Raw genomic sequence first — 56,516 nt, 5'->3', positions numbered from 1 at the left:
ACAAGAATCATGAATCGTCCTCCGGGGAAGGCGAGTACCGATGGCGACCGACTCTCAGCACACCCTGAAGCGCAAGCGCCTCGGATATGAGCTCCGCAGACTCCGTGAAGAGCGAGAAATCTCCCGCAACGCCGCCGCCAAGGCCATCAAAGGCGACCCGACGAAGATCAGTCGGATGGAGCTGGCGCGCGCCTATGTCAGCCCGCACGATCTCGAAGCACTGTGCCGTCTCTACGAAGTCCCGCCCCAACTGCAGTTCGAGCTGGCGCAATTGATCGTCGACAAGCGTCCGCGGCATTGGTGGCGCGAGCACGACGCGGTCATGAACACCCATCTCACGGAGTTCGTGGCACTGGAGGACGAGGCCGCGGAAGAACGCGAGTACCAGCCGCTGGTCATCGGTGGCCTTCTGCAGACCGCCGAGTACAGCTCGGTCATCATGGCGACCGGTCTGCTCGCGCTGGGCGCCGATCAGATCGAAAGCCTGAGTGCGGTACGCCGGGGGCGGCAGCGCAGGCTCTTCGACGAACCCGTGCTGCGGTACCACGGCATCGTCACCGAAGCCGCGCTGCACTTCGAGATCGGCGGCCCCGAGGTCATGCGTGCGCAATTGCTCCATGTGGTGGAGATGGCACGTCTGCCGAATGTGACCGTCCAGGTGGTGCCCTTCAGTGCCGGCCGCCAGGCGGCGCACTCAGGGGGATTCGTCACCCTGGGATTCACCCGCCCGGGGGATCCCGCCGTCGCGTTCCTGGAAGGGATCGGCGGTATGATCTCGCGAGACAGCGAGCGCGAAGTCCGGCGCCTCGAAAGGCTTTTCACCAGCATCGAGGCTGCGGCACTGTCACCCGAAGACACCATCGCGCTGCTTCTGGAGCGAGCAGAAAGTCAGTGATGGACAAGTCCTCCCTGTACCTGACGGATATGACTGACGCTGTTTGGGTCAAGTCCACAATCTCCGACCAGGCGGGGTGTTGCGTCGAACTCGCGGAGATCCCCGGCGGTATTGCCATGCGCGACTCCATGGACACCGGGCGACCCGCGCTCTGCTACACACGCGAGGAGCTTGCGGCCTTCGTCGCGGGAGTCAAGGCCGGGGAGTTCGACCGCTTCCTGTGAGCCCCGCCGTTCCCGCCTCCGGGCGATGCGTCCGCGCGCGCAGCGACTCCGAGCGTGCTGTTTCCGAGCGCGCCGCTTCTGAACGGACCTGTTCCGAGCGCACCGGCTGCGGGCGCACCGCTGCCGGGCGCTGCGTCTCCGGGTGCACCAGACGGCAGCCGCTCCGCAGCCACGGCACCACAACCTCGGGGAAGTCCGTCGGACAGGTGGGGCCCGGCGCGTTCGTGAGTGTGTCCCCGGTGACCTCGGCACCGGCGTCCCGCAGATCCCGGTGCCGGTAGGGGATTTCGCCGTCGCAGGCGGTCCACAGCAGCGCCGCCCGGTCTTCGGCCCGCACGCGTTCCCGGGCCAGATAGGCGGCGGGCTCGTCCGGGGCCGGTACGGCGGAATCCAAGTCGACCGCGCCGTCCGGCACTTCGGGTCCCCATGCCAGTACGGTCGGGAAACACGGCAGCGCCACCGCCACCGCCGCGGCGCGGTAGCCGCCTATACGGGTGCTGGTGACGATGGTCCGGGCCCCGCCGCGGCGCGCGCGGTACGTCATGGTCCGGTCGCGCAGACTCACCGCCAGCGGCATCGCCGTCGCGCCGATGCGCCAGCACGCCAGGCCGGCCTGCACCAGCTCGACCCCGGCGGGCAGTTGGATCGCCACGGTGTCGCCGCGGCCGACGCCGTGCCCCAGCATCAGCGCCGCCAGCCGGTCGACCTCCTGGTCGAGGCGGCTCCACGTCCATTCCTCGGGCCCGCGTCCGGTCAGCAGGTGGATGTCGGGCGGATCGGCCACCGCGGGGTCGTCCGGGTGCAGCGCGACCCGGTCCCGTAGGAGGCAGTCGAGCGTTTCGTCGCCCCACTGCCCGTGAGCGGCGGCAACTACCTCAGGGTGATTGGCCATTGCACCCACGGTAGTGGTTGGTTCCGGACAGCGGGAGAGGGCCGCGCGTATCGCGCGGCCCTCTCGTGTCGGCGGGACCGTGGAGCCTGGCCCCGGCCGGCCGTCCCGGTCGGCCGACCGGGAGTCGTTGCCGGTCGGGCCGTCAGCCTTCGCTGACGCCGACCTTCTCGTGGACCTGCCGCATGGACTTGGGCGCGTACCACGCCGCCGGGCCCAGCAGCTTCATCGTGGCCGGCACCAGGATGCCGCGGACCAGCGTGGCGTCGATCAGGATCGCCAGCGCCGCGCCCAGGCCGAACAGTTGGAGGAAGCTGACGGAGCTGGTCATGAAGGCCACGAAGGTCACCGCGAGGAGCACGGCCGCGGTGCTCACGATGCGGCCGGTGCGCGCCAGGCCGTGGGTGACCGCCTCCTCGCCCGAGTAGCCCTGGTCGTGCAGTTCCTTGATGCGGCTGATCACGAACACCTCGTAGTCCATGGACAGTCCGAACGCGATGCAGAAGAGCAGCACGGTCATGGAGGTGTCCATCGGCATCGGGGTGAAGCCCAGGAAGTCCGCGAAGTGGCCGTCCTGGAACACCCACACGGTGACGCCCATCGCTGCCGCGATGCTCAGGCCGTTCAGGACCAGCGCGCGCAGCGGCTGCACGATGCTCCCGGTGAACAGGAAGAGCAGGATGAACGTGGTGAGCGCGATCAGCCCGGCGGCGAGCGGGATGCGGTCGGCGATCGCGTCCTTGGTGTCGACGAGTTGGGCGTCGTCGCCGCCGACGAGGGTGCGGGTGTCCGGTGCCCCGGGGACCGCGCGGATGTCGCGGACGAGGTCCTGTGCGGCGTCCGACTTCGGTGCCACCGTGGTCACGACGGCCAGCATCTGGGCGTCGGGACGTGCCATCGCCGGGTTGGGGCGCCCGCCGGCCGGGTTGCCGGACGCGTAGCTCGCGGCGGCGGTGTCGACGCGGGCGACGCCGGGCAGTGCGGAGACCTCGGTGGCGTACGCCGCCACGCCGCCGTTCGCGCCCGCGCCGGTGATCACGATCTCGAGGGTGTTCTCCTCGTTGCTCGCGTAGTCCTCGCGCAGCGAGTCGCCTACCTGGTGCATGGCGCTGTCCTTGGGCAGCACGCGCTCGTCGGGCGTGCCGAACTTGACGCCCAGCAGCGGCGACGCGGCGAACAGCAGCACCGCCAGCACCGGCAGCGCGGCGAGGACGGGACGCTTGGCGACCCCGCGCGCCAGGCCGGACCAGAACGGCGTCTCGGCGCCCTGCACGCCCTTGATGCCGCGGATGCGCCCGGCCTCGACGCGCGGGCCGAGGACGGCCAGCAGGGCCGGGGCGATGAAGAGCGCGCCGAGGGCGGAGATGATGACGACGCCGATGCCCGCGTACGCGAAGGACCTCAGGAAGTACATCGGGAAGACGAGCAGCACCGCGAGGGCGGCGGCGACGGTCGCGGCCGAGAAGACGATGGTGCGGCCCGCCGTCTGCACGGTGCGGACGACGGCTTCCTCGACGGTGGCGCCCCCCGCGAGCAGTTCGCGGTGCCGGGCGACGATCAGCAGGCCGTAGTCGATGGCCAGGCCGAGGCCCAGCGCGGTGGTCAGGTTGATCGAGAAGATCGACACGTCGGTGATGCTGCCGAGTACGAACAGTTCGCCGAACGTGCCCAGGATCGCCACGAACCCGATCGCCAGCGGCACCAGCGCGGCGACCACGCTGCCGAACGCCAGCACGAGCAGGATGAGCGTGATCGGTACGGCGATCGCCTCGGCTATCGCGAGGCTCTTGCCGACCTGCGCGTTGACCTCGGGGCCGAGTGCCGCGCCGCCGCCCAGCCGGACCGAGATGGTGCCGTCGGGGGCGAGGTCGGCGGCGATCGCGTCGCGCACCGACTGGGGCAGTTCGGAGACGTCCTCGTCGGTCTGTGCGATGACGAGGGCCTTGGTGCCGTCCTCGGACTTGAGTGCGGGAGCGCCGGTCGACCAGTAGGAGATGGCCCCCTTGAAGTCCTCGGCGCCGCCGAGTGCCGTGGTCAGGCGCCGGCCGGCGTCGACCACGGCCGGGTCGTCGACGGACTGGCCTCGGGCCCGTACCTCCACGACGAGGCTCGGTGACTGGCCGAACGTCTGCTCGATGAGCTGGTCGGCCTTGTACGACTCGGAGGCCGGGTCGTCGAAGCCCTCGCCCTTCAGCACGCCGAAGGCGCCGAACCCGGCGACCGCGGCGGCGATCAGGAGGAGCAGGGAGGTGACGAGGACAGTACGTGCGCGGTGTGCGGCGATCTTGCCGATGCGTTCGAGCATGGCCCACCATCCGGGATGTTTATGCCGTCAACATTGTTTGCACTGATAACTTGGCATCCAATGTTGTCGCTGTCAACATGGGGGAGGAGATCAAGTTCGGAGGCGGTAGGAGTGACCCCACGGGATCGGGCGGATCGGGCGGACGAGCGGGACACGGACCAGGGCGTGGGCCAGAGCGCGGGCGGGGCCGTCGGCAAGCCGGTCGACAGGGCAGCCGACAAGCCGGCCGACACGGCGGCCGACAAGGCGGTCGGCAAGGGCGTCGACAAGGTGGGGCGTACCGCGGCGCCGCGTGGCACGCGCCGCGCGTACCACCACGGCGACCTGCGCAACGCCCTCGTCGAGGCGGGCATGGAGCTCGTGCGCTCCGGCGATCCCGACGCGCTCGTGCTGCGCGAGGTGGCCCGGGCCACCGGGGTCTCGTCGACCGCCGCGTACCGGCACTTCGAGAACCACGGCGACCTGGTCGATGCGGTCAAGCACGAGGCGACCCGGCTGATGGCCGGACGCGTCCGCGCCGAACTGGAGGCGAGGCCGCCGAGCCCGGACCCCGTCGACGAGGCCCTGCGCCGCATCGCCGCGGCCGGCGCGGGCTACGTGCGCTTCGCGGTCGCCGAACCGGGCCTGTTCCGGCTCATCTTCCGGAAGAGCAAGAACGCCGGCCGGACCGCGCTCGCGCTGGCCGCCGAGGACGCCTCACCTGCCAAGGAAGGCGACGAGTCGTACATGACGATGGCCGACGCCCTGGACACGCTCGTCGCGGAGGGCGTGCTCGCCGCCGAGCGGAGGCCGTACATGGACATCGCGCTGTGGGGCTCGGTCCACGGCATCGCGATGCTGCTGATCGACACCAACCTCGCCGAGCTGCCGCAGGAGGCGCAGGACGCGGCGATCGAGCGGTCGTTCGACGTGGCGTTCCACGGCATCGTGCCGCGGGGGCAGGTGGGGCGCGACATCAAGTCGCCGTACGCCTGACCTGCGCGCACCCGATCCGCGTACGCAAGTTCCGCGCGCCCGAGGGCACAAATCCGTTGCGGAACAGAACCGGCCGCGATTCGGTTGACGCCCGTGTCCCGAACACCTTGGGAGGGCCGTCCGGCCCGGGTGCGCTGAAAGGAGCGAACGTGACGACGCAGATGTCCGGCATGACCGTGGAGAACTACCGCTGGGCGCAGGAACTCGTCGACGCCCGCGACCCTCTCGGCGCGCTCAAGCTGATCGAGCCGTCCCTCGAGGCCGAGCAGGACAACCTGTCCGTGCAACTCCTGGCCGCCCGCGCGTACTTCGGATCGGCGCAGCTGCGCCACGCGGAGGCCACGCTGCGGCGCGTCATCGAGCTGGACCCGCGTGACGCATGGGCGCTGCACGCGCTCGGGCGCACGCTGGAGCGCGCGGGGCGCGGGGCCGAGGCGGGGCCGTACTTCCGGCTGGCCGCGGCGATGTGTCCCGAGCCCGAGTACGTCACGGCGGCATGGCGCTACATGCCGGCGCCGCACGAGGACTGAGCGGCCGCGCGGTCGGCGTAGCGGCTGAGCGCGGTGGATCACACGGCGGCGGACCCCCGGTCCGCCGCCGTCGCGCGCCGTGTGCCGTGGCGCGGGACGCCGTCCGTGCCGTTCTCCCGGCTCCCGAACGGCCACCGCGCCCACGACGTCGTCAACAGCAATTGCGCTGCCACGTAGAGCGGCATGACCAGCCCGTCCTGCCCGGGGAACGCGTCGACGTCGGCGATCCCGAAGGCGATGAGCGTGTCGGACAGCAGGAACAACGCCCCGCCCAGCGCCGTCCGCCCGTCGAGTCCGGCCGCGAAGACCGCCATCGCGGTGAGCAGCAGGCTGTAGCCGAGCACCGGCACGAGCAGGTCGTCCAGTCCGCCCCACAGCACGGCGATCATGGCCGCCCACGCCGCGCCGTACGCGACGGGCACCCACGGCTTCGCCGCGAGCCGCGTCCGCGCGCCGGCCCGGTCGAACGCCCGGATGTACGCGACGTGTCCCACCGCGAACCCGGCCATGCCCACCATGAACAGCGCCTCGCGGTCCGGCAGCAGTCCCACGTCGCCGACGAACCCGCCGGCCAGCGCGATCAGCGGCAGCCGCAGGTCGGCGCCGCGCCGGGCCGAGGCCACGACGTACGCCGCGAGCAGCGGCATCAGCAGCGGCTTCGTCGCCCAGCGCACCGCCCCCACATCCGCCGCGGCGAGCACCGAGTCGACCACGCCGACCGCGAGGTACGCCGCCACCAGCCCCTTGGGACCGATCCGCCGGAACACCCGGGCCAACTTCACGCGACGACCCCCGCGGACGCCTGCGACGCACCGGGCAACGACGCCTGCGGATCACCCGGTACCGGCGCGCCGGACAGCGGTGACTCCGGTACCGGCCCCCGGTCGGCCGCCGGGCGCCACCCCGGACCGCGCAGCACGCGCCCGAACCGCTCGCGCCACGAGGCGGCGTGCCGCACGTCGTGGCCGATCGCCCAGTACTCGTGGAACGCCACCCGCAGCGGGTTGTACGTCGAGATGTTCTTGGTCAGCCCGTAGTCGACCTTCTCGCGCTCGGGTTCGAACGAGCGGAACAACCGGTCCCAGACGATCAGGATCCCCCCGTAATTGCGGTCCAGGTACTGCCGGTTGGACCCGTGGTGCACGCGGTGGTGCGACGGTGTGTTGAGCACGTACTCGACCGGCCGCCACAGCCTGCCGATCCGCTCGGTGTGGATCCAGAACTGGTAGATCAGGTTCACCGAGTACGCCGCGAACACCATCGCGGGCTCGAACCCCAGCAGCGCGACCGGCGCCATGAACACCAGGTGGTGCGCGCCCGTCCAGCTCTGCCGCAGCGCGGTCGAGAGGTTGTAGTGGCGGCTGGAGTGGTGCACGACGTGACTCGCCCACAGCAGGCGGATCTCGTGCATCGCGCGGTGCTCCCAGTAGTAGAAGAAGTCCACCGCGAGCACGGCCAGCGCCCAGCCCCACCACGTGCCGGGCACGTCGAGCGGCGTAGCCTCGAAGGCCGCCGACCAGACGAGGATCGCCAGCAGGCCCCAGCCCAGATTGGCGGCGATGCTGCCGATGCCCATCGAGAGGCTGGTCGCGGTGTCCTTCGTCTCGTACCCCCGGCGGTCGTCGTCGGGGGTGAAGCGGTACGCCAGGATCTCCACGGCGAGCAGCAGCACAAAGGCCGGTATCGCATACGTCGTGAGGTCCATGAATCGGAGATTACTCGCGGGTAGGGCACGAGGGAAGACCGTCGGCCGAGACGTGTTACCGCGGGTAGGTTGAGCCGTCTCGGACCCCGTGGGGCACCTTGTCGGCTACCGTCGCGAACTCACATGGGGCGCACCGGGGATGGCCGCCGAGGGCGGCCGGTCAGGACGAAACGGGCGCGCCCGTGGGGAGGCGGTATACGCCGTCCGCCACCGGTTCCACCAGGCCGTCGGCGACCAGGCCGTCCAGCGCGCGGGCGCGCTGGACCGGTTCGTCCCACACCGCGTCCAGCCGGGCCTGCGGGACCGGCCCGTGTGCCTCACGCAGGACGGCGAGGAGCTTGCCGCGCACCTGGCGGTCGGTCCCGGCGTACGTCTGGCCCCGGCGCGGCGGACCGGCGTACGCCGGCTTCCCGGCCAGTCGCCACGCGCACATGGCCGCCACCGGGCAGTCGGCGCAGCGCGGAGTACGCGCGGTGCAGACGAGGGCGCCCAGCTCCATGACGGCCACCGCCCAGGTCGCGGCGGTCTCGTCGGCGAGCGGCATGGCGTCGGTCGCGGTCCGGCGTTCGGCGGCCGTGGTGGACTGCGGCGGGTACTCGGTGCCGTCGACCGTGCGGGCGAGCACCCGGCGCACGTTGGTGTCGAGCACCGCGTGCCGCTGCCGGAACGCGAAGGACGCCACCGCGGCGGCGGTGTACTCGCCGACGCCCGGCAGCGCGAGCAACTTCTCGTGGTCGTCCGGGACCTCGCCCTTGTGGCGGTCGCGGATCGCGGTCGCGGCGCCGTGCAGGCGCAGCGCGCGGCGCGGGTAGCCGAGCCGGCCCCACGCGCGTACGGCCTCGCCCGGCTCGTCGTCGGCGAGCGCGGTCGGGGTGGGCCAACGGGTCAGCCATGCCTCGTACATCGGCAGGACGCGGCTGACGGGCGTTTGCTGGAGCATGAATTCGCTGACCATGACGGCCCATGCGGAGGCGTCGGGGGTGCGCCACGGCAGATCGCGGGCGTGGTCCGCGTACCAGGCGATCACCGGGTCGTTGAGTGCGTGCGGCATGACGGGACCGATCCTCCCACGTTCCGGGCGGTCACTCGTACGAGGGAACCCGGCAACACCCGGGAGGCTTGCGGGGGTTTGCCGGAAAGCGTCCTCGCGAAGCCGTCTCAACATCCAAAATCCCACGTCGGAACCGGCGCGGCTGCGCCAGACGGCGTAACCGCGACACATAGAGTTGCCAAGTGGAATCTGTGACCCGCCCTGTTGGCCACCTTCCCCCGTCCGTGTACTGGCGCCGACGGGCGATCGTGTTGGTCGGCCTCGCCGTTCTGATCGCGCTCGTGGCGTGGGCGTGCACCGCCGGGGGCGGGGACGGCGACGACAAGAAGAACACCTCCGCCGAGAGCACCGCGCCCACGGGCTCCGGTTCGCCGGCGCCGATCGGGCCCGGCCCGACCGACGGCACGGCCACGGGCGGCCAGGCCACCGGTTCCCCCGGCGCGACCGGCCCCACCGGCGGGACCGCCCCCGGTACCGGCGGCAACCCCGGTGCGAGCGGAAGTCCCGGCGCGGCCAACGGCGGTACCGCCCCCGGTGCCACCCCGGGCACGAGCCAGGCCCCGCCGCCCGGCCAGCAGCCCGGCGCCGGCAACCCGCCCGGTTCGACGGTGAACGGCATACTGGCCTGCCAGTTCCCCGGCAACGCGAACCTGGTGGTGACCGGAGACCGCCCGCAGGACACCAAGTTCCGGGTCGGCGAGCAGGTGAAGCTGACCCTGGAGGTCCGCAACACCGGCTCGGAGACCTGCGCGGTCGACATGTCGCAGCGCGCCGCCACCGTCGAGGTCCGCTCCGGCAGCGACCGCATCTGGTCGCCCGCCGACTGCGCCCCCGGCACCCCGGAGATCACCCAGATCCAGCCCGGCAAGTCGGTCAGCCGCACCTGGACCTGGAACTGGACCCGCAGCGACCCCGCACGCTGCAGCGGCACCCCGCCGACCCTGAACACCCCGCCGCCCGGCGCGCTCTTCGCCGCGACCGGCAAGGTCGCGGGCATGCAGTGGGCCAGCCAGCCGTTCAAGTGGCTCGTCACGCAGTAGGCACGACGTGAGAACGCCCCCACCGGAGCCGGTGGGGGCGTTCTCACGTTGCGGGTCGGGTCAGACGTACCGCTCCAGGATCGAGGACTCCGCGAGGCGCGACAGACCCTCGCGGACGCTGCGGGCCCGGGCCTCGCCGACGCCGTCCACCGCCTGGAGGTCGTCGACGCTGGCCGCCAGCAGCTTCTGCAGGCCGCCGAAGTGCTCCACCAGCCGCTCGATGACCACCGGTGGCAGGCGCGGCACCTTGGCGAGCAGGCGGTAGCCGCGCGGACTGACCGCCGAGTCGAGGACCTCGGCGCTGGAGGTGAAGCCGAGCGCCCGGGCCACCGTCGGCAGGTCCAGCAGGTCGGTGTGGGTCAGGCCGTCGAGCTCGTCGAGGACGTCCGTCTCGGTGCGCCCCCGCTTGAGCGCGCGCTCCGGGATGTAGTCGCGCGACACCAGCGAGCGGTCCGGCTCGACACCCGCGATCAACTCCTCGAGCTGCAGCGAGAGCAGGCGGCCGTCGGTGCCCAACTCCGTGACGTACCCGTCGATCTCACGGGCGATCAGACGCACCATCTCCAACCGCTGGGAGACCGCGCACACGTCGCGGACCGTGACCAGGTCCTCGATCTCCAGTGCGGAGAGCGTGCCCGCCACCTCGTCGAGCCGGAGCTTGTAGCGCTCCAGGGTCGCCAGCGCCTGGTTGGCCCGGGACAGGATCGCCGCCGAGTCCTCCAGGACGTAGCGGCGGCCGTTCACGTACAGCGCGATCAGGCGCATCGACTGGCTCACCGAGACGACCGGGTACCCGGTCTGCTTGTTGACGCGCTCGGCCGTGCGGTGCCGGGTGCCCGTCTCCTCGGTGGGGATCGACGGGTCGGGCACCAGCTGCACGCCGGCCCGCACGATCTTGGTGAAGTCCTTGTCGACCACCAGGGCGCCGTCCAGCTTGCACAGCTCGCGCAGCCGGGTCGCGGAGAACTCGACGTCCAGCACGAACCCGCCGGTGCACAGCGATTCGACCGTCTTGTCGAAGCCGAGGACGATCAGGCCGCCGGTGTTCCCGCGCAGGATGCGTTCCAGGCCGTCGCGCAGGGCCGTGCCCGGCGCCACGGCCATCAGCGAAGCCCGTACCAGGGCCTGGTCGGTCGCGCCCTTGTCGGTCCGGTCATTCGTTGCCACAGAACTCCCCGTGGTCGTTGCCGTCCCCGGCTGCGGCGGCCGGGCATCGTCCGGAGGGTGCCCCGGGCGCCTGCCCTGCCGCCGCTGAGAAAGATCGGTGGAAAAGTCTACCGGTGAGACACAAGGGAGAATGCGCGCAGCGCCTCGGAGATGTCCGCCACTTCCGTGACGCGCATGCCGTCGGGCACCTTTCCGGGGTCCGGGGGCACCAGCGCGTGCGTGAATCCGAGGCGGTGCGCCTCCGCGAGCCGCCGCTGCACGCCGGTCACCCGGCGCACCTCGCCGGCGAGCCCGACCTCGCCGATCGCGACCAGTTTGGCGGGCAGCGGATGGTCGGCCGCCGCCCCCGCGAGGGCCAGCGCGGCGGCCAGGTCGGCGGCGGGCTCGGTCAGGCGTACGCCCCCGACTGTCGCGGTGTAGATCTCCGTCTTGTCCAGCCGTACGCCGCCGCGCCGCTCCAGCACGGCCAGGACCATCGACATGCGCGCCGAGTCCAGGCCCGAGGTCGCCCGCCGCGGCGTGGGGATCTGGGACGGCGCCACGAGCGCCTGCACCTCGGCGACCAGCGGGCGCTTGCCCTCCAGCGTGACCGTCACGCAGGTGCCGGCGACCGGCTCCTTGCGCTGCGTCAGGAACAGCCCGCTCGGGTCGGCCAGGCCCTTGATGCCCTCGTCGTGGAGCTCGAAGCAGCCGACCTCGTCGGCCGTTCCGTACCGGTTCTTGATCGCGCGGACCAGCCGCAGCCGGGCGTGCCGGTCGCCCTCGAAGTGCAGCACGACGTCGACGAGGTGTTCGAGCAGCCGCGGGCCGGCGATCGAGCCGTCCTTTGTGACGTGCCCGACGATGATCGTGGCGATGCCGCGTTCCTTCGCGATCCGGATCAGCCCGCCCGCGACCTCCCGCACCTGCGACACGCCGCCCGGCGCGCCGTCGATCTCCGGTGACGCGATCGTCTGGACCGAGTCGACCACCAGCAGCGCGGGCTTGACCGCGTCGACGTGCCCGAGCAGCGCCGACAGGTCCGTCTCGGCGGCGAGGTACAGGTGCTCGTTGAGCGCGCCGATGCGTCCCGCCCGCAGCCGTACCTGCGACGCGGACTCCTCGCCGGTGATGTAGAGCGTCGGGGCCCCCGGGGTGGCGAACGAGCTTGCGACGTCCAGCAGCAGCGTGGACTTGCCGACCCCGGGCTCGCCGGCGAGGAGGATCACCGCGCCCGGCACCACGCCCCCGCCGAGCACCCGGTCGAGTTCGTCGACCCCGGTCGTGTGGAAACGGGCCGCCTCGACGTCGATGCGCCCGATCGGCAGCGCGGGCGAGGTGACCGGCCCCGCGGTGACGGTACGGAGCTTCGACTGCGCGCCGAACTCCTCGACGGTGCCCCAGGCCTGGCACTCGGGGCAGCGGCCCAACCACTTGGGCGTGGTCCACCCGCACTCGGTACAGCGGTACGAGGGTCGCGCCTTGGCGGACGACGTGGTCTTGGCCATGTGCGGCACGGTAGCCCCCCGCACCGACACCGCGTCCCCCGACACGGTCCGGCGTCGGCAGCGCGCACCACCCGGATCGCGCGAAACGCCCGCATTTCGGGGCGCGGAAGGCGCGCGCAGGGTCGCGGAAGAGTCAAGGGATTGTGACAGGAAGACTGGAATCGGGTGGTCGTCCGCCAAAACCGTAGTGGCGCGGTCCGTGCGTGCGTACGGTGTGGCCTCATGCATGGTGGGGGAGCGCCGGTCGTGGGGGCCGGGCTTGCCGTTGCGCTTGCGCGCGGCCACGAGAAGGGGACGCCCGAGGGCGTCGCGGAGCTCTATGACGTGTACGCGGACGGCCTGTTCGCGTACTGCCGCACGATGACCGGCGACGAACGCGTGGCCGGGGAAATCGTGCACGACACAGTGGTGGTCGTCCGCTCGCGGGCGGCCGGGCTGAACGACGAGGCGCAACTGCGCGCACTGATGTACGCGGTCGCCCGGAGCGAGTGTGTGCGGCACGGGGGAGCACGGCCGCACGGCACCCGCACGGCGTCGCCGGCGGCGGATTCCGGTCAGGTCTGGCGGCCCAACGTGGTGGTCCTGGGGGCGGTACGCGACCGCGCCCGGCTCCTCCCGCTGGTCCCCGTCGCGCTGGCCGGCGTCGACGCGCTCGAGCGCGAAGCGCTGGAACTGTCCGTCCGGCACCGCCTGGCACCCGCCGAACTGGCCCGCGTGCTGGGCGTGTCGGAGCGCCGGGCGGAGCAACTGGTGGACCGCGGGCGCGAGCAGTTCGCGGCATGCCTGCGGGTACATGCCGTGTGCGTGCACCCGGACCAGGAGTGCGCCGAGCTCGCGGTGCTGCTGCCGACCGGCGTGGTGTCGGGCGCGACGCTGCCCGAACCGGTCGAGCCCGGCCTGCGGGTGCCGGCCGTGCTGCACATCGACTCGTGCACGTCCTGCACGCCGTTCCGGCCCGAACTGGCGGCGGGCGACCCCGATGTCCTGGACGCGCTCGTGGCCACCGGGCCCGCGCGCCCGGCGCCGCTCGCGGTACGTGCGGCGCTGCTGCGCACCTCGGCCCAGGGCGCGCGCGGCGCGCACGGGCACGGGCTGGTGGTCGCGCGCGCCGTGCGTGCCGGGCGTGACGGGTTCCCGCGTACGCGCCGACGCAGGCGCGCGCCGCTCGCGACCGCCGCGGTCGCCGCCGCGGCGGGGCTGCTCATGATCGTCGCCCTGGTTGCCTCGGACGGCTCGGCCGACCCGGGCGACCAGGGCAACACGCCCGTCGCGCTGGTCTCGGCACCGCCGCCGATACCCGGGGCGATACCCGAGCCCGGCATCGCCGGCGCGGGGGTTCCGGGCGCCGCGGTCGAGGCGCCGACCTCGGCCGCCGCACCGAGCACCTCCGCTTCGTCGGCCGGGAAGACTTCGGCGACCGCATCGCGCACACCGGGCGCCTCCGGTACGCGGACTCCGCCCTCGGGCGGCCCCAAGGGCACCGGCAACGGGCCGCAGAACGGCCCGGACGGCGGGTCGGGGAACGGCCAGGGGACCGGCCAAGGGGACAGTCAGGGCGGGGCCAGGATCGCCGGTGCGGACGACGACGGCGGACCCGGATCCGGCGGGCCGCAGGTGGTCGTGCTCACCCCGGCCCTCGCGTTCACCTCGGGCAATTCGTCCGGGACGCTGCGGCTTTCCGCTATCGGCGGACAGGTGACCTGGTCGCTCGGCGTGTCGGCGCCGTGGGTGACGGTCTCGCGGACGTCCGGAACGCTGCGGTCCGGCGGCACCGTCTCGGTCACCGTGTCGTGGGACCGGAGCAAGGCGCCGGCGGGGCGTACGGCCACCGCGGTCCTCACGGTCGGGCCCGGGGGCCAGACGGTCACCGTCACGGGGCCCGGCAGGTAGCCGCGGGCGCGCGGGGAGGGCGCGCACAGAAGTCACAGAGGGACAGCCGGACGGATATCGGGGCGTGCGGCGGGCGTGCGTCAGGCGGACGCGTGGGGGAGAACGGTCCGACTTGACCCGATAAGCGGCACCAGTGACGCCGATTCACTCGGAAGTGTGATTATCGATCCCGAAAGACGTATGAAAGTGCAATTCACCTGAGTTCCGGGGTGTGCGCCGCCTACGTTCGCCCGTGTGACGGAATCGGTGACGACGGGAGCGGCCCCTGCGGCGACGCCCCACGCAGCACAGTCTTGGGGACGGGCGGCCTACGACGCATATGCGGAGGGGCTCTACACGTACTGCCTGTCGGTGTTGCGCGACCACTCCGCCGCCTCGTCCGCGCTGCGCAGCAGCTTCGTCCTCGCCGACCGCCACATCGGGCGCCTGCCGGACCTCGGCCTGCTCAAGCCGTGGCTGTACGCCTTGGCCCGCTACGAATGCCTGGTGCGCCTCGACGGCGGCGGCCCCGTCGCGCTGCCCGTCCCGGCGCCCGAGCCCGATCCCGACGACCTGTCCGCGCCCGGCGTGATCCCGGTCCAGGGCCGCCGCGCCGCGCGCGAGCGGTCCGAACTCGCGCTGCTCGCCTGGCCCGAGTCGGTCGGTCTGGACGCGGAGCACCGCGAGGCACTGGAACTGTCCGTGCGGCACGGCCTGGAGCCCCGCGGGCTCGCGGCGGTGCTCGGCTGGGAAGAGGACCACGCCCGGCGCACGCTCCTGCACGCCGGGCGCGAGGTGGACCGTACGCGCGCCGCGCTCGAGGGCGCGGGCGCCGCCGTGAGCTGTCCCGACGGCCCCGGCCTCGCCGCCGACGTCGCGAGCCCGGGAGTACGCGACCGCCTGGTGGACCACGTCGACGCCTGCCGCCGCTGCCGCCCGCACGTGCGCCTTGCCGCCGCACGCCTGGTGCCCATCGTCGGCGCCGCCGCGGACCCGCACCCGCTGCCGACGATCACGCCCCCCGACGAACTGCGTACTCAGGTGCTCGGCGACGTCGGCCGTGGCCGGTCGGCCCATCGTCCTGCCGAACTGACGCGCAGGGTGGCGGAGTTCGACCGGGCGGGCTTCCCCGTCTTCCGTTCCCGGGCGGGGCGCGGGCGGCCGGGGCGCCGCCGCATGACCGCGGTCGCGGCGGCCGTGCTCGTCATCATCGCGGCGGTGCCCGCCTTCGCGCTGTGGCAGGCCGTGCACCGCAACGACGACACGAAGGTGCGGGCCACGACCATTTCGGCGGCGCGCGTCACGACGGTCGGACCGGCGTACGGCGACGAGGCGACACGCGAGCCCACGGGGGCCGGGAGCACCCGGCAGGGGCAGCTCGGCAGTCCGGCGAACCGCCCCCTCCCGTCGTCGGTGGCGCCGCCGGCCGCGCCGCAGCCCGGCGGCAGGTCGGGTGTGCAGGCAGTGCAGTCCCCGGCGGTGCCGGGCCCGGCCGCGGGCGGGCCGGTGGCTCCGCAACCGGTCGCGCCGCCCCCGGCGGTCGGCGACCGGCCCGCCCCGACCGGCGGCGGGCCCGAGCAGGCCCCGACGCCGCCTCGCGTCGAGGTGGCGCACGACCGCGACAGCACGGTCGTCACGTTGCGCAACACCGGCCCCGTCCCGGTCGATTGGACGGCGGAGACGGCGGCGGCCTGGCTCCGGCTGAGCCGCACCTCGGGCACCCTCGCTCCGGGCGAGACCGCGACCTTGACGGTCACCGTCGACTCGGCGAAGGCACCCAGCGGTTCGTGGACCGCGAACATCCGGATCCAGCCGGGGAGTTCGCAGGTGACGATCGAGGGCAGCACCGACCCGGGCGGGGAGCCGTCCACGTCCCCGAAGCCCAGCGGCTCCGGCACGCCCGGTCCTACGGCGTCACCGACGGCGTCGGCCACCGCGTCCGCGCGGCGCTGAGTTCCGGGCCCACCGGCGCGGCGCCGGGCCGAGCCGGGCCGGAAACCCGGCTCGGGTCCCAGCCGCGAAGCCCGGGGGCGTCAGGCGGGGTCCGCCGGGTGCGGTGCGTACCGCGACGCCATGTGCGCCTCGCACGCCTTCGCCAGCTCCTCGTACGCCGGGTCGCCCATCAGCTCGCGCAGCTCCGGCGCGTACGACACGTAGACCGGGTCCCCGCCCACGTGGGCCTCGGTCGCCCCGGTGCACCACCAGTGCAGGTCGTGCCCGCCCGGGCCCCAGCCGCGCCGGTCGTACTCGCCGATGCCGACCAGCAGCACGCGCGTGTCGTCCGGGCGGTCCACCCAGTCGAAGGTGCGCCGGATCGGAAGCTGCCAGCACACGTCGGGCTTGGCCTCCAGCGGATGCCGCCCCTCGCGCAGCGCCTGCGCGTGCAACGCGCAGCCCTCGCCGCCCGCGAAGCCGGGGCGGTTGAGGAACAGGCAGGCGCCGTCCACGCGGCGCGTGCGCGGCTCGTCGTCCTCGTCGGGCTCGGTGACGCCGTCGGCGGTGCCGGTCGCGTGGTGCTGCCATGTCTCGGGGGTGAGCCGGTCGACCCACTCCATGACGCGCTTCTCATCGTCGTCGTCCGACCAGTGCGCGCCGAGCGTGCAGCAGCCGTCGGCGGCCCGGCCCGCGACGATGCCCTGGCAACCGCTGCCGAACACGCAGGTCCAGCGCGACGTCAGCCAGGTGAGGTCGCAGCGGAACACCTGCTCGGCGTCCTCCGGATCCTCGCGCGGTGCGGGGTCGGAGAACTCGAACCAGGCTCGGGGGAAATCCAGACTTACTTCGGGCACGGGCCAAGCGTAGACGTGTGTCCGTCGCTCTCTTCGCCACCTCACCGGGAGCGGGCCGACGCGTCGTCGCGCCGGCGGGCCCGCACCGCCGGCGGGCGCGGCCCACTGCCGCCGATCCCCGCCCACTGTCCGCGCCCGCCCGCGACCACCACCGCTCCTCGCACGCGCCCCCGGGTTGCGCATCCGGCGCACCCCGCCCGTACGCCCCCCACCACATGCTCTGCCCCCATACACTCCGGCTCCGCAGGGCCGGGCGAGTACGATCGGTGCCGAGCTGCGGCCCTGCGCGTTGCCTTCGCACGCACGCAGAACGGGCCGCCGGGGCCCGGCGCGACGCGACCCACCCGGCAAGATCCGAACGAGAGGTCCTGGCGTCGAACATGCGACTCGGTGTACTCGACGTGGGCTCCAACACAGTCCACTTGCTCGTGGTCGACGCCCATCCGGGCGCCCGGCCGCTCCCGGCGTACTCCCACAAGACCGATCTGCGGCTCGCCGAGCTCCTGGAGCCGGACGGCCACCTCGGGGAGCCAGGGGTGGAGCGCCTGGTCGAGACCGTCGCGGACGCGCTGGAAGTGGCCGAGGACAAGGGCGTCGAGGACCTGCTGCCGTTCGCGACGTCCGCGCTGCGCGAGGCGCCCAACGGTGAGGACGTGCTCGCCCGGGTCCGCCGCGAGACCGGCGTCGACCTTCAGGTACTGACCGGCGCCGACGAGGCCCGGCTCACCTTCCTCGCGGTACGCCGCTGGTTCGGCTGGTCCTCCGGCCGCCTTCTGGTCCTCGACATCGGGGGCGGCTCGCTGGAGGTCGCCGCCGGGATAGACGAGGAGCCGGACGCCGCCGTCTCGCTGCCGCTCGGCGCCGGGCGCCTGACCCGCGCGTGGCTGCACGGCGACCCGCCCGGAGCCGACGAGGTACGCGTGCTGCGCAAGCACGTCCGCACCGAAATCGCCCGCACCGTGGCCGAGTTCGCCAGGCTGGGCCGTCCCGACCACGTCGTGGCCACCTCCAAGACCTTCAAGCAGCTCGCCCGGATCGCGGGGGCTCCGGCGTCGAGCGAGGGGCCGTACATCAAGCGCGTGTTGACCCGGGCCTCGCTGGCCGAGTGGCTGCCGCGTCTGGCGGCGATGACCTCGGACGAGCGCGCCGCGCTCCCCGGCGTCTCCGAGGGCCGGGCCTCGCAACTGGTGGCGGGCGCCGTCGTCGCCGACGCCGCGCTGGACCTGCTCAACGTGCAGCAGTTGGAGATCTGCCCGTGGGCGCTGCGGGAGGGCATCATCCTGCGGCGGCTGGACTGGATGGCGGGCCACTGAGGGACCGGTTCCGGGGGCTCCGCGGTCCCGGGCGGAACGGGACGTTCCAGGTCAGCGCGCGCCGAACGTGCGCGTAGGGGGTCCCGACGCCGTTCACGCGTTCTACTCTTGGCGACGTGGCCGACCCCAGGGATCCCCTCGATCACTACGCGCACCGCCCCGCCAACGGGCTCGCGGTGCCGACGGTCGCGGCCGTGCCCGCCACGGAAGCGCGCGTACCGGACGCCATCCTGCGTGTCCCGGACGCCAAGATCGCCCTGTCCACCGCGTCCGTCTACCCCGACACGACCGCCGACGCCTTCGAGATGGCGGCGCGGCTGGGCTACGACGGCGTCGAGGTCATGGTCTGGACCGACCCCGTCAGCCAGGACATAGAGGCCCTGCGGCGGCTCTCGGACCACCACGGCGTCCCGGTGCTCGCGGTGCACGCGCCGTGCCTGCTGATCACCCAGCGCGTGTGGGGCACCGACCCATGGGACAAGCTCGTGCGCGCCCGTGTCGCGGCGGAGCGCCTCGGCGCGCGGACCGTCGTCGTGCACCCGCCGTTCCGCTGGCAGCGCGGGTACGCCCGGGACTTCGTCCGTGGCATCCACCGCATGGCCGACGAGACCGACGTGATGTTCGCGGTGGAGAACATGTACCCGTGGCGGTACCGGGACAAGGAGGTCGCCGCGTACGCGCCCGACTGGGATCCCACCGACGAGGACTTCCGGCACTTCACCCTCGACCTGTCGCACACCGCCACCTCGCGCGTCGACGCCATGGCGCTGGCCGCCAAGATGGACCGCCGCCTCGGACACGTGCACCTCGCCGACGGCAGCGGCTCGATCAAGGACGAGCACCTCATCCCCGGCCGCGGCACGCAGCCGTGTGCCGAGCTGCTGGAGCGGCTGGCCCGGCAGTCGTTCGCCGGCACGGTCGTGCTGGAGGTCAACACGCGCCGCATCACCTCGCGCGCGGAACGTGAGGCGGACCTCGCCGAGGCGCTCGCCTTCACGCGCCTGCACCTCGCGGCGCCTGCCGAGGTCCCCGGATATGGCCGGTGACCTGCCCGGCGGGCCGAGCGACGCCGCCGAGCCGGACGGCTTCCCGCGCCGTCGCGGCCCCGGCCGCCCGGCGGGCCGCCGCAGTGGTGCGGCCGACACCCGGCGCCTGATCCTCGACGCCGCACGGTCCGAGTTCGCCCGGGCGGGCTACGCGGGCACGTCGGTACGCGGCATCGCCCGTACCGCGGGCGTCGACCCCGCCCTCGTGCACCACTACTTCGGCCCCAAGGAGAGCGTGTTCGTCGCTGCCCTGGACCTGCCGTTCGACCCGGACAGCCTGGTGCCGGACGTGCTTGCCGGGGGACCGGACGAGATGGGCGAGCGCCTGGCGCGCTACTTCTTCGCCCTGTGGGAGGACCCGGAGATCCAGCCGCGCCTGCTCGCGCTGCTGCGCACGGTCCTGTCGGGCGATGCCGCGGCCGGCGTGATCAGCGACTTCATGACCACCGAGCTGGTCCGCCGGCTGGCCCGCGAGCTGGACGCCCCCGACGCCCTCCTGCGCGCGAACCTGTGCGGCGCGCAGCTGATGGGACTCGCCTTCACGCGGTACGTCCTGTGCATGGAGCCGGTCGCGAGCACCGACGTCGACACCCTGGTGGCATCGGTCGGCCCGACCCTCCAGCGCTACCTCTGCGGGGACTGACCGCCCTCGCGAGCCCGCCGCGCACGGCCGCGCCACGACCGCGTCCCGACCGCGTCATGGTCGCATCCTGGACGTCCCCCACAGCCTTCGCGGCACGGACGTAAGCTCGGAGTACCGCAGTCGTCGGAAGCCCGGCCCCACGGTCCCCGGGCGTGCCGTCGACCAGGACTACGAGCGAGAGGGTGTGCCCAGTGCCGCAACTGAGGTCTCGGACGGTCACCCACGGCCGCAACATGGCGGGCGCCCGCGCGCTGCTGCGCGCCGCGGGCGTCGAGCGCGAGGACTTCGGGAAGCCGATCATCGCGGTCGCGAACAGCTTCACCGAGTTCGTACCGGGCCACACCCACCTCGCCCCCGTCGGCCGCATCGTGTCCGAGGCGATCAAGGCCGCGGGCGGCATTCCGCGCGAGTTCAACACGATCGCCGTCGACGACGGCATCGCGATGGGCCACAGCGGCATGCTCTACTCGCTGCCGTCGCGCGAGCTGATCGCCGACGCCGTCGAGTACATGGTCAACGCGCACCAGGCGGACGCCTTCGTGGCCGTCTCCAACTGCGACAAGATCACCCCGGGCATGCTGATGGCCGCCATGCGGCTCAACATCCCGACCGTGTTCGTGTCCGGCGGCCCGATGGAGGCCGGCAAGGCCGTCATGGTCGACGGCACGGTCCGCGCGCACCTCGACCTGATCACCGCGATCTCCGACTCCGCGTCCGACGCCGTCTCCGACGAGGACCTGGAGCGCATCGAGGAAGCCGCGTGTCCGACCTGCGGCTCCTGCGCGGGCATGTTCACCGCGAACTCGATGAACTTCCTGGTCGAGGCCATGGGCCTGGGCCTGCCCGGCAACGGCTCGGTGCTCGCCACGCACACCGCCCGCAAGGCGCTGTACGAGCAGGCCGGCGCCACCGCGGTCGAGCTGTGCAAGCGTTACTACGACCAGGACGACGAGACCGTCCTGCCGCGCAGCATCGCCACCCGTGACGCGTTCGAGAACGCCATGGCGCTCGACATCGCGATGGGCGGCTCGACCAACACGATCCTGCACCTGCTGGCCGCCGCGCAGGAGGGCGAGGTCGACTTCGACATGGGCGACATCGACGCCCTGTCGCGCCGCGTGCCGTGCCTGGCCAAGGTCGCCCCCAACAACGCGCCGTACCACGTCGAGGACGTGCACCGCGCCGGCGGCGTCCCGGCGCTGCTGGGCGAGTTGCAGCGGGCGGGCCTGCTGCACGAGAACGTGCACGCGGTGCACGCCGACTCGCTCGCCGAGTGGCTCAAGACGTGGGACGTGCGCGGCGGTTCGCCGTCGCCCGAGGCCGTCGAGCTGTTCCACGCCGCCCCCGGCTGCGTGCGCTCGGCCACCGCGTTCAGCCAGTCCGCGCGCTGGGAGACGCTGGACCTCGACGTCGAGAAGGGCTGCATCCGCGACGCCGCGCACGCGTACAGCAAGGACGGCGGCCTGGGCATCCTGGTCGGCAACCTGGCCGTGGACGGCTGTGTCGTGAAGACCGCGGGCGTCGACGAGTCCATCTGGACCTTCTCCGGCCCGGCGGTCGTCGTCGAGTCGCAGGAGGACGCCGTCGAGGCGATCCTCACCAAGCGGGTCAAGGAGGGCGACGTGGTCGTCGTCCGCTACGAGGGCCCCAAGGGCGGCCCCGGCATGCAGGAGATGCTCTACCCGACGTCCTTCCTGAAGGGCCGCGGTCTCGGCGCCAAGTGCGCGCTGATCACCGACGGCCGCTTCTCCGGCGGCACTTCGGGCCTGTCCATCGGCCACGTCTCCCCGGAGGCGGCGGCCGGCGGGGTGATCGCCCTGGTCGAGGACGGCGACACCATCTCCATCGACATCCCGAACCGCTCGATCTCCCTCGACGTCTCCGACGCCGAGCTGGACGCCCGCCGCGAGAAGCTGCTCGCCACCCTCGGCAAGTACCGTCCGGTGAACCGCGACCGCGAGGTCAGCACGGCCCTCAAGGCCTACGCCGCGATGGCCACCTCCGCCGACAAGGGCGCCGTCCGCGACGTCTCCCTGCTCGACTGAGAGCGCCGAGCGCCCCGATTCGCCGTACGCCGTAGGCCCCGACCCGCCCCTGGGTACGGGGCCACGGTGCTTGACGGGGCGCGTGGGGCCCCCGATATTCGGCACATGGCGAAGGCGGCTGACGGCGATTCGGCGGACGCGATCGTCGCCGACGGGCTGAACGTGGAGCGCGGCGGCCGGCGCGTGTTGCGCGATCTGGCGTTCACCGTGCCGCGGGGGAGCGTGACCGGGCTGCTGGGGCCCAGCGGCTGCGGCAAGAGCACTCTCATGCGAGCCCTGACCGGGGTGCAGGCCAACGTACGCGGGCGGCTGGACGTCCTGGGCCTGCCCGCCGGGGACAAGCGCCTGCGGGACCGCGTGGGGTACGTGACGCAGGCGCCGTCGGTGTACGCGGACCTGAGCGTCCACGAGAACCTGCGCTACTTCGCCGCGCTGCTGCGGGCGCCGAAGCGCGACATCGACCGGGTGACCGAGGAGGTCGACCTCGCCGCGTACCGGGACTCGCAGGTCGCGCACCTGTCCGGCGGTCAGCGCGCCCGCGTCTCGCTCGCCGCCGCCTTGCTCGGTACGCCCGAACTGCTCGTGCTGGACGAGCCGACGGTCGGCCTCGACCCGGTCCTGCGCCGCGATCTGTGGGACGTCTTTCACCGGCTTGCGCGCGACGGCGTGACGCTGGTGGTGTCGAGCCACGTCATGGACGAGGCGGAGCGCTGCCAGAGCCTGCTGCTGATGCGCGACGGCGAACTCCTCGCCCAGGAAACGCCGGACGGGCTGCTGGAACGTACCGGTGCCAAGGACGCGGAGGCGGCGTTCCTGGCGCTGATCGAGAGCGAGCCCGCAGACGGCACCGCGGGCGGCGCCGAGGGCGAAGGGGCCGCGCGATGACGCCGATGACGCCGATGACCGCCACCGCCGGGCGCGTCCTGCGCCAACTGCGCCACGACCCCCGCACGATCGCCCTGATGCTCGTGGTGCCGTGCGTGCTGCTGGCGCTGCTGCGCTGGCTCTACGACGGTCAGCCGCACATGTTCGACAAGATCGGCGGCCCGCTGCTGGGCATCTTCCCGTTCATCGTGATGTTCCTGGTGACCTCGGTCGCCACGCTGCGCGAGCGTTCGACGGGCACCCTGGAGCGGCTGCTCACCATGCCGATCCGCAAGTTCGACATCATCGGCGGGTACGGCCTGGCCTTCGGCCTCGTCGCGGTCGTGCAGGCGGTCCTCGCCACCGGCCTGGCGATCGGCCTGCTCGGCCTCGACGTGGCCGGGTCGACGTGGCTGGTGCTGCTGGTCGCGGTGCTCGACGCCATGCTCGGGATCGCGCTGGGCCTGCTGGTGAGCGCATTCGCCAATACCGAGTTCCAGGCCGTGCAGTTCATGCCGGCCGTCGTCCTGCCGCAGTTCCTGCTGTGCGGGCTGTTCGTGCCGCGCGACCAGATGCAGCCGGTGCTGGAGGTCATCTCGGACCTGATGCCGCTGTCGTACGCGGTCGACGCGATGAACCGGGTGAGCAACGAGAGCGGCGTGGACGGTCTGCTGCTGCGCGACATCGGGGTCATCGCGGGTTGCGTTGTGGCCGCAGTTGCGCTGGGTGCCCTGACCCTGCGCCGCCGCACCAGGTAGAACTGTCGGAGCAAAACCCGCCGGTAATCACGCACTGGTCACCGGCCGGTTGTGCGTGCAGCTTGTCGAGCCGTCATGTCGACCGGGCATGTCGCAACAACATCAGGGGAGGCCGCGCCATGGGTGTGAGTCGGCGGGAAGTCCTGCGGTACACCGCGGTGGGAGCCGCGGCCGTGGGCGGCGGCGCAGCGCTCACCGGCTGCTCGGACGACGACGACAAGAAGGACCCGCCGAAGGACGGCACTCCCGGCTCGCAGCAGCCCGCCGGCTCGCCCGTCGAGCCCAACGCGTGGGCCACCACCGTCGAGCGCACGCTCGTGCTCGGCCCGGAGGGTGCGGGCGGCTACCGCAAGGTCGTCGAGGGGCCGGGCGAGCCGTACGTCCTGCGCGGCGACCTGGTCGCGCCCGACGCGGCGGGGGAGGCCGCGGTCAAGGCGCGTGCCGCGACGCGCAAGCCGGTCATCGCGTTCACGCAGCTCAGCGACCTGCACATCCTCGACTGCCAGTCGCCCGCGCGGGTGGAGTTCCTGGACCGGAACCGCGACCCCGGCGAGCCGTTCGCGGCGCTGCTGCCGGTCGAGGGGGCGTACCGCGCACAGGAGATGCTGTCGGCGCAGGTCGCCGAGGCGATGGTGCGGGCGGTGAACAAGATCGAGAAGGGCCCGGTGACCGGCGCTCCGGTCGCCTTCACGATCGTCACCGGCGACAACACCGACAACGTTCAGTACAACGAACTGCGCTGGTACATCGATGTGCTGGACGGCGGCAAGGACGTCCGCCCGGACTCCGGCGACCTGAACAAGTACGAGGGCGTCGCGGACCACATCGCCTACGACGAGCGCTACTGGCACCCCGACGGCACCCCGCCCGGCGCCGCCGACGACGTCGCGCGTGCCAAGTACGGCTTCCCGACCGTGCCGGGCCTGCTCGACGCCGCCCGCAAGCCCTTCAAGGCCACCGGCCTCAAGACGCCCTGGTACAGCGCGTACGGCAACCACGACGGCCTCGCGCAGGGGAACCTGCTGCCCGGCGAGGCGATCATGAAGGCCGCGGTCGGCGACCGCAAGGTGACCGGCCTCGCGCCGGGCGTCAACCTCGTGGGGCTCCTGGTCCAGGTGCAGGGCGGCAACCAGCAGGCCGTGCAGACGCTGCTGTCCGGTCCGTCGCGCCCGGTCGCCGCCGACCCGGACCGGCGCCCGGTCACGCGCACCGAGACGGTCAAGGAGCACTTCCGCACGGCCGGAAAGCCCGAGGGGCACGGCTTCACGCAGGAGAACGTCAGCGCGGGCACCGCGTACTACGCCGTGGACCACGACCGCGTGCGCTGCATCACGCTCGACACCGTCAACACCAACGGCGGCTCCGAGGGGTCGCTCGACGCCGCGCAGTACGCGTGGCTGGAGGGCCAGCTCAAGGCCAACAGCTCGCGCTACCTCGACGAGCAGGGCAAGGAGGTGCAGAACGCGGTCCAGGACAAGCTGTTCGTGGTCTTCAGCCACCACACGTCCACGTCGATGGACAACGCCAACGGCCCCGACCGCGTGCTCGGCCCGAAGGTGGTCGAACTGCTCAAGCGCTTCCCGAACGTCGTCGCGTGGGTGAACGGGCACTCGCACCGCAACACCGTGCGCCCCCACGCGCGGGCGGCCGGCAGCCCGGTGCCGGGCGGGTTCTGGGAGGTCAACACGGCCGCGCACATCGACTGGCCGCAGCAGGCGCGCATCGTCGAGATCGCCGACAACGGCGACGGCACGCTGTCGGTCTTCGGCACGATCGTCGACAGCGCCGCCCCGGCGGACCTGGCCCGCCGCATCGACGACCCGCTGGCGTTGGCCTCGCTGTCCCGTGAGCTGGCCGCCAACGACTGGCAGGAGCGCGAGCGCAAGGACCCGGCCGAGGACGGCAAGCGCGGCAAGGCGTCGGACCGCAACGTCGAGCTGCTGCTGGCGGCGCCGGCCTGGGTCAGGAGCTGACACCAGGACCCGAACGGATCCGGCAAATCGGACGCATTCGGACTTACTGTGGGGACGTGGGAGGCCGCACCGGCCGCCCGCGTCCCCACGCCGTTGCGAGGCGCCGCCCGTCCGGCGCCGTCCCGAAGCGAGGTCCCGTGCTGCGCCAGGTCCTGCTTTCCGCGTCCCGGAGCGACAAGGTCAAGAGCCTCGTCGAGACCGCTCCCGTCACGCGCTCCCTCGTCCACCGGTTCGTCGCGGGCGAGCGTACGTTCGACGCGGTGCGCGTGACCGAGCACTTGGCCGCGCAAGGCCTGTACGCCAGCATCGACCACCTCGGCGAGGACACCCTCGACCCGGCGCGCGCACGGGCGACGCGCGACGCGTACGTCACCCTCCTCGGCCGCCTCGACGACGCCGGACTCGCGGGCCACGCCGAGGTGTCCGTGAAACTGTCGGCCATCGGCCGCTACCTGCCCGGCGACGGCGAGGCCATCGCGCTCGACCACGCGCGCGCCATCTGCGAGGCGGCCAAGACGTGCGGCACGACCGTCACCCTCGACATGGAGGACCACGCGACCACCGATGCGACCCTGGCCGCGCTGCGCGAACTGCGGGCGGACTACCCGTGGGTCGGGGCGGTGCTCCAGGCGTACCTGCGGCGCACCGAGGGCGACTGCCGGGACCTCGCGGGCACGGGATCGCGCGTGCGTCTGTGCAAGGGCGCGTACGACGAACCCGCCTCCGTCGCCTACACCGACCGCGCCGACGTGGACCGCAACTACGTGCGCTGCCTCAAGGTCCTGATGGCGGGCGGCGGCTACCCCATGGTCGCCACCCACGACCCCCGCATCATCGAACTGACCGGCATGCTCGCCGCCCGCAACCGCCGCGAACCGGGCACCTACGAGTACCAGATGCTGTACGGCGTCCGGCCCGGTGAGCAGACCCGCCTGGCCGCCCAGGGCGAAAGAGTGCGCGTGTACGTGCCGTACGGTGACCAGTGGTACGGGTATCTCATGCGCCGTCTGGCCGAGCGGCCCGCCAACATGACGTTCTTCCTGCGCTCCCTCGCCGGCCGGGGATAGCCCGGTCGGCGGAGGCGCGCGGTCGCGTGGACAAGCACGCGGACCGGGATTCGGAGAGACAGAGGTGGAGCACATGACCCAGCGGGTCGCGGTGATCGGCGCCGGCAAGATCGGCGAGGCACTGCTGTCCGGCATGCTGCGCGGCGGCAAGCGCCCCGGCGACCTCATGGTCACCGCGCGCCGCCCGGAGCGGGCCAAGGAACTCCACGACCGCTACGGCGTCGAGGCGGTGGGCAACGCGGAGGCCGCGGAGGCCGCCGACACCCTCATCCTCACCGTCAAGCCGCAGGACATGGGCGCGCTGCTCGACGAGTTCGGCGCGCAGGTCCCGGCGGACCGCCTGGTCGTGTCCGGCGCCGCCGGCATCCCGACCGCGTACCTGGAGGCCCGGCTCGCGCCCGGCACGCCGGTCGTCCGCGTCATGACCAACACCCCGGCGCTGGTGGACGAGGCGATGAGCGCGATCTCGGCGGGCGCGCACGCCACCGAGGACCACCTCAAGCGCACCGAGGAGATCTTCCAGGGCGTCGGCAAGACGATCCGCGTCCCCGAGAAGCAGCAGGACGCCGTCACCGCGCTGTCCGGCTCGGGCCCCGCGTACTTCTACCTCCTCGTCGAGGCGATGACCGACGCCGGAATCCTGCTCGGCCTGCCGCGCGCCGCCGCGCACGACCTCATCGTGCAGGCCGCCGTGGGCGCCTCCGTGATGCTCCGCGACTCCGGCGAGCACCCGGCGCTGCTGCGCGAGGCGGTCACCTCGCCGGCCGGCACCACCATCGCGGCGATCCGTGAACTGGAGAACCACGGCGTACGTGCGGCCCTGCTCGCCGCCCTCGAAGCCGCCGCCAACCGCTCGAAGGAGCTGGCGGAGGGCCTCAAGTGACCCGGGTTCCCCGTCCCGGCCTGGTGATCTTCGACAACGACGGAGTCCTCGTCGACAGCGAGCGCATCGCCAACGCCGTCATGGCCGACCTCCTCACCGGCTACGGCGTGCCGACCACCACCGAAGAGGCGATCCGCGACTACATGGGCGGATCCATGGCCCTGGTCCGCGCGAGGGTCCGCGAACGCCACGGCAGCGACCTCCCGTCCGCGTTCGAAGACGCCTACCACCAAGCAGCGTTCGCCGCCTTCCGCGCCGAGCTCGTCGCGGTGGCAGGGGTGTCCGACCTCCTCGACGCGCTGGTCGCGGCGGACATCCCCTACTGCGTCGCCTCCTCCGGTACGCACGAGCGCATCCGCCTCACGCTCACCACCACCGGCCTCATCGACCGCTTCGCCGACGCGGTCATCTTCAGCAGCCAGGACGTGGCACACGGCAAGCCGGCGCCCGACCTGTTCCTCCTGGCCGCCGAGAAGATGGGATTCGCGCCCGAGGACTGCGCGGTGATCGAGGACAGCCCGCTGGGCGTGACCGCCGCCCGCGCCGCCGGAATGCGTGTCTACGGCCACACCGCCTTGACCCCGCCCGGACGCCTCGCGGATGCCGACGCGCTCTTCGCCGCGATGACCGAGGTCCCGGCCCTCCTGGGCCTGTGACGGCCGGAATTTCGAGGCAGTTCGGATTTCCTCCGTTCGGGCGGATCCCCAAGCCGGGCCCGAAACGGCCAACGGGTGGTTTCCGCGAGCCCCGAACCGGGGCCCGCGGAAACCACCCGCGCTACAGCCTGCGGTCAGCCGGCGTCAGGGCGCGACCGTCGCCCGGGCCTGCGCGGGGAAGCCGGGGCGGCCGGCCAGTTCGCTGGTGCAGTGGGCGCAGCGGACGGCCGCCGAGGGGATGCTGCTCAGGCAGTCCGGGCACTTCGTCTTGACGGCTGCCTTGTCGCCGTCCAACCGGGCCTGGAGCCTGGTCACCGGCATGACCACGACGAAGTAGATCACCGCGGCGACCAGGACGAAGCTGATCAGCGCATTGAGGAAGGCGCCGTACGGGAAGTCCGTGTCCGCCACGGTGAAGGTCTGCTTGCTGAAGTCGCCGACCGCGCCGGTGGCGACGCCGATCAGCGGGGTGAGGAACGCGGTGACGAACCCTGTGACAACGGCCGTGAAGGCCGCGCCGATCACGATGCCGACCGCCAGGTCGACGACGTTGCCGCGCAGGAGGAAGTTGCGGAATCCCTTGAACACCGGGGGCTCCAGATTGTCGGGGTGGAGTGCCGGCGCCGATCGGGGCCAGGCCGACGGATCATGCTGCCGATTCCCGGGGGCCGATTCCACCTCGGCAACACCCAGGGGTGATTCGTCGTATTTCCACCGGACTCCGTGACGCGACCTCAGCCGCGCACCACGCCCCGGTCGGGCTCGCTCATGTCCCCGGTCCCGGGCGTCCCGTCGGCGACGCCGTAGCGCAGGTACACGGTGCCGCTCGGCCCGGCCGCGGGCGGTTCGAGGAGGGTGACGTTGGTCGGCACCGCGCCGCCGTCGAACACCTTCTTCCCGCTGCCGAGCAGGATCGGGTGCACCCAGAGGTCGAGGCGGTCGAAGAGCCGCTCGCGCAGGAGGGTCTGCACGAGGTTCAGGCTCCCGACGACCTTGATGTGCTCGTGCCGGTCGCGGATCTCGCGCACCGCGTCGGCGAGGTCCGGACCGAGCTGCTTGGACCCGGCCCACGAGAGGTCGGGCGTGCCTCGCGAGGCCACGTACTTCGGGACGCGGTTGAACAGCTCGGCGATCTCGTTGTCCTGACCGCCCTCCTGGTGCGGCCAGTATGCGGCGAAGATGTCGTACGTCCGCCGGCCGAGCAGGAGGGCGTCCGTGCCCTCGTACGCGGCGTAGACCTGCGCCCCGGCCGGAGACCTCGTCCATCAGCGGCGCCTGCCAGCCGCCGAACGCGAACCCCTCCGGGTCCTCCTCGGGCCCGCCGGGCGCCTGCCCCACGAGGTCGAGGGTGGCGAACATCTCGATGTGAATGAGGCCCATGATGTGCTCCCGTCGAGTCGATTGCCCCGTCGAAAGGTAGACCTGACGGAGCGGGCGAACTCATCGCCGATCACCCGGGGGATTTGCAGCGGGCGTGTCCCGTACGGCGCACATCCGGCGGGACACGCCCTGGTCCGGCGGGGTTCCGGCCGGGGCCGGAATTCCGGTCACAGCACTAGCAGTTCGCGGGGTTGACGATCTTGATCTTGTCCACCGTGTAGCCGCCCACATAGGCGTACGAGTTGGCGGACAGGCACATGGTGTGCCCGTCCGTGAAGTGCAGCAGTGCCCCGTCGTCGTTCCGCGAGTTCCAGACCCACTTGGATCCCCGGCTCTGCGAACCCAGGGTCTGCCAGTAGTCCATGTCCTGGAACGCGGCGGTGGGGCTGTTCGCGTTCCACTTGGCCTGCGTCAGGTAGAAGCAGACCTTCGGCCAGTCGCAGCCCTTGCCGCTGACCGCCGACGCCTGCGTCGTGGTGAGTGCGAGCGACCCCGCGGACATCGCGAGAGTGGCTGCGGTGACGAGAAGCTTCCTCGAGAGGTTCATGCGCCGACTGTGACGCCGAAGTCCCTTGCCCCTATTGGAGAAAGCCGACCCCACACGTGTCACCGAATGTGTTCCGCATGACGTTGACCGGCACTCCCCACTGCGCTACGTCGGTTTGGTCGCCTTGGCGGTCCGACGGGGCGGGGTCGGCAATTGCGGACCCGGTGCAACCCTGCTGTCGGGCCGGGGGTCAGCGTGGGCGGGGAAGGAGTGCCGCGCCGATGAGGCCCGCTCGGGGGCCCAGTTCGGCGGAATATAGCGGCGGGGCGGCGGGGCGTATCGCGGTGAGCGCGGTGTACGTCTCGGTGAGTGCCGTCCGCAGCGGGCCCTCCGTCGTGCCCAGTCCGCCGCCCAGCACGATGGCCGACGGGTCGAGGAGGCGTACGGTCGCCGCGAGCACCGTGGCCAAGGCACGCCCCGCGGATGCCAGTACGTCGCGGGCGACGGCGTCACCTTCGGCGGCGAGGGCCGTGACTTCGCGGGCGCCCGGGCAGTGGCGGCCGGTGATCGCCGTGTAGCGGTCGCCGATGCCGCGTCCCGAGGTGAAGCGCTCCAGGTTTCCGCCGAAGGCCGGGTCGACGGAGGCCGGGACCTCGAACTCGCCCAGGGCGATGGCCTCGCCGCGCGCACCGGGCCACGGGGTTCCGTCGACCACGAAGGCCGATGACAGACCGGTGCCGAGCGACACGTAGAAGAAGTCCCGCAGTTCGCGGCCCGCGCCGTGGACGGCCTCGCCCAGGGCTCCGCAGCGTACGTCGGAGCCGATCGCGTAAGGAAGGCCCGGGAGTTCGGCGGTCTTGAGTTCCGCTGCGACGACGTCGGCGGGCTGCTCGTCCCAGGCCAGGACCTCACGGCTCGTCAGCACACCGTCGGCGTCCACATATTCGGGGAGGCCGATGCCGACGCCGGTGACGTCGAAGCCGAGTTCGCGGGCGTCGGCGAGCAACCGGCGTACCGCGAGCGCCGTTCCGGCCAGTCCCGGGTCGCGCATGCGGTCGTCGGTCGCGGTGGGCCACTCGCGGTGGTGGACCGTCGAGCCGTCGGGTGCCACGAGCCCGGCGGCGATCTTGGTGCCGCCGACGTCGACGCCCAAGGACGCGGTGCCCTTCGTGGTCGTGGTGCTGGTCACAGTGGTCGGACTCCGGATGGGGGCGGCGGCTCAGGCGCCGCGCAGCAGGGTGGCTTCAAAGCGGTACGCGTCCCCCCGGTAGACCGCACGCCCCAGCAGCACGGGCGCGTCGTTCTGGTCGTGCGTGATCTCGTCGCACACCAGCACCGGGCTCCCGGCGGGGATGTGCAGCAGTTCGGCGATCCGGTGGTCGGCCGCCTCGGCGTGGGCGGTGTACGCACTGCGCGTGACGCGGACGCCCCCGTCCTCCAGTAGGGAGAAAAGGGATTTATCGGTCAAATCATTGGATCGAAGGCTGTCGCCGTGTGTGCCGAGTATCACCGTCGTGTCGACGCACACCGGCACGTCGTCGAGGCCGCGCACGCGTATCAGCTCCAGCACCGGCGACGTCGGCGCGGTGCGCAGCCGCTGCGCCTCCTCGTACGTCGCCGCCCGCGTCTCGCGCGACAGCACCCGGGCCGTCGCGGTCAGCCCGCGCGCCCGGGCCACCTCGCTGAAGCTCTTGAGCAGGCTGGGCGGTTCGCTCACCATGTCGGACCGCACGAACCAGCCGCGCTGCGCGGACGCGTACACGCGCCCTTCCTCCTCCAGTCGCGCCAGCGCCTGGCGCAGGCTGCTGCGGCTGACGCCGACCTGCTTGGCCAGCGCGCGCTCGCCCGGGAGTTGGCTGCCGGGCATCCACTCGCGCGCGTCCAGGAGCCGGACCAGCCGCTGCCGCGCGAGCTGAACGGCCGGGCCCGCGGCGGTCGCCGACGGAGCGTCAGGCGCGACGCCGGGTGCGGCGCCGGGCGGAGCCTCTTCGGGGGTCATGGCCGGGGACTGTACCAGGGCGACCAGTTGTCAGACCAGATGTGAATGTGGTCCAAGTACTGGACTAACTGGTCTGAGGTGATGCAGGATCGCCGAGGCGCCGACAATCGGAACGTGAGATTCCGGAAACCGCCGGGGGCCGCCGCGACAAGCCGGCGGGGCCGTGACCACGCCGACGCCGCGCGACCGCCTCCCCAGGGCGGCGCGACCAGATCGATGCAGAGCCGAGGAACCCTCTATGCCGGTACGCCGCCAACCCGTCCGCCTCGCCGTCGTCGGCGCCGGGACGATCTCGCAGTCGGTCCACCTGCCCGCCGTCCACCGCCTCGCCGGGCTCTTCGAGCTCGCAGCGGTGTGCGACCTGTCGCCCTCCCGGGCGGCGGCCGTCGCCGCCCGCAACGGTGCCGGCGTACGGGCGACCCGCGACTACGCCGAGCTCCTGGCCTCCGCAGACGTCGACGCGGTCCTGCTGGCCACCCCCGGCACCCACGCCCGGGACGCCCGGGCCGCGCTCGACGCCGGCAAGCACGTCCTCGCCGAGAAGCCGCTGTGCCTGACCGCCGCCGAGGCCGCCGAACTCGGCGCGCTCGCCGACGCCAAGGGCCTGGTCCTCCAGGTCGGCTACATGAAGATGTACGACCCGCTCACCGACGTCGCCGCCGCCGAACTCGCGGCCCTGGACACGCCCCGCACCGTCCGCGTCACGGTCCTGCACCCGGCCGACGAGCCGCAGGTCGAGCACCTGCGCATGGCCCCGCCCGCCGACGACGTGGACACCGCCGTCATCGACGCGGCCGTCGCGTACGAGGCCGAGCGCACCGCCGAGGCCCTCGGCGACGTCCCCGCCGAACTGGCCCGCTACTACCGCGACGTGCTCAACGGCTCGGTCATCCACGAGCTCTCCGTCCTGCGCGCGCTGGGCTTCACGCTCCCGGACACGTTCGAGTCCGCCGAGCTGTGGCCCTGGCCGGTCACCGGCGAACCGCCGTGCCTGCTGGCCACCGCGCCGCTCGGCGCGGACGGCGCCGCCCGCCTCGTCCTCAACTGGAACTGGCTGCCCGACCACCCCGAGTACGGCGAGGAGATCGCCGTCCTGGCACGCGACGGGCGCCTGCGGCTCGACATGGCCGCGCCGTACCTCGCCGACGCACGCAGCACCCTGCGGGTCGAGCGCGCGGGTGACGGCGTACGCCGCGACACCACCGCACGGCACGGCTACGACACCGGATTCGTCCGCCAGTTGGAGGAGTTCGCCAAGTCCGTGCTCGACGGCGCACCGGTCCGCTCGGACGCCGCGGGCGCCGCCGAGGACGTCCGCTGCCTCCAGGCGCTGCTGGCCGCCCTGGCCGCACGCGAAGGCATCAGCGTCGGCGGAGAGGCAGGAGGCGCCTGATGGCCACCGAGACACCCGAAACCAGGCAGGCCGAAACACCCGAGCCCGTCCGGACCGAGGCGCAGAAGCGCACCGCCGCGCGCCTCCCGCAGGGCATACGCATCGGCAACGCCCCCGTCAGCTACGGCGTCTACGGCGAAGCCGCGGGCGGCGACGGAACCTCGCCCGAAGCCCTGCTCAAGTCGATGGCCGAGGCCGGCTACCAGGGCAGCGAACTCGGCCCGCCCGGATTCTTCGGCACCCCCGAGCGGACCGCCGACCTCTTCGCCGCGCACGGCCTCGCCCCCGTCGGGGCCTACATACCCGTGCACTACGCCCTCGGCGACGACGTCGTGGCCCACGACATGGCCCGCATGGCCCAGACCTGCCGCGAACTCGCCGCCTGCGCGGAGAAGTCCGGCCTGAGCGCCGACGACGCACCGCTGGCGATCCTCGCCGACGAGGGCAGTGAGGCCCTTCTGCACAACCCGGCGCGCGCGTGGGACGACCGCTCCCTCGCGCTCGACCCGGCCGGCTGGGAGCGCATCGCCGAACTGTCCGCCAGGGCAGTCGAGTTGGCGCGCAGCCACGGCCTACGTACCTCGTTCCACCCGCACATCAGCACCTTCATCGAGTCGCCGTGGGAGGTCGACCGCCTCCTCGAACTGACCGAGGTGGGCGTCACCCTCGACATCGCGCACATCCAACTCGCGGGCGGCGACCCGGTCGAGTGCCTCGCCCGCTGGCGTGACCGCATCAACCACGTGCACGTCAAGGACGTCGACGTCAGCGTCCTCACCCGGGCCAAGGACGCCCGCCGCACCGACTTCGACGAGTGGTGGGCCGACGTGTGCGTGCCGTTCGGCCGCGGCGACGTCGACATCGACGCGTTCGTCGCCGACCTGCTGCGCGGCGACGGCTACCGCGGCTGGCTGCTCATCGAGCAGGACCGCGCGCCCACCCCGGCACACCTCTACCCGCAGGTCGCGGCCGAACAGGCCGCGAACCTCACGTGGTTGGCCGACAAGGTCACCGCCTACACCTGACCGCCCGGTCGCCAGGGGCAGCCCGGCCATCCGGGGCACCCCGATCACCTTGGGCACCTCGGGCACCCCGATCACTCAGGGCCACCCCGATCACCCGGGGCGCCCAAGGCCCTCGCGCCGTACGGGAAACCCCGGCGACGCCCGGCGATTCGCCACCTCGCCCGGCGGTACCTCCGCGCAACGCCGAAGTACCGCCGAACGACTCGCCCGGCCGCGACACGCGGCCGCATCTCCCTTCGGAGCGACCATGAAGAAGCTGCGTTTGACCGGGGCCGCGGGGGTCGCCCTGGCCGGCCTGCTGCTCGCCGGGTGCGGCGTGCCCGGCGCCGGTTCCACGGCGACCGACGGCTTCGACGGCCCGCGCATCACCGAGCGCGTCACCGTCGAGGACGTCGCCAAGCTCGGCAACACCACGCTGCGCGTACTCGCGGACGCCGGCGAAGAGGACACCCTCAACGCCGCGGTGCCGCTCTTCGAGAAGAAGTACCCGAACATCAAGGTCGAGGTCGCCACCAAGGGCTTCGACGACCTGATGAAGACCGTCGTCAACTCCATGTCCGGCGACAACGCCCCCGACCTCGCGCAGGGCAACCAGGGCTACGGCACCGACGGCCCGCTGGTGAAGTCCGGCCTGATCCGGCCGATCGACGACATCGCCCGCACGTACGGCTGGGAGAACCTCATCACCGACGGCACGCTCAAGCAGTGGCGCTGGTCGGCGGGCGGCAGCATCTTCGGCGCGGGCAGCCTCTACGGCATATCCCCGGTCACCGAGTACGTCGGCGTCTTCTACAACACCGACAAGCTGGCCAAGCTCGGCATCGCACCGCCGCAGACGTACGCCGAGTTCACCGCCACGCTCGACAAGGCCAAGGCCGCCGGCGAGCAGCCGCTCATGCTCGGCAACGCCGAGAAGTACCCGGCCAGCCAGGTCATCGGCCTCGTGCAGGGGCAGAAGACCGACAGCCGCGACGTGCGTTCGTGGATCGCCGGCGTACCGGACACCACCGTCGCCGACCCCGGCACCACCGAAGCCGCCCGGACCGTGCAGGACTGGGCGCACAACGGCTACTTCGGCCCCGGCTACAACGGCATCAGCGCCGACGACGCCGCCGCGAAGTTCAGCCAGGGACAGGGCGTCTTCTACGTGGCCGGCTCCTGGAACGCGCCGAGCCTCCAGGAGAGCATGAACGGCCGCGTCGGCTTCACGCTCCCGACGCGCGACGACGGCACCCGCGCGACGGTCGGCTCGATGGGCCTCGGCTGGCACATCGGCGCCAAGACCGACAAGCTGCCGGCCGCCGTCGCGTTCCTCGACCTGCTGATGAGCGACGAGTTCGCGCAGAGCATCGCCGACGTCGGCCGCACCCCGGTCACCGGCGGCGACGACGTCAAGGCGGCCAGCCCGGTCGTCGAGCAGGTCAACAAGATCGGCACCGAACTGCTCGCCGACGACGGCCAGAACTTCTACCTGGACTGGGCCTCGACCACGATGTACGACACGGTCGGCGCCAAGACGCAGGACCTCCTCGACCGGCGGACCTCGCCCGAGGGCTTCGTCAACGGACTCCAGGACGACTGGACCGCCTTCCAGAAGCAGCAGCGGGAAGAAGCCGCGGCGGCCGAGGACGCGTCATGACCGCCCCGACCGCGTCGGCCCCTTCGTCCGCGTCGCCCGCGCCCGCCGCCGTCGGCGGCGCGCAAGGCACGGGCCCGGGTACGGGGAAGGGCGGCAGCGCGGCAGGACCCGGCGTGATCCGGTCGTGGGCCTCCCGCCAGTACTGGCCCGCGTTCCTGTACCTACTCCCGGCCGCGGCGTTCTACATCCTGTTCGTGCTGCGTCCGTTGGGCCAGACCGCCTGGATCTCGCTGTTCCACTGGGACGGCCTGACCGAGGGCCGCTGGGCGGGGACGACGAACTACCGCGAGCTGCTGGACGACGGGCGCATCCCGTCGGCCTTGGCCCACTCGCTGGTCTTCGTCGTCGCGTACGCCTTCCTCCCGGTCGCGCTCGGCCTGTTCCTCGCGGGCCTGATGTCCCGCATCCGGGTGCGCGGGCTGACGTTCTTCCGCGCCGTGCTGTTCCTGCCGCAGATCCTCGCGACCGTCGTGGTCGCCGTCTCGTGGCGCTGGATCTACGACATCGACGGACCGCTCAACGCGGCACTGCGCGCCGTCGGGCTCGACGGCCTCACGCGCGCCTGGCTGGGCGACTACGACACCGCGCTTCCGTCGGTCGCGGTGATCGGCACCTGGGTCATGTACGGCCTGTGCATGGTCCTGTTCCTCACCGGCGTGCAGAAGATCCCGACCGAACGCTACGAGGCCGCGCGCATCGACGGGTGCGGCCCCGTACGGGAGTTCTTCGCGGTGACCCTCCCCGCTTTGCGCGGCGAGATCGCCATCGCGCTCGTGCTCACCATCACGTACGCACTGCGCAACTTCGACCTCGTGTGGAACACCACGGCCGGCGGCCCCGGCACGTCCACCACGGTTCCCAGCGTGTTCATCTACCAAGGCGCGTTCATCACCCGCGATGTGGGCGGTGCGGCCGCGATCAGCGTGTGCCTGACCCTCGTGGTCCTCGCGGTCACCGCGGTCGTCATGCGCGTCGTGCGCGGAAAGGAGGACTGACGCGTGAACGCCACCCGCCGCCAGACCGTCATCGGGCACGCGATCCTCGTCATCGCCGCGATCATCGCGCTCTACCCGTTCCTCTCGGTCCTGATGCTCGCGTTCAGCGAACCCGGGACCAAGCGCAGCGGATTCACCGTCCCCAAGTCGCTCAGCTTCGACAACTTCACCGAAGCGTGGGACCGCGGACTGTTCTCCAACGCGCTCACGTCCAGCCTGCTGGTGGCCGTCGCGGTCGTCGTCGGCACGATCGTGCTCGCGGTGCTGGCCGGGTACGCCTTCGCGTTCTTCCCGTTCCCGCTCAAGGGACTGTTCCTGCTGCTGCTCCTGGTCGGGCTGGTCATGCCGTACGAGGCGACCGTCATCCCGCTCTACTACCAGCTCAAGGACTGGCACCTGACGAACACGTACTGGGCGCTGATCCTGCCGCAGATCGGCCTGTCGCTGCCGTTCGCGGTGTTCTGGATGCGGCAGTTCTTCGTCTCGACGCCGCCCGCGCTGCGCGAGGCGGCCTCCGTGGACGGCGCCTCGAAGCTGCGCGTCCTGCGCTCGATCATGCTGCCCATGGCGCTGCCGGCCATCGGCACCCTCGCCACCTTGCTGTTCCTGTTCGCCTGGAACGAGTTCCTGCTCGCGCTCGTGCTGGTGCCGGACAACCCGGACGTGCAGACCGCGCCGCTCGCGCTGTCGTTCTTCGCGGGCAACCGGCGCAACAGCGACCCGGGTGTCACCGCCGCCGCGGCGGTCCTGGTCGCCCTGCCGATCCTCGTCAGCTACATCGCCCTCCAGCGCCGCATGATCAGCGGCATGCTCGCGGGCGCCGTGAAGGAGTAAGACCATGCAAGCCCCTCTTCGCCCGCGCGTCTTCGCCGGTCCCGCCGAACTCGGCCGGGCCCTCGCGGAGGAGATCGCGGACGGGATCGCCAAAGCGTCCGCCGTCGGAAGGCGCTACGTGCTCGGCTGTCCGGGCGGCCGGAGCCCGAAGCCGGTCTACGACGCCCTCGCGGAACTGGTCGGTGAACGCGGCCTGCACCTCGGCCACGTGGTGATCGCGATGATGGACGAGTACGTCCTGCCGACCGGTGGCCCGGCCGAGGCAGCCGCCGCGGCCGACACGGTCGACGCGGGTGGCACGACCGGCTCCGTCGCCTCCGTCGCCTCCGTCGGCTCCGTCGGTTCGGGGGCCTTCGTGGACGTCGACCACGCCGCGCACAACAGCTGCCACCGCTTCGCCGCCGAGGAGATCGTCGGCCCGCTCAACGCGGCGGCCGGGGAGGGACGCGGCATTCCCGCCGACGCGGTGTGGTTCCCGCATCCGTCCGACCCGGCGGCGTACGACGGCCGCCTCGCCGAGGCGGGCGGGGTGGACCTGTTCATCCTGGCCTCCGGGGCCTCGGACGGCCACATCGCCTTCAACCCGCCGGGCGCCCCGGAGGACAGCACCAGCCGGATCGTCGAACTCGCCGACAGCACCCGGCAGGACAACATGGGCACCTTCCCGGACTTCGCGTCCCTGGACGAAGTGCCGCGCCACGGCGTCACCGTCGGCGTCGCGACGATCGTGCGGCAGTCGCGGCGTGCGGTGATGGTCGTGCACGGCGGGCACAAGCGCGAGGCGGTACGCCGGCTCGCGGCGGCGACGGCGTACGAGGCCGACTGGCCCGCGACACTCGTCGCGCTGTGCCGTGAACCGGCGCTGTACGTCGACCGGGCCGCGGCGGGGGAGGAGTTCGCGTGAGCGTGGTTTCCCCCGGCAACTCCGGTGCGGTGAAAGCCGGTTCCGCCGTCCCGGCAGGGCCCGGCGCACGTGCCGTCGCGGTGCCGCCGTACGACCTGGTAACGCTCGGCCGCGTCGGCGTCGACCTCTACCCCGAGCAGGTGGGCGTCGGGCTCGCCGAGGTCCGGACGTTCGCCAAGTACCTCGGCGGCAGCGCGACCAACGTGGCCGTCGCGGCGGCCCGGCAGGGCCTGCGCTCCGCCGTCGTCACCGGAGTCGGCGACGACCCGCTCGGCGGCTTCGTGCGCGGTGAGCTGCGCGGCTTCGGCGTCGACGACCGCTTCGTCGTCACCGTGCCCGGCGCGCAGACGCCGGTCGTGCTGTGCGAGATCTTCCCGCCGGACGACTTCCCGCTCTACTTCTACCGGCCCGACGCCCCGGACATGCGCCTCCGCGTGCCCGACCTGGACGCCGAGGCACTGCGCGCCGCCCGCGTCGTGTGGATCACCGGCAGCGGCCTGTCCGCCGAGCCGTCGCGGACCACCACGCTCGCCACCGTCGCGGACCGGGCGGAAGGCGCCGACACCGTCTTCGACCTGGACTGGCGCCCGATGTTCTGGTCCGCCCCGGAGGAGGCGCCGGGCTGGTACGCCCGCGCCCTCGAACACGCCACGATCGCCGTCGGCAACCGCGACGAGGTCGAGGTCGCCGTCGGCACGCGCGATCCGGACGAGGCCGCCGACCGGCTGCTCGCCCGCGGGCTGCGGCTCGCGGTGGTGAAGCAGGGACCGCACGGCGTGCTGGCGCGTACCGCGACCGAGGAGGTACGCGTACCTCCGATCCCCGTCGAGGTCGTCAACGGGCTCGGCGCCGGCGACGCGTTCGGCGGCACGCTGGTCGCCGGGCTGCTGGCCGGACTGCCCCTGTCCCGGACCATCGAACTCGCCAACGCCGCGGGCGCGTTGGTCGCCTCCCGGCACTCCTGCGCGGACGCCATGCCGACACCCGGCGAACTGGACGCGCTGATCGGCGGGGCGTACGGCGGCGTACTCGCCGGCTCGACCGCCTCGGGCACCGCCGCCCCGGACAACCACCACGACAACGGAGGACCCCGTTGAGCACCACACCCGACATCGCCACGGTCGTCTCCACCCGTCTGACCGACCCCGGGGCGATCCGCCGTACCGCGCAGGCCCGGCCGCGTTTCGCGCGCGAGGGCCTGGCCCGGCCGCTGTTCGTCCTCGCCGCCGACCACCCCGCGCGCGGCGCGGTCGCGGCGGGCGGCAACCCGACCGCGATGGGCGACCGGCACGAGCTTCTGGCCCGCTGCGTCGAGGCGTTGGCCCGCCCCGGCGTCGACGGCTTCCTGGGCACCCCGGACATCGTCGAGGACCTGATGCTGCTCGGCGCCCTGGACGGCAAGCTCGTCCTCGGCTCGATGAACCGCGGCGGCATCCCCGGCGCGAGCTTCGAACTCGACGACCGGTTCACGGCGTACGACGCGCGCGGCATCGCCGAAGGCGGCCTGGACGGCGGCAAGGTCCTGCTCCGCGTCGACCCCGCCGACGGGGGTGTGGCGGAGACGCTGATGGGCACCGCCACCGCGGTGAACGAACTCGCCGAGCGCGAACTGCTGGCGCTGATCGAGCCGTTCAAGTCGGTTCGGGAGGGCGGCAAGGTCCGCAACATCCTCACCGCGGACGCGCAGATCTGGGTCAACAACATCGCCTCGGGGCTGGGGCGCACCTCCGCCTACACGTGGCTCAAGGTGCCCGTCGTGGACGAGATGGAGCGCATGATGGCGTCGACCACCATGCCCACGCTGCTCCTCGGCGGCGAGGGCGGCGGCGACGTGGACGCGATGTACGCGTCGTGGCAGAAGGCCCTGGAGATCGAGCACGTGCGCGGCCTGATCATCGGCCGGACCATGCTCTTCCCGGAGAACGGCGACGTCGCCGCGGCCGTCGACACCGCGGTCTCGCTGCTGGGACGGGGCGGGGCGGCATGACCGGCCGAGACCTCGGCGGCGGCCCCCGCCTGCACCTGCCCGACGGGACAGCGGCGGACGGCGGGTTCCGGCTCGCCGTGACGCCCGAGTCGGCGGGCTGGGCGTACAGCTCGCTCCGCGTCCTGGACCTCGCGCCCGGCGGGCAGGTGCTCTTCGTGACCGGGGACAGCGAGACGATCGTGCTGCCGCTGTCCGGTGCGTGCACGGTCGAGATCGACGGCGAGTCCTTCGAACTCACCGGTCGCGACAGCGTTTTCAGCCGCGTCACGGACTTCGCTTACGCCCCGCGCGACGCGGAGGTGACCGTCACCTCCGTCGCCGGCGGGCGGTTCGCGCTGCCCGCGGCACGGTGCGAGCGGCGGCTCGCCCCGGCGTACGGCCCGGCGGAGGATGTCGCGGTGGAGGTGCGCGGCGCGGGCAACGCGACCCGCCAGGTCAACAACTTCGCCTCGCCGGAAGGCTTCCCGTGCGACCGGTTGGTGGCCGTGGAGGTCCTGACGCCGGACGGGAACTGGTCCTCCTACCCGCCGCACAAGCACGACGAGGCCCGCGACGGCGAGGCCGTCCTCGAGGAGATCTACTACTTCGAGATCGGCGGCGAGGACGGCTTCGGCTACCAGCGCGTGTACGGTTCCGGCGTCGACGTGCTCGCCGAAATCCGCCAGGGCGACGCGGTGTTGGTGCCGCGCGGCTACCACGGCCCGTCGATGGCCGCGCCCGGCTACCCCATGTACTACCTCAACGTGCTCGCCGGACCGCACGCCGAGCGCACGATGGCGTGCTGCGACGACCCGGCACACCACTGGGTGCGCGCGTCGTGGGAGACGCAGGACACCGACCCGCGCGTGCCCATGTGCGACGCGGGGGGTGTGCGGTGAACCGCGGTACCCGCCGGCTGACCACGGCCCAGGCACTCGTCGCCTTCCTCGCCCGCCAGTACACCGAACGCGATGGTGTGCGGCAGCGGTTGATCGAGGGCTGCTTCGGGATCTTCGGGCACGGCAACGTGGCCGGGATCGGGCAGGCGCTGCTCCAGCAGCCGGACGACCTGACGTACTACCAGGCGCGCAACGAGCAGGCGATGGTGCACGCGGCGGTCGCGTACGCGAGGACCAGGCGCCGCCTGTCCACGCTTGCGTGCACGGCGTCGGTCGGTCCCGGTGCCACCAACATGGTCACCGGCGCCGCCCTGGCGACCGTGAACCGACTCCCCGTACTCCTGCTCCCCGGCGACACCTTCGCGACCCGTGTGGCGTCCCCGGTGCTCCAGGAGCTCGAACTCCCCTACGCCGCCGACATCTCGGTGAACGACGTCTTCCGCCCGGTCTCGCGCTTCTTCGACCGTGTGTGGCGCCCGGAACAACTGCTGTCGTCGGCGGTCCAGGCGATACGCGTCCTGACCGACCAGGCCGAGACGGGCGCGGTCACGCTCGCGCTGCCGCAGGACGTGCAGGCCGAAGCCTGGGACTTCCCCGAGGAGTTCTTCGCCGAGCGCATCTGGCACATCCGCCGACCGGTGCCCGACGACGAGTCACTGGCCGCCGCCCTCCGCCTGCTCCGCGACGCGCGGCGCCCGCTCGTCGTGGCCGGTGGCGGCGTCGTCCACGCCGACGCGACCGAGTCACTGGCTCGCTTCACCGCGCGTACGGGTATCCCCGTCGCGGTGACGCAGGCCGGCAAGGCCGCACTCCCGCACGGTCACCCGGCCCTGGTCGGGGCCATCGGCCACACCGGCACCGTCGCCGCCAACACCCTCGCGCGCGAGGCCGACGTCGTCATCGGCATCGGCACGCGCTGGCAGGACTTCACGACGGCGTCACGGACGCTCTTCGCCGACCCCGGCGTACGCTTCGTCAACATCAACATCGCCGCCTTCGACGCGGCCAAGCAGGCCGGCGTCTCCGTGGTCGCCGACGCGCGCGCCGCCCTCGACGCTCTCGACCGCGAACTGCCCGACTGGCAGGTGGAGTCCGCGTACCGCAGCCGCGCATCGATGCTGGCCCGGGACTGGGACGCGGTCACCCAGGCCGCCTTCGACGCCGCCCATGCCCCGCTGCCCAGCCAGAGTGAAATCGTCGGTGCGGCCAACGAACTGATGGCCGACCGCGACGTGGTCATCTGCGCGGCCGGATCCCTCCCCGGTGATCTGCACAAACTGTGGCGCCCCGCCGACCCGCTGGGCTACCACGTCGAGTACGGCTTCAGCTGCATGGGCTACGAGATCGCCGGCGGACTCGGGGTCAAGATGGCCGCCCCGGACCGCGAGGCCGTCGTCATGGTCGGCGACGGCTCGTACCTGATGATGGCCCAGGAGATAGCCACGGCCGTCGCCGAGGGCATCAAGCTGGTCGTCGTCCTCGTCGAGAACCACGGCTACGCGTCGATCGGCGCCCTCTCGGAATCCCTCGGGTCGGCTCGCTTCGGTACGAACTACCGCTACCGCAACGCCGATTCCGGCCAGCTGGACGGCGGTCTCCTCCCGGTGGACCTGGCCGCCAACGCCGCGAGCCTCGGCGCGCAGGTCCTCCGGGCCGGCACGCTCGCCGAGTTCCGCACCGCGTTCGCCGCGGCCCTGGCCGCCGACCGGACAACCGTCGTGCACGTCGAGACCGACCCGACGGTCCCGTCGCCGTCCTCGGACGCCTGGTGGGACGTCCCGGTGGCGGAGGTCTCCGAGCTGCCCGCCACGCAGACCGCCCGGACTGCCTACATCACCCGGAAATCGGCGCAACGACCGCTCGTGTGACGCGTCGGTCCGGGTCGGCGCTGCGAAAGCCACGGGCGAGTACGGCAGGAAGCTCAACAGCCTCGCCAAGATCGTCGCCTCGTCGAAGCCGGGCCGCCGGCTTCGGCAACGGGCTGGTCATCGTGCGCTACAAGATCGACAAGTGAGCGGACGCCGGGCGGCCCGCGCCTGGCCGTCGGCGACACCCCCGCTGGCGACACCCCCGCCGACGACACCCGCGTCGACGCAGGCCCTGCGGGGCTCCCGGCGCCCCTGGCGTTAGCCTGCGGGGATGGGCTCAGAACGGATCACGATCGTGCTGACCGGTGACGAGGCGCTGGTGCTCGCGGACTGGCTGCGCCGGTCGGACGCGGACGACGCGGTCCGCGTGCCGGTCGCGCAGGTCCTCGACGCGGTGGAGCGTCGCATGGGGTCGGCGGAGGAGACCGCGGAGCAGGTGCGCGCGGCCCGCGACCGGCTCGCGGCGGAGCGGTAGGGCCCGGACGGCGCGGGTTAGCCTGGCGGAATCGACCGGGTGGAAGGCGCGGGTCCATGGCACGAGCTCAGGTCAATTCCGACCACGACGGCGGCGCCGACCTCTATCTGGAGCTTGCTCCCACCGGGCCCCGGCGCGCGGCCCTCGCGGCCGCGCTGCGGGAGGCGGTGCGGTCGGGGCGGCTGGCTCCCGGCACGCGCCTGCCGCCGTACCGCGCCCTTGCCGTCGATCTCGGGGTCGCGCGCAACACCGTGGCCGACGCGTACGCGGAACTCGTCGCCGAAGGGTGGCTGACCGCACGCCAGGGGTCCGGGACGCGTGTTGCGGAACGAGCGGCCGCCGTACGACATCGTGCCGCCCGGAAGGCCGTCGGAGGGCAGGCGGCGCAAGCCACGCACAATCTGCGCCAAGGGCAGCCCGACGCGGCGTCGTTCCCGCGCACCGCATGGATCGCCTCGGTACGCCGGGCCGTCGTCGCGGCGCCGACGGACGCGTTCGGGCCCGGCGATCCGCAGGGGCGACCGGAGCTTCGGCACGCACTCGCGGACTACTTGGCGCGCGTGCGCGGCGTACGGACCGCGCCCGAGCACATCGTCGTCTGCTCCGGCTTCGCCCATGGACTGCGGCTGCTCTTCGAGGGCGGAGTGCTGCCGGGGCCGCTCGCGGTCGAGCCGTACGGGCTGCCGTTCCATCGCGGCATCCTGGCGCACGCCGGAGTACGCACGGTCGCGCTCGGACTCGACGAGCGCGGCGCCCGCACCGATCGACTGGCGGTCGATCCCGCGACCACCGCACGGCACGGGCCGCGCTCCGTACTGCTCACCCCTGCCCACCAGTTCCCGGTGGGCGGCCCGCTGCACTCCGCTCGCCGCAGTGCGGCGGTGGACTGGGCGCGGACGCGCGCGGGAGTGGTGCTGGAGGACGACTACGACGGCGAGTTCCGCTACGACCGCGAACCGGTGGGCGCGATACAGGGGTTGGACCCCGAGCACGTCGTGTACATGGGGTCGGCCGGCAAGAGCCTGTCCCCGGCGATCCGACTGGGCTGGATGGCGCTGCCGCCGCGCCTCGTGGACGGCGTACTCGCGGCCAAAGGGCTACGCGAGGCGTGGGCGGGTGTGGGGGACCAACTCGCCCTTGCCGACTTCATCGAGTCCGGGCAGTACGACGCGCACATTCGGCGCATGCGCAGGCGCTACCGCACGCGCCGAGCCCAACTCGTCGCCGCGCTGGCCGAACGCGCCCCGCACATCACCGTCACCGGCATCGCGGCCGGCCTGCACGCCGTACTGCGCCTGCCGCCGGGGACCGAGGCGCCGACGGTCGCCGCGGCCACGCGGATGGGCATCGCCCTGGACGGCCTTGCCCTCTTCCGCCACCCGGAGAGCCCGGAGCCCCACGTCGACGGCCTGGTGGTCGGGTACGCCACCCCGCCCGACCACCGTTACCAGGCCGCCCTCGACGCGCTGTGCCTCGTGCTGCCCCCGCAACCGGACCCGGGCACCGGCGGCCCGGCCTGACCGGGGTACCGGAGGCTGACGGGGTGTCATGAAGGGCTCGCCAACAGCCTCGCGTCGGCGCCGAACGCACAAATGCGTTGTGCCGCCCGGGGAGCGGGCGGCACAACGCGTTCGGGTCGGTCAGACGTGGGCCACAGGGCGGGAGTTCGGCTCTGTCGGGGCCCGGTGCTCGGCGATCGACCGTGTCGCCGGCTTGCGGAGGCCGAGGGCCACCAGGGCAGTTGCGCCGATCCCCGCCGCGGCGATGAAGACCGCCGTACGCAGGCCGTCGGTCGTCGCCGAGCGCAGGGCCTCACCGCCGAGGCTGTCCAGGCCCGAGTTGGCCACCGCGACCAGCAGCGCGAGGCCGACCGCGCCGCCGACCTGCTGGCTCGTGGATGCGACGCCCGAGGCGATGCCCTGGTCCTCCGCCGCGACACCCAGCGCGGCGGCACCGAACATCAGTGTGTAGCCCGCGCCTTGGCCGACGCCCAGCACGATCAGGCCCGGTATCAGTGCGGCATACGACGCGTCCGTCGCCATCGTCGCACCGACGACCACCGCTCCGACACCGCCGACGACCAGGGACAGGACCATGATCGGGCGGATGCCGTACCGCGTCGCGAGCCGGCCGGCGGACTGCGAGCCGATCGCAATCGCGACCATCGGCACCAGGAACGCCAGACCCGTGGTCAGTGCGTCGTAGCCGTGCACGCCTTGGAAGTACACGGTCAGGAAGTACAGCAGCGTGCCGAAGGTGCCCATGTAGAGGAACGTCACGACCGTGCCCACGCTCAGGTTGCGGTTGCGGAACAGGCGGAGCGGCAACAGCGGGTCGGCGCTGCGGAGTTCGACGGCGACGAAGGCGGCGAGCAGGACGGCGCCGGCAACCGAGGCGGCCACCACCGACGGCGATCCCCAGCCCGACTCCGGGCCCTGGACGAGCGCGAAGACCACCGCGGTGACACCGATCGTCGAGGTCAGCGCCCCCGCCAGGTCGAACGAACGGCCCTTGGCGCGCGGTGCGTCCGGGGCGATCAACCAGAAGGCCAGCACGGCCGCCAGACCCGCGAGCGGCACGTTGACGAAGAAGACCGACTCCCACCCGAACGCGTCCGTCAGCACGCCGCCGAGCAGTGATCCGAGGATCATCCCGCTGCCGCCCGCGGTGCCCCACACCGCGAACGCCCGGTTCCGCTCCCGCCCTTCGGCGAAGCTCGTGGACACCAGCGTGAGTGTCGCGGGGAAGAGGAACGCGCCGCCGACACCTTGGACCGCGCGGGCCGCGATCAGCGTGCCGGGGGAGGCGGCCATCCCGCCGAGCAGGGACGAGACCGCGTACAGGCCGAGACCGAGGGCGAACATCCGGCGCGGGCCGAAGAGGTCGCTCGCCCGGCCGCCGAGGAGGAGGAAGCCGCCGAAGGCGACGGCGTACGCGCTGATCACCCATTGCAGGTTCTGCGCCGAGAAGCCCAGGCCCGAGCCGATCTCCGGCAGCGCGACGTACACGATGTTGTAGTCGATCGAGATGATCAGCTGGGCGAACGCCAGCAGGGCCAGGGTGAGTCCGAGGCGGCGGCGCGAAGACGCGGTGACGTTTGGCGAGGGCGGCCGGTTCGAGGGCATGGCAAAGCCTGCTTTCGGGGAAGGCGGGGGAGGGGTACGCGGCGGGAGGACCGCGCGGCAATCGGCGGGCCCGCACCCGGGTGTGGTGGTGGGCCCGGGTGCGGGGGCGGCTGTGCAGGCCGGGGCGGGCGACGCGGAGGCCGGGCAAAGCCGCGGCTCAGCGCTCGGTGAGCGCCTTCTGCCACACCGGGCTCTCGAAGTAGTGGTTGTCGTACAGCTCCGAGCTGTCGCGGATGTCCTGCACCGTGGCCTCGCCGCGGTAGACGCGCTCCAGCAGGCGGTAGTAGTCGAAGCGGTGCAGGCCCGGCGTGAACACGACCAGCATCTCGGCCTCGGTGCCCGGCGCCGGGGCGAACGCGTGCGGAACGGTCGGCGGAACGGTCAGGAAGTCGCCCTTGCCGAGCAGCACGACCTCGTCCCGGACCAGGATCCGCATCGTGCCTTCGAGCACGAAGAACATCTCGGTCGCCTTGGTGTGGAAGTGCGCGGGGGCGCCCGGCGAGCCCTTCTCGAACGTCGCCTTGTTGGCGGTCAGCGCCCCGCCCGTGGCCCCCGCGTCGGCGAGCAGCGTGATGAGGCTGGTCGCGCCGTCCTGGATGGCTTCGGCGTTCTCGGCACGGACGAGGACCGGGTTCGCGGCGGGGGTGTTCGCGGCGGCAGAGGTGTTCGCGGAGGTGTTCATTTCTTGGCTCCTGTGCAGGTGGGCCGGGGTTTCGGCCGGTCCGTCCGGTGCTGACGGACAAGAATCTATGCGGTAGAAAGACCCGTCATATGGTGCATTCAACGCCCAGTTTCATGGGTCAATTCGGGATGCCCCGAACACCGTGGCCGACCCCTGCTCCGGCTCCCGATCAACGTCCGGCAAAAGATCGCCCGCGCCCCTCGCCGTCGCGCCCAACCCGCCAGTAACGTCCCGCCACATGCAGGCCACCGAACCGCGCGATCCCGCGGAACCCGACGCGCTGTCCGCCCCCGGGCCGGAGGCCGTACGCCGGGCCCGGCTCGCCGTCCTGGCCTGCTTCCTCATCCAAGGCGCGTCGTTCGCGGTCCTGGTCACCCGCGTCCCCGCCATCCAGGACCGCTACCACCTCGGCGACGGCGCGCTCACGATCGTCCTCTCCCTGGTTCCGATCGTCGCCGGCGTCGGCAGCCTGCTCGCCGAGAAGCTCGCCGCGCGGTACGGCAGCCACCACGTCCTGCGGACCGCCCAGCCCGTCGTCTGCGCCTCGGTCCTCGGCGTGGGAGCGGGCGACGCGGTGTGGCAACTGGCGTCCGTACTGGTCGTGTTCGCGCTCGCCCTCGGCGCGGTGGACGCGACCATGAACATGCAGGCCATCGGCATCCAGGCACGCCAAGGCCGCAGCGTCATGAACGGCTTCCACGCCGCCTGGAGCCTCGGCGGCATCGCCGGCGCGGGCCTGGCCACGTTCGCCGACCACAAAGACGTGGCCCTCGTCGTCATGTACGCCCTCAGCGCCGCCATCACCGCCCCCGCCGCGCTGCTCATCGGACGCCACTACCTGCCGACAGCGACCACCACCGAAACGGCGACGGCGACCCAACCCGAAACCGCGGCGGCAACCGCCCCCAAAACGGCGGCCGCAACCGCAAACGAGAGCGGCTCCGCCGCCAAACCCACCCCCACCCTCCCCTGGCGCACCATCCTCCCCCTGTGCGCCGTCATGGCCTTCGTCTACATCGGCGACTCCGCCGTCTCCTCCTGGGGCGCGGTCTACGCCGAGAAGGCCCAGGACATGGACGACAACACGGCCCTCCCGTACCTCGTCTACATGGTCACCGCACTCCTCGGCCGCGGCCTCGGCGACCTGGGCGTACGCCGCTGGGGCGCACTACCCGTCGTGCGCGCCGGCGCGCTCACCGCGGCCGTCGGATTCGCCGCCGTCGTCGCCGCACCGAGCCCCGCGGTCGCGCTCGCCGGATTCACCGTCCTCGGCCTCGGCATAAGCGTCCTGGTCCCGCAGACCTTCGCCGCCGGCGCCGAGACCAGCCCCGACGACCGCGACACCGCGATCGCCCGACTCAACCTCTTCAACTACGCGGGATTCCTCATCGGCACCCCGCTCGTCGGAGTCGTCGGCGACCTCGCCGGCTTCCGCGCCGCGATGGCGGTGCCGCTCGTCCTGGTGCTCGCGATCCTCCCTCTGGCGCGCGCGTTCGCGCCCCAGGGTGAAGCCGGTCACGGCATAGGCCGCCGGACGGGGTCCGGGCGGTAGCCTCCAGCCATGAGTCAAGCCGTACAACTCCTTTGGGACAACCGGATGACCGGGTACGACTTCGGCTCCTGGCACCCCATGAAGCCGATCAGGCTCCAACTCACCATCGACCTGATCCGCGCGTACGGCCTCGACGCCGGGGACGGCCTGGACATCGTCGCGCCGACCGTCGCCAGCGACGAGCAGCTGCGTCTCGTGCACACCGCCGACTACATCGCCGCCGTACGCGCCGCCGCCGCCGACCCCGCCTGCGCGGACGTCTCGTGCGGCCTCGGCACCGACGACACCCCCGCCTTCCGCAACATGCACGAGGTGTCGGCGCTCATCGCCGGCGGCTCGCTCGCCGCCGCCGACGCCGTGTGGCGCGGCGAAGCCCCGCACGCCGTCAACTTCGCCGGCGGGCTGCACCACGCGATGCCCGGCGCCGCCGCCGGGTTCTGCGTCTACAACGACGCCGCCCTCGCCGTCGCCCGGCTGCTCGAACTCGGCGCGGAGCGCGTGGTGTACGTCGACATCGACGTCCACCACGGCGACGGCGTGCAGACCGCGTTCTGGAACGACCCGCGCGTACTGACCATTTCGCTGCACGAGAGCCCGCGCTTCCTCTACCCGGGCACCGGCTTCCCCGACGAGACCGGCGGCCCCGACGCCGAGGGGTACGCCGTCAACGTCGCCCTCCCGCCCGGTGTCGCCGACGCCAAGTGGCTGCGCGCCTTCGACGCCGTCGTGCCCCCGCTCGTCGAGGCCTTCCGGCCCCAGGCGATGGTCACGCAGCACGGCGCCGACACACACGTCGAGGACCCGCTGGCGCACCTCGCGCTGACCGTCGACGCGCAGCGGCTCGCCGCCGTCGCGCTGCACGGCCTCGCGCACCGGTACTGCGACGGACGCTGGATCGCCACCGGCGGGGGAGGGTACGCCGCCACCGATGTGGTCCCGCGTACCTGGACCCACCTCGTCGCCGAAGCCGCGCACGCGCCGATCGACCCCGAGTCGGAACTGCCGTTCGAGTGGCGCGAGCAGGTCCGCATCATGACCGGCGATCAGGGGCCGTACCGCATGACCGACGGCGGCACCCCCTCGTTCCGGCCGTTCTCGGCGGGCTACGACCCGGCCGACCGGCTCGACCAGGCCGTGCTGGCGACCCGCCGCGCGGTCTTCCCGGCCCACGGCATCGAACCGCTGTACGACCTCTGACGCCGCATCGCGCCGCCGCACCCGGTCGGCCGCCTCACCACGACGAAATGGCAGGTGGACGTGACGGAAGTGAGCCACGGCAAGGTCCCCGACCGCGCGCAGTTGCGCGCCCACCTGGTGCGCGCCCGGATCGCCGGTGACGTCGCCACCCCGCGCGAGAACAACCTGCGGCACTTCCGCCTGATGAGCGAGCGGCACCCGGCCTACCTCTTCGGCCTCGAACCGGACGGCACCTGGACCCCGGAGGAGGTCCTCGCGCTGATGGTCCGCCGTTGCGGAGTCGTGGCGGACCCCGCCCACCTCAACGGCCAGGACACCATCGACCCGGACCTGACGATCGCGGCCCTGGACGACTACGCCGACCGCCTCGCCCTCGCCGGCCGACGCCGCGAGCGCGTCGTCGTCGCGACGGGTCACCCGGACGGGCTGCTGGACTACTACCGGGCGCTGGCGCGCGCGCTGCGCGAGGCCGGGTGTACGCTCCTGCGCCCCGCGCGCGACTGGACGTACAAGACACCGGCCTCCGAAGGGGCCAAGGCCCGATCGATCGACTACCGCGGCCCCGTGGCCGTCGTCGTGGACGACGTCGGCGAGCCCAGGCACACGCACTCCGCGCGGCCGATACGGGCCATGCTCGCGAGCATCGTCGACGACGGCGGCGAACTCCCGGACCTGGTCGTCGGCGACCACGGCTGGGCGGGCGGCGCGGGCCAGGCCGGCGTCGACGCGATCGGCTTCGCGGACTGCAACGACCCGGCACTTTTCGTCGGCGCGGAGGAGGGCAGCGTGGTCGCGGCGGTTCCGCTCGACGACAACGTGCAGCCCCATCTGTACCGTCCGCTGCTGGCGTACGTACTGGATAGGGCGGGACTGTCCTGAAACAAGCCGGATGGGCGAAACGGGACGGATAACTGCTCCTCTTCCCCACTGGTACCACCCGCCACTACCCTGAAAGGACGCACGTGCGTGTGGATGTCACCGGAGGGGAAGCCGGTGCCCGTCGCGTGCTGAATGGTTCAGGTGCGGCATGGCTTCTGCAGATCGGCCTCTGAACGAGGTCAATTTTCTGACCGTGGCCGAAGTGGCTGCGGTGATGCGGGTGTCCAAGATGACCGTGTACCGGTTGGTACACAGTGGCGAGATGCCCGCCATCAGGGTCGGACGGTCCTTCCGGGTTCCGGAGCAGGCTGTCCACGACTATTTGCGGGACTCGTACGTAGAGACCGCATAGCGCCGCGCAGGCGCGCGGCACGACCGGAGTACGGCAGTCGGCCGGCCCCGGGCGCCCGCATGGCACGATGTGCGCCCGGGCACTGCCGTGGGACAACTCCCGGACAGCGCGCTCACACGTCCGAGGGCTCCTCATTTCGGGACGCCCGGGAACGGCGAGTAGGCTAGGGCCAGACGTGCGGGCTGACTCGGCTCCGCGCAGTGGAATGCGCCCCCGCGGCTTGCGGTGGGCGGTCCGTTCTCTCCGCGCAGGCGGGGTCGTCCGTATGTACACGTGAGCGAGGGTTTCCGTGGGCTCTGTCATCAAGAAGCGTCGTAAGCGCATGGCGAAGAAGAAGCACCGCAAGCTGCTGAAGCGGACGCGAGTCCAGCGTCGCAACAAGAAGTAGCCGACGCCGGCCCGCGCACGCGGGTGGTTGCCGTGCTTTCGATGCCCCGCGCACGCGGGGGTCTTCTTTGGCGCTCCCCGTGCACGCGGGGTCTCTGAGACGCGGTCCCTGTTCAGGCCGCCGCCCCCGCCGTCACGGCGTGAGGCGGCGGCCTGACGCGCTTGCGGAGGTCCGCCGTCCGCGGCGCGGCACTCCGCCACCTGGAGGGTTTCGATCCTCCGTACGGTGTGAACGACTGGTTAACCCTGTCGTGGCCGGTCCCGACAGGTGTCGGTGACTACTAGGTTGAGACCGTGACCCGACGTACCCGGCCCGGCGTACCCGGCCGTGCTCCGGGCGCGGTCCGACCGAATCGGGGTGATCGGGGGTGAAGGCACCGATGAGCAAGGTCGTGCTGGTGACCGGGGTGACCCGGGACCTCGGCAGCCGCTATGCGCGCATGATCCTGCGCACTCCCGGGATCGAGCGCGTGATCGGCGTCGACGCGGTCGAGCCGCGCCACGAGCTGGACGGCGTCGAGTTCGTGCACGCCGACATCCGCAACCCGATGATCGCCAAGGTCGTCGCGCAGGCCTCCGTCGACACCGTCGTACACCTCAGCCCCGCCGAGACCCCGCCGAGCGGGTACGCGGGGACCTCGACGTCGGCCAAGGAGACCAACGTCATCGGCACCATGCAGCTGCTCGCCGCGTGCCAGAAGGCACCGTCGGTGCGCAGCCTCGTGGTCCGCTCGACGACCGCGGTGTACGGTGCCTCGCCGCGCGACCCGGCGATCTTCGAAGAGGACATGGAGCCGCGCGTACCGCCGACCTCCGGGTGGGCCAAGGACGCCGTCGAAGTCGAGGGGTACGTACGCGGCTTCGCGCGCCGGCGCCCCGACGTCCCGGTGACCGTCCTGCGGTTCGCGCCGATCCTCGGCCCGACCATCGAGTCGCCGATGGCCGACTACTTCGGCCTGACGCTGCTGCCCACCGTGCTGGGCTACGACCCGAGGCTGCAGTTCCTGCACGAGGAGGACGCGCTCGACGCGCTGCGCGTGGCGATGGCCGCCGGCGAGCCGGGCACGTACAACATCGCCGCCGACGGCATTCTGCTGCTGTCGCAGGCCGCCCGGCGGCTCGGGCGGCCGGTGGTGCCGGTGCCGTCACCCGCGATCGGGGTGGTGAGCCAGGGGCTGCGCGGCGTCGGGTCGGTCAACCTGTCCGCCGAGCAGATCCGGTTGCTGACCCACGGGCGCGTGGTCGACACCACCCGGGCGCGCGAGCGCCTGGGGTTCGCGCCCCGGCGTACCACCGCGGAGACCTTCGAGGATTTCGCGCGCGGCCGAGGGCTGCGCGGGTTGCTCGACCCGGAGCGCGTCGGCGGCGTTCCCGACCGCATCGCGTCCCTACTGCTCACCAGAAGGAGTCCCGATGGGTGACGCCCGGATCATCCCGTTCGACGGATCCGCGGGCGGCTCGCGGGGTCCGGCCGGCCGGGGGGCCCGTCGGCAGAACCGCACTCCGCGCCAGGGCGCGGCGCCGGGCGGGAACGAGGCGTACGAGGACGACATCCCGGTCCGCGAACGCCGCCGCACCGTCCGCTCCGGCGCACGTGCGAACGTGCGCGCGATCGGTGCCGTCCCCGAGCCCGACGGCGATTCGTCCGCCCGGCGCGACGGGGGTGCCGCCCCCGGCGGTGGCACCGGCCTCGGCGCGCTGGCGGGTGCGCTGGGCGGGCTGGTCGGCGGGGCCGCGCGCGGCCTGGCCGACGGGCTTGCCGGGCCGGGGTGGGAGGACAAGGCCGCCGACCGCCTGGCGTTCGTGCGGCGGCGGATCACCGGCGACTACGAGGTGGACGAGTTCGGCTTCGACGAGGAGCTGACCGACGCGCTGATCATGTCGCTGCTGCGGCCGCTGTACGAGAAGTACTTCCGCGTCGAAGTGCGCGGCATGGAGCACATCCCCGACAAGGGCGGCGCGCTCATCGTCGCGAACCACTCCGGGACGCTGCCGCTCGACGCGCTCATGACGCAGGTGGCGGTGCACGACCACCACCCCGAGTCGCGCAACCTGCGGCTGCTGGCCGCCGACCTCGTCTTCCAGATGCCGCTGGTGGGCCAGGTCGCACGCAAGAGCGGGCACACCCTGGCACATCCCGCGGACGCCGAACGGCTGCTGTCGCACGGCGAGTTGGTGGGCGTCTGGCCGGAGGGCTACAAGGGGCTCGGCAAGCCTTTCAAGGACCGGTACAAGCTCCAGCGGTTCGGGCGCGGCGGGTTCGTGTCGTCCGCGCTTCGCACCGGGGTGCCGATCGTGCCGTGCTCGATCGTGGGTGCCGAGGAGATATACCCCATGATCGGGAACGTGCGGACGCTGGCGCGGCTGCTGGGTGTGCCGTACTTCCCGGTGACGCCGACGTTCCCGCTGCTCGGGCCGCTGGGTCTGTTGCCGCTGCCGACGCGCTGGCACATCGAGTTCGGCGAGCCGATCCGCACCGACTCGTACCCGTCGCAGACGGCCGACGACCCGATGGTGGTGTTCAACCTGACGGACGAGGTGCGCGAGACGATCCAGCACACGATCTACCGGGTGCTGATGCAGCGGCGCTCGGTGTTCTTCTGAGTCCTTCCGAGTCCGGGCGGATCCGTGCGGATCCGCCCGCTCGGCCGAACAAATGACGGCGCCCCGGCCTTCGCGGCCGGGGCACCGTCATTTGTCGTTCGGATCGATCTGGTCGTACAGGTTGTTCAGGGTCGTGCGGTCGTGCGGTCGTGCGGTGTTCCGAGGACTACTCCTCGTCCGGAGCCTGCGGGGCGCCGCCGATGGTGATGCCGATGCCCGGCAGGCCGGGCAGCAGCGGCGGGACGTTCAGCCCCACGGGAGGCAGCACCGGCGCCGGGACGTCGACGCCCACCGGGCTCGGGCTCTGCGAGGGAGGCGAGCCCGAGTCGGTCTTCGTCGGCTCCAGCAGCGGCACGTTGACGTGTGGCAGCAGACCGGCGGTCGACGTCGCGGCCGGCGTCGGCGAAGTGCCGTTGCCGGGAGCGCCGGTGGCGGCCTGCCCGACCACCGGCGGGACGATCCCGACGACGCCCGGCAGCGCGGCGGGCGCCTGCGGCAGCCCCCCGGGCAGTGCGGGGCCGGCGGTACTCGGCGGGTTGCGCTTGCCGGGTCCGACCGGGAGGGCGGAGTCCATCTCGCCGGCGTCGTCCGGGGCGAGCGCCCCCGGGATCGGCGAGACCTGCTTGCGGATGTCGTACAGCAGTTGCCAGACCATGTCGCGCTCGACGGCCACTTCGCCGGGGAGCCGGTCGGCCATGCGCTCCATGCGTTCGGTGCCCGACTTCGCGAACTGCGCGAGGTCCTTCATCGGGCCGACCTTGGTCTGGTTGTCCTGGTAGGACTCGGTCAGGAGGGCACGCCCCCGTGCCGTCTCCTCCCGCGCGTCGTCGAGCACGCTGCGCAGGTGGCCGATGGTGCTCTTGCCGATCGCCCCGCCGCCCTCACGGTCGAGCAGCCGCTCCGCCTCGGCCAGCCGGGTGCGGGCCTGTTCGAGGTAGCGCTCGCCGCGTTCGCGGTCGGAGCCGGCCATCGAGATCTGGATGTCCTCGACGGCCCGCTTGACGTTGTACGTCATGTCGCCGGGCAGTGCGTCGGAGCTGGCGACCGCGATGCCGCCGAGGCCGCCGGCCGTGATGACCAGTGCGCTGCCCGCCACGGCACACCGCCTGCGCCAGCGGACGGCGCGCGGCTTGGGGACGGGTGCGGGACGCCGGTGCGCGCCGCGCGGTGCCGGGACGGATGCCGCCGCGGCCGGGAGCGCGGACGCCTCGTCGAGCAGTCTGCCGCGCAGGGCCGCCCGGAAGTCGGCGGTCGGAGTGGGGCCTGCCGCCGCCTCGTCGTGCAGCTTGGCCGCGGTCCGCAGAGCCGCGGCGACCACCTCGTCCCCCTGGCCGTCCCCGTGGGTCGCCCCCCGGCTCGGCGCGGGGCCGGATCCCATCTGTTCCAGTGCCTCGGCGAAGGCCAACACACGTCGCCGGTCCACAACCGCGATGCTCACGGGCCGCACCTCCTCTCCCCGGATGCCCGTCCAGGGACGTCTACGGGTCGGGGGCCGTGATTCGGCTCCCCGCCGCGCCGCGCCCCCGAGGGGCGCGCTATCTGGGAGAACGAGCCGAGGCCCCCGGGGGTTACGGAAGTGTGATTCACCGCACGTCCTCCGGGAGCAGCCGGGCGAGGGTGCGGACCGCGCGGTACTGGAGGGTTTTGATGGCGCCCTCGTTCTTGCCCATGATGCGGGCGGTCTCCGCGACGGACAGGCC

At 72.5% G+C, this 56,516-nt stretch carries 53 protein-coding genes and 1 pseudogene (1 of these 54 running past the window's edge); 36 read left to right on the top strand and 18 right to left on the bottom strand.

Going from position 1 to position 56,516, the window contains the following annotated elements; genetic code table 11:
- Positions 1–11, bottom strand: partial view of an ATP-binding protein gene (locus AB0C36_RS06495; RefSeq protein WP_358350122.1) — the 5' end (the start) only. Its footprint begins 550 nt before the window's first position; only the first 11 of its 561 coding nucleotides appear in the window; the start codon lies at positions 9–11; the stop codon falls past the left edge of the window.
- A 29-nt stretch (positions 12–40) separates the two neighbouring features.
- Here AB0C36_RS06495 and AB0C36_RS06490 point away from each other — a divergent pair, with 29 nt between their 5' ends.
- Together AB0C36_RS06490 and AB0C36_RS06485 are read left to right on the top strand one after the other, a co-directional pair.
- Complete coding sequence (locus AB0C36_RS06490) at positions 41–895, top strand: DUF5753 domain-containing protein (RefSeq protein WP_358350119.1); 855 nt, start codon at positions 41–43, stop codon at positions 893–895.
- Positions 896–924: 29 nt separating this feature from the next.
- Positions 925–1,119 carry a DUF397 domain-containing protein gene (locus tag AB0C36_RS06485; protein ID WP_358350118.1) on the top strand — a complete coding sequence of 65 codons (195 nt, stop codon included), beginning with the start codon at positions 925–927 and terminating at the stop codon, positions 1,117–1,119.
- On the opposite strand, the gene AB0C36_RS06480 is transcribed toward AB0C36_RS06485, so the two are convergent.
- Both AB0C36_RS06480 and AB0C36_RS06475 read right to left on the bottom strand, forming a co-directional pair.
- On the bottom strand, positions 1,088–2,011 hold the full coding sequence (locus tag AB0C36_RS06480) for an AMP-binding protein (RefSeq protein ID WP_358350116.1): 924 nt from the start codon (positions 2,009–2,011) through the stop codon (positions 1,088–1,090). The genes AB0C36_RS06485 and AB0C36_RS06480 overlap by 32 nt on opposite strands.
- 142 nt (positions 2,012–2,153) lie before the next feature.
- The gene (locus tag AB0C36_RS06475) at positions 2,154–4,313 is read right to left on the bottom strand and encodes an MMPL family transporter (RefSeq protein WP_358350113.1); all 2,160 of its coding nucleotides are present in this window, start codon (positions 4,311–4,313) and stop codon (positions 2,154–2,156) included.
- 111 nt (positions 4,314–4,424) lie between these two features.
- Between AB0C36_RS06475 and AB0C36_RS06470 the strand changes: the two genes are divergently transcribed.
- Both AB0C36_RS06470 and AB0C36_RS06465 read left to right on the top strand, forming a co-directional pair.
- A complete protein-coding gene (locus AB0C36_RS06470; protein WP_358350110.1) occupies positions 4,425–5,288 on the top strand; it encodes a TetR/AcrR family transcriptional regulator in 864 nt (287 codons plus the stop codon).
- Between the two features lie 149 nt (positions 5,289–5,437).
- The gene (locus AB0C36_RS06465; protein WP_358350107.1) at positions 5,438–5,818 is read left to right on the top strand and encodes a tetratricopeptide repeat protein; all 381 of its coding nucleotides are present in this window, start codon (positions 5,438–5,440) and stop codon (positions 5,816–5,818) included.
- Positions 5,819–5,856: 38 nt separating this feature from the next.
- Here AB0C36_RS06465 and AB0C36_RS06460 read toward each other — a convergent pair whose 3' ends face one another.
- The 3 genes from AB0C36_RS06460 to AB0C36_RS06450 form a co-directional block, all read right to left on the bottom strand.
- The gene (locus AB0C36_RS06460; RefSeq protein WP_358350105.1) at positions 5,857–6,600 is read right to left on the bottom strand and encodes a lysoplasmalogenase; all 744 of its coding nucleotides are present in this window, start codon (positions 6,598–6,600) and stop codon (positions 5,857–5,859) included.
- A complete protein-coding gene (locus tag AB0C36_RS06455) occupies positions 6,597–7,523 on the bottom strand; it encodes a sterol desaturase family protein (protein WP_358350103.1) in 927 nt (308 codons plus the stop codon). Before AB0C36_RS06455 ends, AB0C36_RS06460 begins: the two co-directional genes overlap by 4 nt.
- A 160-nt stretch (positions 7,524–7,683) precedes the next feature.
- Entirely contained in the window at positions 7,684–8,574 is an 891-nt protein-coding gene (locus AB0C36_RS06450; protein WP_358350101.1) for an HhH-GPD family protein, read from the bottom strand.
- 182 nt (positions 8,575–8,756) lie between these two features.
- Between AB0C36_RS06450 and AB0C36_RS06445 the strand changes: the two genes are divergently transcribed.
- The gene (locus AB0C36_RS06445) at positions 8,757–9,614 is read left to right on the top strand and encodes a hypothetical protein (RefSeq protein ID WP_358350098.1); all 858 of its coding nucleotides are present in this window, start codon (positions 8,757–8,759) and stop codon (positions 9,612–9,614) included.
- A gap of 60 nt (positions 9,615–9,674) precedes the next feature.
- On the opposite strand, the gene disA is transcribed toward AB0C36_RS06445, so the two are convergent.
- Both disA and radA read right to left on the bottom strand, forming a co-directional pair.
- Positions 9,675–10,781: a DNA integrity scanning diadenylate cyclase DisA gene (gene disA / locus AB0C36_RS06440; protein ID WP_358350095.1), complete on the bottom strand. Its 1,107-nt coding sequence runs from the start codon at positions 10,779–10,781 to the stop codon at positions 9,675–9,677.
- Positions 10,782–10,888: 107 nt separating this feature from the next.
- Positions 10,889–12,268 carry a DNA repair protein RadA gene (gene radA, locus AB0C36_RS06435; protein WP_358350092.1) on the bottom strand — a complete coding sequence of 460 codons (1,380 nt, stop codon included), beginning with the start codon at positions 12,266–12,268 and terminating at the stop codon, positions 10,889–10,891.
- 246 nt (positions 12,269–12,514) lie between these two features.
- Here radA and AB0C36_RS06430 point away from each other — a divergent pair, with 246 nt between their 5' ends.
- The gene (locus AB0C36_RS06430; RefSeq protein ID WP_358350089.1) at positions 12,515–14,158 is read left to right on the top strand and encodes a BACON domain-containing protein; all 1,644 of its coding nucleotides are present in this window, start codon (positions 12,515–12,517) and stop codon (positions 14,156–14,158) included.
- A 234-nt stretch (positions 14,159–14,392) separates the two neighbouring features.
- On the top strand, positions 14,393–16,090 hold the full coding sequence (locus tag AB0C36_RS06425) for a BACON domain-containing protein (protein ID WP_358350086.1): 1,698 nt from the start codon (positions 14,393–14,395) through the stop codon (positions 16,088–16,090).
- Positions 16,091–16,170: 80 nt separating this feature from the next.
- On the opposite strand, the gene AB0C36_RS06420 is transcribed toward AB0C36_RS06425, so the two are convergent.
- Entirely contained in the window at positions 16,171–16,926 is a 756-nt protein-coding gene (locus AB0C36_RS06420; protein ID WP_358350084.1) for a DUF3109 family protein, read from the bottom strand.
- 380 nt (positions 16,927–17,306) lie between these two features.
- Between AB0C36_RS06420 and AB0C36_RS06415 the strand changes: the two genes are divergently transcribed.
- The 10 genes from AB0C36_RS06415 to AB0C36_RS06370 all read left to right on the top strand — a co-directional run bounded on the left by AB0C36_RS06415 (position 17,307) and on the right by AB0C36_RS06370 (position 28,174).
- Positions 17,307–18,239 (top strand): Ppx/GppA family phosphatase, encoded by a 933-nt coding sequence (locus AB0C36_RS06415; protein WP_358350081.1) that lies wholly within the window; start codon positions 17,307–17,309, stop codon positions 18,237–18,239.
- A gap of 227 nt (positions 18,240–18,466) precedes the next feature.
- Complete coding sequence (locus tag AB0C36_RS06410) at positions 18,467–19,285, top strand: sugar phosphate isomerase/epimerase family protein (protein WP_358350245.1); 819 nt, start codon at positions 18,467–18,469, stop codon at positions 19,283–19,285.
- Positions 19,275–19,928, top strand: a complete 654-nt coding sequence (locus AB0C36_RS06405) for a TetR/AcrR family transcriptional regulator (protein ID WP_358350078.1) — start codon at positions 19,275–19,277, stop codon at positions 19,926–19,928. The genes AB0C36_RS06410 and AB0C36_RS06405 overlap by 11 nt, the downstream gene beginning before the upstream one ends.
- A 191-nt stretch (positions 19,929–20,119) precedes the next feature.
- Entirely contained in the window at positions 20,120–21,973 is a 1,854-nt protein-coding gene (gene ilvD, locus AB0C36_RS06400; protein WP_358350075.1) for a dihydroxy-acid dehydratase, read from the top strand.
- 105 nt (positions 21,974–22,078) lie between these two features.
- The gene (locus AB0C36_RS06395) at positions 22,079–22,858 is read left to right on the top strand and encodes an ABC transporter ATP-binding protein (RefSeq protein WP_358350072.1); all 780 of its coding nucleotides are present in this window, start codon (positions 22,079–22,081) and stop codon (positions 22,856–22,858) included.
- Entirely contained in the window at positions 22,855–23,595 is a 741-nt protein-coding gene (locus AB0C36_RS06390) for an ABC transporter permease (RefSeq protein WP_358350070.1), read from the top strand. Before AB0C36_RS06395 ends, AB0C36_RS06390 begins: the two co-directional genes overlap by 4 nt.
- 119 nt (positions 23,596–23,714) lie before the next feature.
- Positions 23,715–25,568 carry a TIGR03767 family metallophosphoesterase gene (locus AB0C36_RS06385; protein WP_358350067.1) on the top strand — a complete coding sequence of 618 codons (1,854 nt, stop codon included), beginning with the start codon at positions 23,715–23,717 and terminating at the stop codon, positions 25,566–25,568.
- 137 nt (positions 25,569–25,705) lie between these two features.
- Complete coding sequence (locus AB0C36_RS06380) at positions 25,706–26,635, top strand: proline dehydrogenase family protein (RefSeq protein ID WP_358350066.1); 930 nt, start codon at positions 25,706–25,708, stop codon at positions 26,633–26,635.
- 73 nt (positions 26,636–26,708) lie between these two features.
- Positions 26,709–27,518, top strand: a complete 810-nt coding sequence (gene proC / locus AB0C36_RS06375) for a pyrroline-5-carboxylate reductase (RefSeq protein WP_358350063.1) — start codon at positions 26,709–26,711, stop codon at positions 27,516–27,518.
- Positions 27,515–28,174 (top strand): HAD family hydrolase, encoded by a 660-nt coding sequence (locus AB0C36_RS06370; protein WP_358350060.1) that lies wholly within the window; start codon positions 27,515–27,517, stop codon positions 28,172–28,174. Before proC ends, AB0C36_RS06370 begins: the two co-directional genes overlap by 4 nt.
- Before the next feature lie 144 nt (positions 28,175–28,318).
- On the opposite strand, the gene mscL is transcribed toward AB0C36_RS06370, so the two are convergent.
- The 5 genes from mscL to AB0C36_RS06345 form a co-directional block, all read right to left on the bottom strand.
- Entirely contained in the window at positions 28,319–28,762 is a 444-nt protein-coding gene (gene mscL, locus AB0C36_RS06365; protein ID WP_358350058.1) for a large conductance mechanosensitive channel protein MscL, read from the bottom strand.
- A 146-nt stretch (positions 28,763–28,908) separates the two neighbouring features.
- Positions 28,909–29,355 carry a dihydrofolate reductase family protein gene (locus AB0C36_RS06360; protein ID WP_358350242.1) on the bottom strand — a complete coding sequence of 149 codons (447 nt, stop codon included), beginning with the start codon at positions 29,353–29,355 and terminating at the stop codon, positions 28,909–28,911.
- Between the two features lie 374 nt (positions 29,356–29,729).
- Entirely contained in the window at positions 29,730–30,101 is a 372-nt protein-coding gene (locus tag AB0C36_RS06355) for a hypothetical protein (protein WP_358350055.1), read from the bottom strand.
- A 190-nt stretch (positions 30,102–30,291) separates the two neighbouring features.
- On the bottom strand, positions 30,292–31,230 hold the full coding sequence (locus AB0C36_RS06350) for an ROK family protein (RefSeq protein ID WP_358350052.1): 939 nt from the start codon (positions 31,228–31,230) through the stop codon (positions 30,292–30,294).
- A gap of 30 nt (positions 31,231–31,260) precedes the next feature.
- Positions 31,261–32,040, bottom strand: a complete 780-nt coding sequence (locus tag AB0C36_RS06345; RefSeq protein ID WP_358350050.1) for a GntR family transcriptional regulator — start codon at positions 32,038–32,040, stop codon at positions 31,261–31,263.
- Positions 32,041–32,278: 238 nt separating this feature from the next.
- On the opposite strand from AB0C36_RS06345, the gene AB0C36_RS06340 reads away from it, so the two are divergent.
- The 12 genes from AB0C36_RS06340 to pdxR all read left to right on the top strand — a co-directional run bounded on the left by AB0C36_RS06340 (position 32,279) and on the right by pdxR (position 45,558).
- Positions 32,279–33,433, top strand: a complete 1,155-nt coding sequence (locus AB0C36_RS06340) for a Gfo/Idh/MocA family protein (RefSeq protein ID WP_358350047.1) — start codon at positions 32,279–32,281, stop codon at positions 33,431–33,433.
- On the top strand, positions 33,433–34,458 hold the full coding sequence (locus AB0C36_RS06335) for a sugar phosphate isomerase/epimerase family protein (RefSeq protein WP_358350044.1): 1,026 nt from the start codon (positions 33,433–33,435) through the stop codon (positions 34,456–34,458). The genes AB0C36_RS06340 and AB0C36_RS06335 overlap by 1 nt, the downstream gene beginning before the upstream one ends.
- A 247-nt stretch (positions 34,459–34,705) precedes the next feature.
- A complete protein-coding gene (locus tag AB0C36_RS06330) occupies positions 34,706–36,097 on the top strand; it encodes an ABC transporter substrate-binding protein (RefSeq protein ID WP_358350042.1) in 1,392 nt (463 codons plus the stop codon).
- Positions 36,094–37,092: a carbohydrate ABC transporter permease gene (locus AB0C36_RS06325; RefSeq protein ID WP_358350040.1), complete on the top strand. Its 999-nt coding sequence runs from the start codon at positions 36,094–36,096 to the stop codon at positions 37,090–37,092. Before AB0C36_RS06330 ends, AB0C36_RS06325 begins: the two co-directional genes overlap by 4 nt.
- Positions 37,093–37,095: 3 nt before the next feature.
- The gene (locus AB0C36_RS06320; protein WP_358350037.1) at positions 37,096–37,926 is read left to right on the top strand and encodes a carbohydrate ABC transporter permease; all 831 of its coding nucleotides are present in this window, start codon (positions 37,096–37,098) and stop codon (positions 37,924–37,926) included.
- Between the two features lie 4 nt (positions 37,927–37,930).
- Entirely contained in the window at positions 37,931–38,830 is a 900-nt protein-coding gene (locus AB0C36_RS06315) for a 6-phosphogluconolactonase (protein WP_358350034.1), read from the top strand.
- Positions 38,831–38,910: 80 nt separating this feature from the next.
- Positions 38,911–39,927 (top strand): 5-dehydro-2-deoxygluconokinase, encoded by a 1,017-nt coding sequence (iolC, locus tag AB0C36_RS06310; RefSeq protein ID WP_358350240.1) that lies wholly within the window; start codon positions 38,911–38,913, stop codon positions 39,925–39,927.
- On the top strand, positions 39,924–40,817 hold the full coding sequence (locus AB0C36_RS06305; RefSeq protein ID WP_358350032.1) for a Cgl0159 family (beta/alpha)8-fold protein: 894 nt from the start codon (positions 39,924–39,926) through the stop codon (positions 40,815–40,817). The genes iolC and AB0C36_RS06305 overlap by 4 nt, the downstream gene beginning before the upstream one ends.
- Positions 40,814–41,695 carry a 5-deoxy-glucuronate isomerase gene (iolB, locus tag AB0C36_RS06300; RefSeq protein ID WP_358350029.1) on the top strand — a complete coding sequence of 294 codons (882 nt, stop codon included), beginning with the start codon at positions 40,814–40,816 and terminating at the stop codon, positions 41,693–41,695. Before AB0C36_RS06305 ends, iolB begins: the two co-directional genes overlap by 4 nt.
- The gene (gene iolD, locus AB0C36_RS06295; RefSeq protein WP_358350026.1) at positions 41,692–43,563 is read left to right on the top strand and encodes a 3D-(3,5/4)-trihydroxycyclohexane-1,2-dione acylhydrolase (decyclizing); all 1,872 of its coding nucleotides are present in this window, start codon (positions 41,692–41,694) and stop codon (positions 43,561–43,563) included. Before iolB ends, iolD begins: the two co-directional genes overlap by 4 nt.
- 271 nt (positions 43,564–43,834) lie before the next feature.
- Positions 43,835–44,038, top strand: a complete 204-nt coding sequence (locus AB0C36_RS06290) for a hypothetical protein (RefSeq protein ID WP_358350023.1) — start codon at positions 43,835–43,837, stop codon at positions 44,036–44,038.
- Between the two features lie 56 nt (positions 44,039–44,094).
- Positions 44,095–45,558, top strand: coding sequence for a MocR-like pyridoxine biosynthesis transcription factor PdxR (pdxR, locus tag AB0C36_RS06285; RefSeq protein ID WP_358350020.1), 1,464 nt, complete (start codon positions 44,095–44,097; stop codon positions 45,556–45,558).
- 120 nt (positions 45,559–45,678) lie between these two features.
- On the opposite strand, the gene AB0C36_RS06280 is transcribed toward pdxR, so the two are convergent.
- Together AB0C36_RS06280 and AB0C36_RS06275 are read right to left on the bottom strand one after the other, a co-directional pair.
- Complete coding sequence (locus AB0C36_RS06280; protein ID WP_358350017.1) at positions 45,679–47,163, bottom strand: MFS transporter; 1,485 nt, start codon at positions 47,161–47,163, stop codon at positions 45,679–45,681.
- 157 nt (positions 47,164–47,320) lie between these two features.
- Entirely contained in the window at positions 47,321–47,845 is a 525-nt protein-coding gene (locus AB0C36_RS06275) for a cupin domain-containing protein (protein ID WP_358350014.1), read from the bottom strand.
- Positions 47,846–48,083: 238 nt separating this feature from the next.
- Here AB0C36_RS06275 and AB0C36_RS06270 point away from each other — a divergent pair, with 238 nt between their 5' ends.
- The 7 genes from AB0C36_RS06270 to AB0C36_RS06240 all read left to right on the top strand — a co-directional run bounded on the left by AB0C36_RS06270 (position 48,084) and on the right by AB0C36_RS06240 (position 54,816).
- Complete coding sequence (locus AB0C36_RS06270; protein ID WP_358350011.1) at positions 48,084–49,397, top strand: MFS transporter; 1,314 nt, start codon at positions 48,084–48,086, stop codon at positions 49,395–49,397.
- Between the two features lie 9 nt (positions 49,398–49,406).
- Complete coding sequence (locus AB0C36_RS06265; RefSeq protein ID WP_358350008.1) at positions 49,407–50,594, top strand: acetoin utilization protein AcuC; 1,188 nt, start codon at positions 49,407–49,409, stop codon at positions 50,592–50,594.
- A 60-nt stretch (positions 50,595–50,654) separates the two neighbouring features.
- On the top strand, positions 50,655–51,473 hold the full coding sequence (locus AB0C36_RS06260; protein ID WP_358350006.1) for a phosphatase: 819 nt from the start codon (positions 50,655–50,657) through the stop codon (positions 51,471–51,473).
- Positions 51,474–51,621: 148 nt separating this feature from the next.
- Positions 51,622–51,825 (top strand): helix-turn-helix domain-containing protein, encoded by a 204-nt coding sequence (locus AB0C36_RS06255; RefSeq protein WP_358350004.1) that lies wholly within the window; start codon positions 51,622–51,624, stop codon positions 51,823–51,825.
- 289 nt (positions 51,826–52,114) lie between these two features.
- Positions 52,115–52,213, top strand: coding sequence for a 30S ribosomal protein bS22 (locus tag AB0C36_RS06250; RefSeq protein ID WP_003948845.1), 99 nt, complete (start codon positions 52,115–52,117; stop codon positions 52,211–52,213).
- Positions 52,214–52,592: 379 nt separating this feature from the next.
- Complete coding sequence (locus AB0C36_RS06245) at positions 52,593–53,633, top strand: NAD-dependent epimerase/dehydratase family protein (RefSeq protein ID WP_358350002.1); 1,041 nt, start codon at positions 52,593–52,595, stop codon at positions 53,631–53,633.
- A complete protein-coding gene (locus tag AB0C36_RS06240) occupies positions 53,626–54,816 on the top strand; it encodes a lysophospholipid acyltransferase family protein (RefSeq protein WP_358349999.1) in 1,191 nt (396 codons plus the stop codon). Before AB0C36_RS06245 ends, AB0C36_RS06240 begins: the two co-directional genes overlap by 8 nt.
- 166 nt (positions 54,817–54,982) lie before the next feature.
- Here the strand turns inward: AB0C36_RS06240 and AB0C36_RS06235 are convergent, their stop codons facing one another.
- Together AB0C36_RS06235 and AB0C36_RS06230 are read right to left on the bottom strand one after the other, a co-directional pair.
- On the bottom strand, positions 54,983–56,254 hold the full coding sequence (locus AB0C36_RS06235) for a DUF5667 domain-containing protein (RefSeq protein ID WP_358349996.1): 1,272 nt from the start codon (positions 56,252–56,254) through the stop codon (positions 54,983–54,985).
- A gap of 145 nt (positions 56,255–56,399) precedes the next feature.
- Positions 56,400–56,516, bottom strand: a pseudogene (locus AB0C36_RS06230) (ECF subfamily RNA polymerase sigma factor, BldN family); the annotation flags it as partial.

Origin of the sequence: Streptodolium elevatio (assembly GCF_040649515.1) — a bacterium.
Taxonomy (GTDB): domain Bacteria; phylum Actinomycetota; class Actinomycetes; order Streptomycetales; family Streptomycetaceae; genus Yinghuangia; species Yinghuangia elevatio.
This window is presented reverse-complemented; position numbering and strand designations above follow the sequence as displayed.

What these genes read in the sequence shown, in the direction of transcription:
- AB0C36_RS06490 (WP_358350119.1), top strand. Translation starts at nt 41, where the DNA reads ATGGCGACCGACTCTCAGCACACCCTGAAGCGCAAGCGCCTCGGATAT.
- AB0C36_RS06485 (WP_358350118.1), top strand. Translation starts at nt 925, where the DNA reads ATGACTGACGCTGTTTGGGTCAAGTCCACAATCTCCGACCAGGCGGGG.
- AB0C36_RS06480 (WP_358350116.1), bottom strand. Translation starts at nt 2,011, where the DNA reads ATGGCCAATCACCCTGAGGTAGTTGCCGCCGCTCACGGGCAGTGGGGC.
- AB0C36_RS06475 (WP_358350113.1), bottom strand. Translation starts at nt 4,313, where the DNA reads ATGCTCGAACGCATCGGCAAGATCGCCGCACACCGCGCACGTACTGTC.
- AB0C36_RS06455 (WP_358350103.1), bottom strand. Translation starts at nt 7,523, where the DNA reads ATGGACCTCACGACGTATGCGATACCGGCCTTTGTGCTGCTGCTCGCC.
- AB0C36_RS06450 (WP_358350101.1), bottom strand. Translation starts at nt 8,574, where the DNA reads ATGCCGCACGCACTCAACGACCCGGTGATCGCCTGGTACGCGGACCAC.
- radA (WP_358350092.1), bottom strand. Translation starts at nt 12,268, where the DNA reads ATGGCCAAGACCACGTCGTCCGCCAAGGCGCGACCCTCGTACCGCTGT.
- AB0C36_RS06415 (WP_358350081.1), top strand. Translation starts at nt 17,307, where the DNA reads ATGCGACTCGGTGTACTCGACGTGGGCTCCAACACAGTCCACTTGCTC.
- AB0C36_RS06405 (WP_358350078.1), top strand. Translation starts at nt 19,275, where the DNA reads ATGGCCGGTGACCTGCCCGGCGGGCCGAGCGACGCCGCCGAGCCGGAC.
- AB0C36_RS06395 (WP_358350072.1), top strand. Translation starts at nt 22,079, where the DNA reads ATGGCGAAGGCGGCTGACGGCGATTCGGCGGACGCGATCGTCGCCGAC.
- AB0C36_RS06390 (WP_358350070.1), top strand. Translation starts at nt 22,855, where the DNA reads ATGACGCCGATGACGCCGATGACCGCCACCGCCGGGCGCGTCCTGCGC.
- AB0C36_RS06385 (WP_358350067.1), top strand. Translation starts at nt 23,715, where the DNA reads ATGGGTGTGAGTCGGCGGGAAGTCCTGCGGTACACCGCGGTGGGAGCC.
- proC (WP_358350063.1), top strand. Translation starts at nt 26,709, where the DNA reads ATGACCCAGCGGGTCGCGGTGATCGGCGCCGGCAAGATCGGCGAGGCA.
- AB0C36_RS06355 (WP_358350055.1), bottom strand. Translation starts at nt 30,101, where the DNA reads ATGAACCTCTCGAGGAAGCTTCTCGTCACCGCAGCCACTCTCGCGATG.
- AB0C36_RS06345 (WP_358350050.1), bottom strand. Translation starts at nt 32,040, where the DNA reads ATGACCCCCGAAGAGGCTCCGCCCGGCGCCGCACCCGGCGTCGCGCCT.
- AB0C36_RS06340 (WP_358350047.1), top strand. Translation starts at nt 32,279, where the DNA reads ATGCCGGTACGCCGCCAACCCGTCCGCCTCGCCGTCGTCGGCGCCGGG.
- AB0C36_RS06335 (WP_358350044.1), top strand. Translation starts at nt 33,433, where the DNA reads ATGGCCACCGAGACACCCGAAACCAGGCAGGCCGAAACACCCGAGCCC.
- AB0C36_RS06330 (WP_358350042.1), top strand. Translation starts at nt 34,706, where the DNA reads ATGAAGAAGCTGCGTTTGACCGGGGCCGCGGGGGTCGCCCTGGCCGGC.
- AB0C36_RS06325 (WP_358350040.1), top strand. Translation starts at nt 36,094, where the DNA reads ATGACCGCCCCGACCGCGTCGGCCCCTTCGTCCGCGTCGCCCGCGCCC.
- AB0C36_RS06315 (WP_358350034.1), top strand. Translation starts at nt 37,931, where the DNA reads ATGCAAGCCCCTCTTCGCCCGCGCGTCTTCGCCGGTCCCGCCGAACTC.
- iolB (WP_358350029.1), top strand. Translation starts at nt 40,814, where the DNA reads ATGACCGGCCGAGACCTCGGCGGCGGCCCCCGCCTGCACCTGCCCGAC.
- AB0C36_RS06290 (WP_358350023.1), top strand. Translation starts at nt 43,835, where the DNA reads ATGGGCTCAGAACGGATCACGATCGTGCTGACCGGTGACGAGGCGCTG.
- pdxR (WP_358350020.1), top strand. Translation starts at nt 44,095, where the DNA reads ATGGCACGAGCTCAGGTCAATTCCGACCACGACGGCGGCGCCGACCTC.
- AB0C36_RS06280 (WP_358350017.1), bottom strand. Translation starts at nt 47,163, where the DNA reads ATGCCCTCGAACCGGCCGCCCTCGCCAAACGTCACCGCGTCTTCGCGC.
- AB0C36_RS06275 (WP_358350014.1), bottom strand. Translation starts at nt 47,845, where the DNA reads ATGAACACCTCCGCGAACACCTCTGCCGCCGCGAACACCCCCGCCGCG.
- AB0C36_RS06270 (WP_358350011.1), top strand. Translation starts at nt 48,084, where the DNA reads ATGCAGGCCACCGAACCGCGCGATCCCGCGGAACCCGACGCGCTGTCC.
- AB0C36_RS06265 (WP_358350008.1), top strand. Translation starts at nt 49,407, where the DNA reads ATGAGTCAAGCCGTACAACTCCTTTGGGACAACCGGATGACCGGGTAC.
- AB0C36_RS06255 (WP_358350004.1), top strand. Translation starts at nt 51,622, where the DNA reads ATGGCTTCTGCAGATCGGCCTCTGAACGAGGTCAATTTTCTGACCGTG.
- AB0C36_RS06245 (WP_358350002.1), top strand. Translation starts at nt 52,593, where the DNA reads ATGAGCAAGGTCGTGCTGGTGACCGGGGTGACCCGGGACCTCGGCAGC.
- AB0C36_RS06240 (WP_358349999.1), top strand. Translation starts at nt 53,626, where the DNA reads ATGGGTGACGCCCGGATCATCCCGTTCGACGGATCCGCGGGCGGCTCG.